Raw genomic sequence first — 46,147 nt, 5'->3', positions numbered from 1 at the left:
GCTGGCTTTTGCTGTGCTTGCGCCATTGGCTTTGGTGCTGGCTTTTGCTGTGCTTGCGCCATTGGCTTTGGTGCTGGTTTTTGCTGTGGCTTAACAGGTGGCTTCTTCACTTGTGGAATCTGTTGAGCCTTTGGCTGTGGTGCTGGTTGTGGCTTATGGAAAAAGATGTTCATATTCGTTTCATAACTTTTTGATGGCGCTGGTGGTTGCGGTGCCTTTTGAACACTCGGCTGTGGCATTTTTGGCATTTCCATTTTGGGCATTTGCATCTGAACTTGAGGTGTTGGTGCAGGCGCAATAGGCGCTTCTTTCTTAGGCATTTCTTTTGGTGCCATATTCATCGGCATTTCCTTTACCGACTGCTGTTGAACCATTGTTTCATTTTTTACCGGTACACTATCTGATGGGATTTTAATTTTCATACCAGGCATGATCATATCAGGATTAGAAAGCTGTGTGTTAGACGCTTTCAACTGCTCAAAATCCACCCCATATTTTTTTGATAACTTCCAAAGTGTATCCCCTTTTTGTACAATATGAATTTTCACGTTCTTTCTCCCTCCTCTAACCATTCGTTACATCGTATGCCGACGTAGGCTTATTGACACTACTATTCGTCCAATGGCTTAAGCCATACTTTCTTGAATCTAAACGGTTTCTAGCACAATGTATGATGCCAAAATTAGGTTTATGCCTAGTTCAAAGGAATTTCTAAACCATAGTCACCTAAGAACTCTTAATCGCGTTTAGAGCGTGTTATACTGTTAATACATGAAATGCTAATGTTCGCAGGAAAAGGAGAAGTGGACATAATGAGTGAGAAGAAAATGTACGGTGAGAATCGAAGAGACCAAATTTTGTTGTGGTTAAAGAAAAACCGACAACCCTTAACAGGTAAAGAATTAGCCAATCGTACCAATGTTAGCCGCCAAGTGATTGTACAAGATATGTCGATCTTAAAGGCAAAAAACCACCCGATTATCGCGACCTCAAATGGGTACTTATATATGCAGTCTGAAAAAGCAGTAAAAGAACAAAGACTCATCGCCTGCAAGCATGATCCGTCTCATGCGATTGATGAATTATTTACCTTGGTTGATTTTGGTGTAACAGTCATCAATGTGATAGTCGAGCATCCGATGTATGGAGAAATCACTGCTTCGTTGCACTTTACAACAAGACAAGAAGTGCAACAATTTAGCGAACAACTCAATCAAACAAAAGCAAGTCTTTTATCTGAATTAACCAATGGCGTGCATCTACATACGATTGAAGCTGAAACGTCAAAACAATTAGATGATGCGATAGCAGCATTAAAAACTAAAGGATATCTTTTAGAAGACTAAAAAAATCAGCCCCATCAACAAGATGTTGGGCTGATTTTTTTTGATTCAACTTGATAAGTAAGACATGGATAACTTCCTAAGATCTCTACTCCACACCCTAGAGCCTCCAGTTCAGATTTTACTCCAGGTATAAGCACTTCGTCTGCTAATTGATCGACATCGATTAAGAAAAAATAATTTCCTAGACCCGTTTTAGTCGGGCGCGATTCAATTTTCGATAAGTTCAACTTCCTCCAAGCAAAAGCAGATAAAACTTGATGCAATGCTCCTGAATAATCAGCAGGTAGCGTTACCATTAGAGTCGTTTTAAAGCCGTTATTGGCGGTTGGAATGACAATTTCTGCTTCATGATTTGCAAGCACGATGAAACGTGTATGATTGTTGTCGTAATCATGAATATCACGGTTTACAATCTGAAGACCGTATTCCTCAGCTGCTAGTTCATTTGCAATGGCTGCAACCGTCTCACCTTGGTGAGTTGCTACCACTTTAGCCGCTTCTCCTGTTGAGTTCATATATTCTGTATCGACATCAGGATATGTACCCTCTAGGAAATCATGACATTGTGCAATAGCATGAGGATGTGAAATAATTTTTGTTGGCTTCAACCCTTTGGCAACTTGATCTGGGTGCATAAGCAAATGCTGAGCAATTGGAATAGTAATCGTTCCAATAATCGGAAGTCTTTGCTTATGGATTAAATAATCAATCGTCAAATTAACCGACCCTTCAATCGTGTTCTCAATTGGTACGACTGCCACATCTGCTTTCTTTTCGGCAATACTTTCCATACAAGCCGGGATCGTTTTAAAGGGCAGTCTTTCACTACTTGGAAATAACGCTTTTGCAGCCATTTCGGTAAACGTCCCCACTGGTCCCAAATAACTTACCTTCATACTTTCCACTCCTTATCAGAAACCCGAGCCAACGAGTTCAACCTTCTCAACAGATTCTACTTGTTCAACCTGCTCCATTAATTGATCAAGTTCAAATTTCATCGGTGCTGTGTCAATTGACAATGTAATATGAGCTCTCCCTTGAAGCGGTATGGTTTGATTAATCGTTAAAACGTTTGCTCCAGTCTTAGCTACTTTCGATAGTAGCTGAGAAAGGGTTCCAGAGCGGTCCACTAAATTAATCGAAAGGGTAATGATCTTTTCTTTAACCATCGTATTAAATGGGAAAATCCCATCTTTGTATTTATAAAATGCGCTACGACTTAACCCTGCGACCGTAACTGCTTCATTAATTTTTTTTATCTTTCCTGAATCTAATAATGCTTTGGCATTTAGCGTCTTTTGCATGGCATCTGTTAGCATATCCTCTCGCACTAAATAAAATTGCTTACGCGACATTTTTTCCACCACCGTCATCCAAATCTTCTCCCTATTATAATAACGGCTCTATCGTTTTGACAACCGTTTTCTGACATTTTGTCCACACATAAAGAAAAACTGTCTCTTTGAAAGAGACAGTTTTTCTTGTTTGATGCGTTTCTAGTCAATAAATTCAAACTCAAATTTCAGTAGACGTACATAGTCCCCATCTTTTGCACCACGTTCACGTAAGGCATCATCGACACCCATATGACGCAATGTTCTTGAGAAGCGGCGAATCGATTCTTCATGCGTAAAGTCCGTCATCTTCGCTAAGCGCTCAATTTCAGCACCCGTAATAACGAACGTTCCACTATCGTCTCGGCTAATCACAAATGGCACTTCTTTTTTCTCGTGCTTGTACACTACACGTGTTGATTCTTCTGTTTCCTCATGAAGAGGGAACTCAGGAGTTTGCTCAATCTTATCAGCAATTGTAAGCAATAAGTCGCGCAACCCTTGTCTTGTGATTGTTGAGATCGGGAATACTTGTACATCGTCCTCAAGCTTCTCCTTGAACACCTTCAAGTTTTCCTCAGAATCAGGCATATCCATCTTATTAGCAACAACTAATTGTGGACGTTCTAACAATCGCATATTGTATTGCTTTAACTCTTCATTAATTTTCAAATAATCTTCATACGGGTCGCGTCCTTCAAGAGCCGACATATCAATAATATGAACAATAACACGCGTTCGCTCGATATGGCGTAAGAATTGATGACCTAATCCAACACCTTGATGCGCTCCTTCAATTAATCCTGGTAAATCAGCCATAACAAAGCTACGATGATCTTCAGTTTCTACTACACCTAAATTAGGTGTAATCGTTGTGAAGTGATAATCAGCAATTTTCGGCTTAGCCGCTGAAACCACAGATAATAACGTTGATTTCCCTACACTAGGAAAACCAACAAGACCCACGTCTGCAAGAACCTTTAACTCAAGTACAACATCAAGTTCTTGACCTGGCTCACCATTTTCAGCAATCTCAGGTGCTGGGTTCACTGGTGTAGCAAAGCGTGTGTTTCCACGTCCACCTCGTCCACCTTTTGCAATCGTGGCACGTTGACCATGCTCTGTTAAATCGGCAATAATCTGACCTGATTGATCATCAATAACCGTTGTACCAGGTGGGACTTTAACAACCATATCTGGTGAGTTTTTACCATGTTGGCTCTTTGAGCGACCGTGTTCTCCACGCGGAGCTTTAAAATGTCGTTGATAACGGAAGTCCATTAATGTACGTAGACCCTCTTCCACTTCAAATACAACACTTGCACCGCGTCCACCATCGCCACCAGCAGGGCCACCATCGGGGACGTACTTCTCACGACGATAAGCAACCATACCGTTACCACCGTCGCCACCTTTTACATAAACCTTGACTTTATCCACAAACATGTTTCTTCACCTCAATTTATTGTGAACGTAGTTTGGAGAACACATTCATGTTCGTTCCATTCTATTACATTCACTTCAGGCACCAATTTTTTCACGATCGGTTGCCATTCTTCCTTCTTCATTTGTAATGTTCCTTGGTAGTCAAACGTAATTTGACATTCATTATTATATTCATTATTAGTAAATAAAAATGTTACGAGAAGATGGTTCTCAGAACTACTTGAACTAGATTCTGCCATTTGATTAATTAGCGTCTGGCAGGTTCTATACAGCAGCATGTCCTCATGGGCTGAGAGGGGCTTGATATCACCAATAACATCTACATCAATCTTCATTTCAGTACACTGCCAATTGTATGTGAGCAAAAACGTAGCAACAGTGGGTGCACTAATCATAGATAGTTTGCTTTCATTTAAAGATTGAGCAGTGACCTCATCAATAATCTGTTCGATTCGATCATAGCGTCCTAACGCTAAGTTCCCCTTTATTAATTGGATAACATTCAGCCAATCATGACGAGTATGACGAAGTGCATCTATTATATCCCATTGTTTTGTCATCTTGGCTCTCCTCGTCTATCTATAGTCATTAAACTAATATTAAATTGTTCACGTATCGCAAGTAGATTACAACGCCTAGTTTACCACAAAGTTATAGAATGATGGAAATCGAACTAAAAATCAATACATTTCTTTCTTAGTAAATCACTTTCTTTCAGCTTGAAAAAACAATTGACACATTGTAATACACTACATATACTAAAAACAACTAAAACCTACTAAGTTGATATGATTTATAAAATATTAATGTTTTTTTCAGAAAGGAGCTTCTAATGGCTAGCGTCTCAATAAAACAAGTCGGTAAAACGTTTGACAATAAACAAGACAATACCTCTTACACGGTATTTGAAGAAATAGACTTAGAAGTAAAATCAGGTGAATTCGTCTCATTACTCGGACCTTCCGGATGTGGAAAATCTACATTGTTAAATATTGTAGCTGGATTAGATCAAGCTTCAAAAGGATCTGTATTCGTTGGAGAGAAAGCCGTAAAAGGTCCAGGAGCTGATCGCGGAGTCGTTTTTCAGGAAGCTGCACTTATGCCATGGTTAAGCGTCTTAGAAAACGTAGTATTTGGTCTAAAGAAACAATATAGCAAAGAAGAAGCAAAAGAACGCGCGATTAATTATTTAAAGCTTGTCCATTTAAGTAAATTTATTGACTCTTATCCTCATGAGTTATCAGGAGGAATGAAACAACGAGTTGCTATTGCTCGTGCCCTTGCAATGGACCCAGACGTACTACTTATGGATGAACCATTTGGTGCACTTGATGAGCAAACACGTTCTATGCTTCATAAAGAAGTTCAGTATATTTGGGAACAAACGAGAAAAACCATTCTTTTTGTTACTCATAACATCCGCGAATCGATTTTATTATCCGATCGGATTGTGTTAATGGGTACTCGCCCGGGTGGAATAATTAATGTCTTTGATGTTAATCTTCCTCGCCCTAGAAAAACATCTTCTAAAGAATTCGCTCTCCTTGAAGAACAGATCAATGAACAGCTAGCTGGAGAAATCGAAAAAGTAATGAAGGAGGAAATGGGTGATGATTATAATAGTCAGAAGGCTACTCTTCTTTATAGCTCTCATCGGAATATGGGAGATCATATATAGAGTAGATTTGTTCCAAACTCGTATGTTCCCATCTCCTCTCCTCTCATTTGTGGAGTTATATCGAGGATTTTTTGAGACCGGCATCTTAACGGCAGCTCTTACAACCAGCCTTGGTCGAATCTCCTTAGGCTTTGCACTTGCCGTCATCATCGGTTCTCTTTTAGGTATTATTCTTGCTACTTCTAAACTTGCAGATGAAACGCTTGGCTCACTTGTTGTAGCCCTTCAATCTGTACCTAGTATCGTCTGGTTACCATTAGCTCTTGTGATGTTTCAAGGTGGTCCGCTTGCGATCTTATTTGTTATTGTCTTAGGCGGAACATGGCCAATGACCATGAATATGCGCATGGGGATTAAAAACGTTCAGCCGCTACTCATTCGAGCAGCTAGAACAATGGGTTATAAAGGTGTAGAGCTCATTTGGAAAGTACTTATTCCCGCTTCCATTCCTTCTGCTCTAACAGGTGTCAGACTTGCGTGGGCATTTGGCTGGCGCGCATTAATGGCAGCTGAGCTTTTAGGACGTGGTGGTCTTGGTCGAACATTACTTGATGCACGTGATTTCTTCAATATGGAACTTGTTATTGCCATTATGATTATCATTGCTGTTATCGGCTTAATTGTAGAATATTTAATCTTTAATCCAATTGAACGAAAAGTATTACAAAGATGGGGTTACTCAAAATAAAAGAGGAACACAGGAGGAGAAACAAGATGAAAAAATGGTTAAAAGCTAGCGGCATTGCCTTAACAATTGCAGCTCTTACTGCTTGTGGCACAGGCAGCTCTACAACAAGCGGAGGTCCAGCTGAAGAAATTAATGTAGGGTACTTTCCAAATTTAGATCACGCTGCTGCAATCGTCGGGAAAGAAAAAGGATTTTTTGATGATGAGCTAGGAGATGTTGAGGCTGAATATACACACTTCCCTAATGGAAATGATTTTATTGAAGCCCTTGAAACAGGTAATCTTGATATCGGTTATGTTGGCCCCGGCCCTGCTATTAACTATTTCTTAACAGGTGGAGATATTGTCGTCTTAGGAGCAGCTGCGAACGGTGCAACTTTAATTGTAGCGCGTGACGGGTCAGGAATTGAAACACTTGAAGACTTTGGCGGTAAGTCTTTCTGTACACCAGGTAACGGATGCACCCACAACGTACAACTTGAAATCATGCTCCAAGAGCTTGGTTTAGAGTCAAACCGTGTAGGTGGTACAGTTGAACACCAATCAAGAATTGCACCAGCTAATATGGTTGCTATGTTTGAACAAGGTCAAATTGACGCTGCTGCTGCTCCAGAACCTTGGGGAACGTATTTAGTAGAGGAACTAGGCGCTAATGTTATTACAGAATGGGATCAAGTTTTCTTAGGAGAAACCCTACCAAGCGTTGTCGTTGTAACATCAAAACGATTCTTGGAAGAAAATCCTGAAACCGTTGATGCTTTCTTACGAGGTCACAAAACGGCAGTTGAATACACTCAAGAAAACACTGAAGATACACTAGAAACCATTAATGATGCTTTGTTCAACTTAACTCAAAACCGTCTTCCTGAGACTGTATTATCTCAAGCATGGGAGCGTATGGTTGTGACGACTGAAACCCACCCTGAAGCTCTACAAGCTTGGGCAGACGCTTCTTATGAACTTAAGTTCATGGATAAAGAGCCTGACCTTGATGGATTTGTCGATACATCACATCTTGATGCTATTTTAGCTGAATAATACAACAAAATCCCTTCATCTTCGCGATGAAGGGATTTTGTTATATTACTGTATCAAATCACTCATCTATTTTCCCTCAGCAAAAACCCTCACACCCCCTTATCTTTTAAGCAATATCTCCCATAACCTCTTAATTATTCGATTCGTGCATTAGTTTATCAATAAAACTCTCAACCAAACAATGTCAATACCATTATCACAAAAGACAAAAAAAAATCACATTTATCATTTACAAATAGAATGATATTGGATATAATTCCCTATGTAAACAAATTTGAGTGAAAAGGAGGCTGAACACTATGATGAACCAAATCACAAGATTACCTATTATTCGTTTTGCATTCTCTACGTCATGTTCAACACCTGCCGTCTCACTCAAAATGATTAGTTCACAACCTTAATTAACATTATGTGTACTACATATTGAGTCTAAAAGCCGCAGGTGACGTATATACCCTGTGGCTTTATTATGTCTATTAAACCACGGGGATGTCTAACTACCTGTGGCTTTTTTGTGCTCTTTTCAACATCCAATTTTTAACAAAATCATCACCATAGCCAACTATATATTCATATACTAACACTTTGAGGGAGGTGATAAAGATGACCTTTTCGATCCTATTTTTAACCGTTACGATCCAAAACCGCAAGTATGAAGGAAAACAACTGGAAAAAGTGGTAAGACAACAGAGATACGAATCAGAATACGAACAACTTGTACAAAAACTATATCAATAACTAGAAAAAAAAAAAAAGGAGGTAATGAGGATGATTAATTTAATGAATGGCAGTATCTTTTTAACTTGGTATGAGCAGGTGAAAGGCCTCACCTGAATGTCAGTATAAACTACTATTTCGGAGGCGAATTGGCATGACACTATCATTTATCTTTTTTACGATTACAATCAAAAAACGTCATTATTCTGGTAAGGATCTTGAACGTTTAGTCGAACAACAAAAATATGAAGACCAAATCCAGCAACGTCTAGCTCGTTTTCAATATTGGAACTAATCCTACACAGAAAAGACGAGGAGCTTGGCTCCTCGTCTTTTTATTAGATCGAATGTAAAATGCGCTCAGCTGCTCTCTCACCTTGATCGATACAATCTGGCAGCCCCACACCATCTAACCCTGCACCTGCAATATGAATGCCTGGTAAGTGGCGCGCAACATCTTCTCTCATCTTAGCAATCTTAAATGTATGGCCGACCTCGTATTGAGGCATAGATTTCTTCCAACGAGTCACTTCATAAAATAATGGCTCACCAGAGATGTCCATAATCGTTTTCAAGTCTTTCATAACAGCAGCCACTATTTCTTCATCGCTTTGATAGACAATAGCAGAATCTCCAGCACGTCCTACATAACTCCGTAACAATGCATGACCACTAGGAGTCGAGTGACGCCATTTTTTATGCGTCCATGTACAGGCTGTAATATCAAATGAACTCTTTTTAGAAACAACAAACCCTGTACCTTCATACGGATTAGAAACTGCCGACTGTTCAAATCCAAGAGCAACCGTTGCGACGGTGCTTGCTTGCATTTCTTTAAAGTAGCTAAAGAAATCATATGATCTTAACAAGCCTGCAGTAATATGAGGAGGTGTGGTAATAATCACTTGATTGTAGGTCTCAACCTTCCCCGTATCAAACGTCACCCGATAGGCATCGGCTACTTTTTGAATAGATGTAATCGACACACCCTTATGAATTGAACCTGTATCAAGTTTTGCTTCAATCGCTTCAACAAAAGATTGTAGACCGCGACGGAATGTTAAAAACATCCCTTTCTTCTTTCCATTTGCATCTTTTGCTTGAGTTTGTGACCCGCGCGTTGCTTGCAGCCCTTTAATTAGACTACCGTGCTTTGCTTCAAGCTGTTGAAACTGAGGAAAAGTCGCTTTTAAACTGAGCTTATCAAGATTTCCCGCATAGATACCCGACAATAATGGTTCAATTAAATCATCGACTACTTCATTACCTAGACGTTTTCTGAAAAAATGTCCAAGTGAAATGTCTTCATCACGACCGACAACAGGCGGGATAAAGAAGTCACCAAGTGCTCGTAATTTCCCTAGAGGTGAAAATAAATTGGTTGTAGCAAATGGCTTAAGTTCTGTAGGAATACCCATTACAGCGCCACTTGGCATCGGATAAAGAGTGTCTTCTTTTAAAATATAAGCTTGTCCTGTATCATTCGATAAAAGCTCGTCTTCTAATCCGACTTCTTTAGCCAGTCTTGACATGCTTTGTTTCCTAGCTAAAAATGAATCAGGTCCTCGCTCAATCACAAAGCCATCACGAACAATCGTTTCAATCTTTCCACCTAGACGGTCGCTTTGCTCAAATAAGTCATAGGTGATATCTTGATGAACTTTCGCTTGCTCTAGCTTATAGGCTGCAGCAAGTCCAGTCATTCCGCCTCCGATAATCGCTACACGCTTCTTATTCTGCATAAGACGCTCACTCTTTCTCTTTTAACTTTTTAGAGACCACAGTTGCTAGGCAATCAAGGAATTCTTCTTTTGAATTAGGCATTTCAGGTCGGTAATAATCAATACCTAATTCGTCCGTAACCACCTTACACTCAACATCGTTATCAAAAAGAACTTCGAGATGATCAGCAACAAATCCAACCGGACAATACACCATCGAGGTATAACCATGCTCATTGTAAAGGTCACGAGTTAGATCTTGAACATCCGGTCCGATCCACGGGTCTGGTGTGTTTCCTTCACTTTGCCAACCAATTGTATAATTTGTAATCCCAGCTTCTTTTGCAATAAGGTCAGCCGTTTCACGTAATTGATCTGGATATGGATCGCCCATTGCAATAATACGCTCTGGCAAGCTATGAGCTGAGAAGATCACACAGGCTTTCTCTTTATCCTCAATCTTCTCCATCGTTTGTTTTACTTGCTTAGCCCAATAGTCAATAAATTTCGGCTCATCGTACCAGCTATCTACACTATGAATGACTGGGCCACCAATTTTCTCTGACTCCTCATGAGCTCGACCATTGTAAGACTTTACACTGAACGTTGAGAAGTGTGGGGCCAGGACGATGCTAACCGCTTCTTCAATGCCATCTTCTTTCATTTGTTGAACAGCGTCTTCCACAAACGGAACAATATGCTTTAAGCCAAGGTACGCTTTAAATTCACGATCTTCATATTGTTCGTTTAAGTATCTTTCCAATCCAAATGCTTGATCTTCTGTAATTTTCGCAAGTGGACTAATACCGCCGATTGCTTCATACCGTTCTGTTAAGTCAGCTAGCGCTTCCTCTGAGGGCTTTCTGCCACGACGGATATGCGTGTAATAAGGTTCAATTTCCTCTTTGCTTCTAGGCGTTCCATATGCCATGACAAGTAATCCGTATTTTTTTTTAGCCACTCGTCTCACTCCTTAAGATGAATGTTTTTTTGAATATTCGTGTACAAATTCCGTTAAACGCTTCAACGTATCAGGATTTACTTCTGGGAAGACACCGTGACCTAAATTGAAGATAAAGTTATCAGATTGCATCCCTTGATCAAGAATCGCTTTTGCACGCTCTTCAATCACATTCCAAGGAGCAAGCAAGATTGCAGGGTCTAAGTTTCCTTGTACTGTCTTTTGAATACCACGCTCTCTAGCTTCGTTAACCGATAAACGCCAGTCTAAGCCAACGACATCAAGAGGTAAGTCATTCCACTCGTTCGCTAAGTGGCTTGCCCCCACACCGAACATAATAAGAGGTACATTCTCTTTCTTTAACTCAGTAAAAATACGTTGCATAACAGGTTTTACAAACATACGGTAATCAGCAACCGTTAAGGCACCAACCCACGAATCAAAAATTTGAATCGCTTGTGCACCTGCTGCAATTTGTGATTTTACATAAGTGATCGTCACATCACCAAGCTTGTCCATTAGCATATGCCAAGCTTCAGGCTCAGCGTACATAAATGCTTTTGTCTTATTATAGTTTTTTGAAGGTCCGCCCTCAATCATATAACTCGCAAGTGTAAATGGTGCACCACCAAAACTAATAAGTGGAACCGTTAATTGCTCACGAAGAAGTTTAATCGTATCAAGCACATATGGAACGTCCTCTTCCGGAGTAATCATACCTAGCTTTTCTACATCCGCTTTTGAACGGATTGGATTATCAATCACCGGACCAATTCCAGATTTAATCTCAACATCCACACCAATTGCTGGAAGCGGAGTCATAATGTCTTTGTACAAAATAGCTGCATCGTTATTGTATTGATCAACAGGAAGCTTAGTGACGTATGCACATAACTCAGGTTGGTGCGTAATTTCAAATAGCGAGTATTTCTTTTTAATTTCACGGTATTCAGGTTGTGAGCGCCCTGCTTGTCTCATATACCACACAGGTACATGATCATGCGCCTCTCCTCTACAGGCTTTTAAAAACGTATCGTTAAATGTTGGTTGATTCATTATGCCACACCTTTCTTCCAGTTCAATATGTACTAGTTTAATCGAATCCGAACAAAAAATCATGTTTTATACTTCTTTACTATAATGACCATCCCACGCACTGTATAGCCATCCTTTAAAACTGTCATAAAATCGATGAATGTTTTTGTCTTATCCGTGCCAAATGCCTCTCTATATTACCATTTTCCCTTTCTAAGTAAGAACAAAAAAGAATGATTGCCACAGTAAGCAATCATTCTTTTTCATTAAGCTTAAAAACCTAGGCTAAATTCTGCTTCAGCACGGTTTGATGGATCACCCTCTTGATTCGTTAATGAATCAACTGGAGCTACCTCATACGTTTTCGAAGAGAATGGATTAAAGCGGCTAACGACATAGTTACTATCACCAACAACCGTTGCTAGTCGTTCTCGCTCCCCTTTATGAACCTCATAAACATGATAATAGACTCTCTCATCTTTAGAACCTGTCCAATCAAGCTCCACACTCATCAACCCTCTACCACCCATTTGGAGTTTAGCAGATAAATCATTTACAGTTGCTAATCGAACTGGTGGAAGTAATTCATCTACAACTTCTGGCTTCTCAAATGCCACGTTTTTTAGTGTTGGCTCTAAATCATTCAAAATATCCTTCATCATGACAGTTGGGTAAGAGCTTCCTCCTAAAAGGTAGTTATCAGTGGTCGTTAAATCATACCCCATCCATACAGATCCAACAACTGATGGTGTATATCCAACAAACCACGCATCCATCGTTCCACCCTCCACTCCAGGAAAAGATGTCGTTCCAGTCTTTCCTGCTAGAGGGGTATCCACTGTCCCACTTTTTGCTGTTCCTTCTTTCACAACCGACTCTAACATTCTTGTCATATACCAAGCTGTTTGCTCGGAAACAACTTCTGTTTCCTCCTCATTCGCTCGTCCAATTAATTCCCCATTGCGGTCATAAATAGCGGAGATAAAATGAGGTTCAATCATTTTCCCTTGGTTTGCAAATGCTCTGTATGCCTTCATCATCTCAAACGGGGTTACCCCTTCTTCTAAGCCACCAAGGGCAATCGAAAGACCTTTATCAGGAACCTTCATACCAAGTTGCTCTAGAAAGCTGGTGGACTTTTTTACCCCCAGCTCATTTAACAACCAAACAGCTGGCGCATTCGTCGAATGAGTGATTGCATCATACATCGTCACTTGCCCACTATACTCACCGTTACTATTTCTTGGGGTGTAATCCCCGCCATATGTGAGTGCTTCATCTCGCAGCATAGAATAAGGACCATACTGCCCCTCTTCAAGAGCCGGTGCAAACACAGCAAGTGGCTTAAACGCTGAACCTGGTTGTCTCTTAGATTCGACTCGATTCAACCCACGTCTGACGTATTCTCGACCACCTTGAACAGCTAAAATGCCTCCTGTTTTTACATCCATAAAGACTGCCGCAGCTTCAGCTTCTTCGTTGCCATCTGGAAAATAGTCATCATTTCGAATTCGGTCATAGGTAGATTGCTGCAAGGTTTGACTCATAGGAACAACAATTCTATAACCTCCTGATAGAACTTCTTCATTGGTCAATTGATAAGTTTCTGCTGCTTCATCTAACACCATATCAATATAGGTAAGATAAGCGTCATTTTCTGTAATTTTATTATGATCAACAGCAATCGTGCGCCCTTTGTATCTAACAGCTTCTTCAGCAGAAATATATCCTCTGCGCTCCATCACCGTCAATACCACATCACGTCTTTGTTTACTACGATCAGGATTTGAAATGGGTGAATAACTATTAGGTGCTTTAGGTAGTCCTGCCAAGAGGGCCCCTTCATCAACCGATAATTCATTTACTGGTTTATTAAAATATAATTTAGAAGCTGCTTGAACACCATAAGCCCCATGACCAAAATAAATTCGGTTTAAATACATTTCAAGCAATTCCTCTTTGCTATATTTGCGCTCAAGATTCATCGCAATCATGACTTCTTTTGTTTTTCTAAGCCATGTTTTCTCATTTGATAAAAAGACGTTTTTGGCTAATTGTTGCGTAATGGTACTACCGCCCTCAACTTTCGCCCCTGCTAAAATATCACGATAAATGGCTCTACCAATCGCACGAAAATCTACACCTTGGTGCTCATAGAACCTCGCATCTTCAATAGCGACGAAAGCCTCTTCGACATGGTCTGGTATATCATCTATGGAGACAAGCTCACGATTTTCTATATATAATTTCGTTAATAATTCACCATTTTCATCAACCAAGGAAGTTGTGGTGTTCATCACAAGCTTCTCATTGTCAATGGCAAAATTCCCAGCCAGCAGGATAAAGAGATACCCAACTAGCCCAATCAACACGGTCGAGAGGACGATAATAATGCCTATAGATAAACGTTTTAGAAGCATTTCATCCCTCCTTTTTTACTAGTATATCCCAAGAAAAAAATAGAAACTCCCCAAACAAAGTCAATTTTACTCATTCAGGCACTGATTTTATTTTAAGCCTAATCGTCATTTTTGCCAATAATCGAGTTCGTACGATATACTTTCTACGAATAGGTCGACATTATGTTTCATTTTATGACTGGAGGAGATCATTTGATGGATGCCTTTCTTTGCCGAAAACAACCAACTGACACCGCCGACTACGTCCACCTTGCACATGAAGAAGCGCCACTGTATTATGTGGAACGTCCAACAGAATCGCAAGAAGGCGATATGTATACATTCCTAAGCACGAAAGGTCAGCTTCCATCTCAAAGCTTTGTCGTAATAAATAATATTCCTGTTACTGAAACTGGGAGAGCTGCATTTGAAGAACGGTTTAATAACCGCGCAGGTTTAGTAGAAGGGGAACCTGGCTTTAAGGCAATTAGAATTTTGAGGCCTGAATCAACAGATACCTATATTGTGATGACCATTTGGGATAACCATGAGTCTTTCACTAAATGGCAGGAATCTAATGCATACAAGCACGCCCACAGAAGCGTGGAACAAAAGAAGGTCTAAACACTTCGATTTTTCCTCGACCATCTTTTGTGACAACCTATACCATTAACTAAAGAAACCGACGCGATTATCAATCGTGTCGGTTTCTTTATGTAACGAGGCGGTGTCGGTGTGCATAGATGGCAATTTGTGTACGATCTTCAAGAGCTAGCTTTTGAAGAATATTGCTGACATGTGTTTTGACTGTTTTTATGCCAATAAACAAATTCTCCGCAATTTCTTGGTTCGTCTTCCCAACCCCAATTAATTTTAAGACTTCCAATTCTCGTGGTGTTAAGTCTTCATGTAATGCCTTTTCCTTAGAGGTTCTCATGTGCTTCATCATTTTATTCGTTACTTTTGCTGCAAGGACGGACTCCCCGTTTGCCGCTGAACGGATCGCTTGTGCAATTTCACTTGCAGATGATGTTTTGAGTAAATAACTAAAAGCCCCTGCTTCGATTACGGGATAGACCTTCTCATCATCAATAAAGCTAGTTAAAACAATAACGCGACTTTCCGGGTTCTCCTGCATGATTGCTCTCGTTGCTTCAATCCCATCCATTTTTTCCATCACTAAATCCATTACGATCACATCAGGTGAGAGCTCAAGTGCCATCTTTACTCCTTCAACACCATTACTCGCTTGTCCAACTACTTCTAAGTCCTGTTGTGTGGAAAGAAAAGCATGCATCCCCATACGTACCATCTCATGATCATCCACTAGTAACACTTTTATCATCTTGGTTTCTCCTCCAAGCAATCGGGATTTTCGCTTCTAATTGCGTTCCTTGATTTGGTACCGATAATACATTTAATACGCCACCAATATCATTCATGCGCTCTTTCATCGTCTGCAATCCATAAGAGTCAGCAGTAACTTTTTCAACATCAAAACCTACGCCGTTATCTAAAATTTTCATGTTCATCTCTTGATCAAGTTCTCTAAATTGAAACTCGACTTCCGTTGCCTCGGAATGTCTCAAAATATTTGAGATCGCCTCTTGAATCAAGCGGTAAATTTGATCTTCAATCCCTTTGGGAAGCTCGGTATCAATATCCATGGAGAATATTACACCAACATGGTGCTTCTCTTCAAGCTCTAAAAACAGTTGGCCAGCTCCCTCTTCCAGACTTTTCCCTTCTAAATGAGCTGGTCTGAGATGTAAGAGCAATGCTCTCATTTCGGCTTGCGCTGTATTAGCCATTTTTTCAACCATCTCCAGCTGATCCTCTTGCTTGGTTTCACTAAGTCTAAGAGCTGCCGTCATCATGGAAATGGCAAATAATTGCTGACTAACCGCATCATGCAACTCTCTCGCTAAGCGTTGGCGCTCTTCTGTAACGGCTGCCTTCTTAACTGTTTCTTGCATCGCTGCCCTCTCTGTTGATAGACGTTGCAAAGAAGCAATTTGTTCTTCTATTTGAGCAGCCATTCGGTTCATTCTTTCCGCAAGTTCGGTTAACTCGTCTTCCCCTTCAACTGTTAAGCGATGTGAGAATGTTCCACGCTCAAAACGTGCAGCCCCGTGTACGAGAGTATCAATCCTTTTTTTCAACGGGAGTGCTTGAATCGCACCTGATGTTACTCCTACAAGTACGAATGTCGCAATCAACCAAATAAAAAGTGGGATTTCTATAAAGTGAAGATCGAATAATAACAGCAAGCCACGTGGATCATGGTAGGTGAGGATAAAAGCAACAAAGATGGCCATCAAGGCTGCAATAAAGACGTTGTGACGGATAAACTGCCACAGCAAACGAGCAAGTCTTTTTTTCATATCTTCCTCACCGTCACTTCACCAAGTACCATCGACAGTACAAGCTTGACTCTTCTTTTCGATTGCTTGTAAGACGCCGGGGCATGATTGATTTGCTGATTGATTCCGCTATGCTTCTCATGAAAAATCGTCATTTCACCTGCAAGTGAACTGGCTTGCACAGCCACAGCTAAGTCATCTGGAACATACACATTAATCTCGCCAATCACTCCTTGAATGATAATAATGCTCTCTCCTTCTGGAATGATCGCTTTTGATAAATCCATTTTCACAGTACCAAGGCCTGACCAAATCGTGACATCGCGAAGCTCAAATTGCTTATCCATGTAATGAATATCGCCAAGGAAGTTCTTTCTGATAATCGGTTCATAACCGATATCATCTTCGGCATGAGAAGAGACATCTACTAGGGATACAGTAGTGTTGATCGGTTCCTCTATGTCTTTCTCCTCTTTTGCTGTAGCGTATCTCAGCTTCTCTTCACCTTTTAACGCTGCTAGTCTTTTCTCTCGCTCTTTTATTGAGCGTTTTTTTGATTTTTTTGACCCTCTAACTAATTTCCAACCATAATAAAAACATAGAATAGCAAGTAATAAGCCTACAAAGTTCACTTGGAAAAGCTGATCCAATAAAATACTTCCACTAATAATGAAGAATACTGCTGCAATCACTTTCCGCTTATTTTGATAAAAATAATAGCCAAGAAAGAAGAAGATGAGTGGTGCAACAAGTCCCCCGGTTGCAAATCTAAGCACATTCAATAGCATCCATATTCCGATAATGACAATGATGATTCCTATTAATTTATGCTTGCTCATCTTCTCTCCTCCTTTCTTTAGCTACTTTTTTAAAATGCTCATATCTCCTGAGGTCGTAACGGAAGAGATCATATAATCTCCATTCCCTGCCGTTCCAGTCACTCTTCTTGATTGAAACCGTTGCTCTGTTAGCATTTCATCTATTTCAATATCACCTGAAGTTGTTTTTAAATCAAGTGTTGCATTTAGATCTTGTACTAGCACCTCAATATCACCAGAAACGGTTTTGAGATGGGCGTCTTGATTACTATCTGTATATGTTACCAAAATATCTCCGGAAACGGTATCGAGATCTATGTCTCCATCTATTCCTCCAATTTCTATATCCCCTGAGACTGTTTTAGCTGCCGCCTGCCCTCCCATAAAGGAGTCTACTACCACATTTCCTGAAGTCGAGCTGAGAATAGCTTGACTAGCATTTATCTCTGTGGCTTCAATGTCTCCAGATGTGGTCCGGAAATGAAGATCCCCCACTAATAATCGAGTATGACTAGAAACATCCCCTGACACTGTTTTGATCTCAAGTTCATCAAGATGTTGCTCTGGAATAAACACAATCATTTCTGTTTCTGGTCTAGGTTTAAAAAAAGGAATCGAAAAGCGATTTCCTTCTACCATTTTCACGGTTATGCGGTCCCCTCGTTCATCAAAAATCAGGTCCTGATTTCTTTGTTTTTCTTCTACTTCAACGATTAATTCATTGCCCTCGGCCTTCTCAATTCGAATATCAATACTCGTACTCTCTAAAAGTAAGTGATGAGTTTCTTGAAGATCGATTCTTACCTCTTCTAGCTTTTCTCCACTACTAGAAGTGGAAAAACACGAACCAAGAGTAGAAAGAAAGATAATTAGACCAACGACCATTAAAGTGACTCCAGCTAGTTTTTTCATACAAACCTCCCCCTACGTCCCCTTATACACCCATAAAGTATATAGAAATTTTTTCCTTCAGCCAATAAAAAATCGATTTCATTTGAAAGAAAGCAAGGGCTCCCCCTTGCTTTATGCTTATGCTTAAGATTGTTTATCTAGCTTTTCTTTTAAAAGACGCAGTTCTGCTTCTACTTCAATTTCATGTTCCTCGTGGAGGTTTTTGCTTGTTTGACTAGAATACTTATAGGCTTTTTCCTCTGACCTCATCACTTGATCATCTAAATGTTCAAACTCTTCTTCAAGATCTAACGTATAGGACCTAGGCTTCAACGCCTTCATATGCTCACTCGTTTTTGTACCTTGTAAACGCAGCGATAATTCGATCTTTTTCTCACGTAGTTGTTTATGCTGATCCTTTAGCTTCTCAAGCTCTACTTCATAGTGATGTTTTACTTCTGTACTTTTCTCTGTTAATTGATCATAACGGATGAGTTGTTGTTCAAGATGTTTTTTGTCGACAAGAACCTTTTTAGCAAGTAAGTCTTCTGCGGCTTTTAAAGCCTCAACAGCTTGCTGCTCTCTTCTTGTAATTAAACGCTCCGTCATTTGTTTGTCTCGATCTAGTGTTTCTCGCACATACCTCTGCTTTTGAATGTTTTGCTCTGCCTTTTTAATCGAAGCTTTCACATCACGAAGATGTTGCTTAATCATCATTTCAGGATTTTCAATACGATCTAGTCCCTCGTGAATTGATGCTTTTATAAAACGTTCCATTCTTTTTAATGCTGACATGTGTATTCCTCCTTAAGGTCATTTGTTTATTTGTTCATTAAACGGTTAAATTCTTCATCAAGCGATCCATAGGGTGAGCTTGACTCCTCTGCAAAATCCTCTTCATCACCGCCGTTCGCTGGCATTAGCAATTGATACCCTCCGTAGACGAGTAAGATCCCAATGGCCAAGCTCACAACTCCTCCCATGCCCCCAAATAAGAGGACTGCCCCTAAGGCGAGCAGTACAATGCTTGATAAAGACCAGCCGACTTCCTGCCATTTTGAATACCCTAGATACATTAGCCATGCACCAAGTACTAAGCCAATTACCCCTCCTAGATGAATCCCGATCATGCTAAGAAGCATACTTAATCCAATAAAAAGGAGTAAAATTCCTCCCAGTGCTTTAATTGTTCGTTTCACGATCATCCCTCCTTACCTGTTATTACTTCTATTGTAAGAAAAGACGGACATTCTGCCCCCTTGCCACAGTATGGTTTTCACTCCGCCTCAAGACCGATCTTTCTCTCGGACCTTTGTCACTTCAGTGAACAAATGCCAAATGGGTGAAAAACTAATTTTATTTGGTATATACTTTGAACCAACAGTTCAAAAATGATTTCTATAAGAAAGAATGAAATGATAGAATAGTTTTACTTGCTCTTGCATGGACTAGTAGTAACGTTATGGAGGTGACATATGTGTCTGAGGTGACAATTTGGCTTGCATTTTTAGCGGGGGTTATTTCTTTTTTATCTCCTTGTATTTTCCCTTTGGTTCCAGCCTATCTTGCACAGCTAACTGGATCTCAAGTTGAAGGTAATGCGGTCGTAGCAGATCGTCGCTTAATCTTATCTAGAAGTATTGGATTTGTGATTGGATTTACCAGCATCTTTTTATTACTCGGTGCATCTTCTACCTTTGTTGGGCAATTGTTCTGGTCAAACAGACAGTTACTCGAGCAAATCGGTGGTATTATCATTGCGGTCTTTGGTTTACAAATGATGGGTGTAATTTCTATTCGTATGTTGATTAGTGAAAAGAAGCTATCTACAAAACCACGTAAAACAAAGAGCTTCGCAAACTCTGTTCTACTCGGGTTCTTATTCGGTACAGGATGGTCCCCATGTATCGGTCTTGTGCTCTCATCGATTTTAATTCTAGCGAGTCAAACAGATACGATGTGGACGGGGATGCTCATGCTCCTTATCTACTCCATTGGCTTAGGAATCCCATTTGTAGCAGTGGCGCTTCTGTGGTCAAGGTCGCTTGATAAAATGCGTCGTCTGAATAAGTGGCTGCCTACGATTCAAAAGATCAGCGGTGGAATTATGGTTGCTCTAGGTGTGTTATTATTCACTGGCCAATTCAGTGTCATTTCGGCCTACTTAGCTCGATTTGTACCATTTAATTTCTAATAAAAACGGAGCGATCTAGTGATCAGCTCCGTTTTTTTCTTGTTCAAACATTCTTATTCTAAAACCATTCATCGCTGTTTCCCCTAAAAGATCAAGAAAATGATAATTAGCTGCTGCTCCGACGATCGCTCCAAATCCAGGGATCATCTGAAGCATTTTTGGTAAATCAATATAATCTCGGTACGTCAACTGAAAATCCTTCCAATCTACTTTTTCCATATACTCTCGCTTACTTGGAAGTTGATTATACTCATCTTCCCATTGGTCAATACGATTGAGTAATTCCACCCTCTTATCGCCGCTTGAGAATGCGAGTTGGAATAGGAGTAACACAAAGAGTCGCTCTCGATAATCTCTGACGTCATACCCATAAGTCGAAGCCACATCAAATAAGAATTTCATTTTGATTCCAAGGAGCAATGGAAAATCTGCTAGGCCAAGAAAAATACCTCCAGCACCTGTACCTGCTCCCTCAGCAGCCGCTGTTCGTTTATATGTCTTAATTAACTCTCTGACCTTTTCTTCTCTTTCCTCTAAGCTCACATCATAAAGGGGTTCTTTATTGGCTGTATGCTCTGATCCTGTTAATGTGACATGAACCATGTTTTTAATACTATTAGTCACGACCGAATGAACGCGCTCTGGAATCATATTATTCATTTTCATTTGCCACTTTTTTGTGTAACGTCCAGCCATTGAAGGGCGTTTAAGCAATTTCCGTCTCCATCTAGCAACTTCTTCCTTGGCAGTTTCTTTGTACATCGATACACTCCTTTTACTAGTAGATCTCCCTTTTAGTAAATGAGAAAAAACGACTTACCATGCCTGTTTTTTGCGACGATGAATCCACTTCGTACTCCCTACATAACTAAATCCAAGACCTATGACGAGTCCAATAACGGTAATCAAATAGGTTGAAGTGACAAGTAATACTCCAGTTAAAACGCCCGTCATCACAAGTAACAATCTAAAGCTAATCGTAGTTAAAGCGTGATTTCGCCCTTCTTCTTCAATCGGATACAAATCAACCCACATATTTGTATCGTAATGAAACCATAAAGTCGATAGCTGCATCATGACCATATGCATGAACAATAGGAGAACTACAATCTCCATCCAACCATTTGGTAATATAGCGAGTAAAAAGCTTGCAACAAGGACTAATCTAAAATAGACACCTAAATAATCATTTGCACGAATAAACGTGCGCGCAAACAAATAATGATACACACTCTTTTTATTTGCAGATAAGAATGGCAAAAGGCCATTTAAATATGAGCGACTTCTTACTTGTTCTTTTAACTGAGGGACATCCGTAAAAGCATTCGCAATCCGGTAAAAGAACATTAACATGCGTTGTTCCACATTGATTAAGTGGTCCCACTTAATCGATAACTTCTTCACAACCTTTTGATAATATAATACATAGAGCAACCCCATGATTAAAAGGACGGCTGCAAGGTAAATAAAGTCAGCACCAGAGAATAGAAGATATGCAAACGCCCCGTTTACTAAGAAACGTAAAACGAAATGGGACATTCTTTCTTGATCACTTTGAAAACGTTGCTCCTGCCATGTACTCCCTACATTCCATGCTTTCACAACTAATAATAAGCCAAGCACGAACCAAAAGCTCCCTGCCGCATCCGTTAAGCGCAAAGCAAAAAGTGGCGCTAATACAATAAAGAGAACGGTCATCGTAAAGGCTTGCAAGATAAAGGAATAAATTTGTGACGATCTAAAATAACGATCAAGCTTCGTTTCATAAGGTAATAAAAAGACAACATCCGCCTGTTTTACAAAGGTTCGTATTCGTCCCCTTGTTAAAACAAGAGCAAAGACGATGGTAAACAGCCATAAAGAAGGAAATGACTCCGGCAACTCTTGAAGAAGCTGACTATAATAGAAGCTCCCAATCAAAATTAAAAAATAGACTGTAAATAAAAACCCACTATTTCCGATTAAGCGTAAGTACCTGATTGCTTCGTTCCAATAAGCACCTACCCTCTCTTTCCATAACGTCATCCCATCCCTCATACGATTTCTTCCTTCGTCATCTCGATGTAGATATCATCAAGTGTTGCATGAGGCATCTTTAGCTGTTGGCGCATTTCTTCGAGTGTCCCTGTTAAAACGACCTTGCCATAATGCAAAATCACAAACCGATCACAATAACGTTCTGCCGTCGCTAAGATATGCGTCGACATTAACACGGCCGCTCCACGTTTTCTCATATCAGCAATAAAATTTAAAAATGATTGAATACCAAGAGGATCAAGTCCTACAATAGGCTCATCAACTATATAAACGGGTGGTTCCACTAAAAAAGCACTCATAATCATTACTTTTTGACGCATTCCTTTTGAGAAGTGACTAGGAAACCATTTTTTCATCCTCGTCATCTTAAATTCTTTAAGTAGTGACTCTGCACGTTCCTTAAATACGCCTTCCTCTATTCCATAAGCAAGTGCAGTTAATTCAAGATGCTCCCATAGCGTTAATTCATCATATAGAACCGGTGTTTCAGGTATGTATGCATAGGCACGACGATACTCATTGGCATCTTCTTGAAAGGTTTTCCCTTCAATCGTCACCTTTCCGCCATGTGGTTCTAGTAGGCCTAAAATATGTTTAATCGTTGTACTTTTACCAGCTCCATTAAGCCCGATTAAGCCAACAATCTCCTCTTCATTAACCGTAAAATTCACATCATGTAAGACTGGCTTTTTCGGATGGTACCCGCCAGTAAGGTTCTCGATCTTTAAGCGCTGTTTCATTCCTCAGTCGCCTCCTTCGCTCCATTATCTTATCAAATTGAAGACTACCTTCTCCACTATTACCCTAAAACCCTCTAAATAAAAGAGAAGAAGTAACCGATAATCGGCTACTTCTATTCATTAAGATGCAGAAGGGTGAGGGGTATCCGTAGGTTCTGCATAACCTTCTTTATATCGCTCATCAATCAAGGCACGTATTTCATCAACGGGGGTTCTGTTATCATAAAGCTCCATTGAGGCGTGAGCAATTTCTAAACAAACGCCACACTTTGCCCCGTGGTCATCCCACACAACGGAACCATCTTCGCCTCTTTCATGAATGAAACAATCGAATGTACTACGGTGACCGACCGATTCGCCGCATCCACAATAACATGGCATATGCTCAAGTAAATCTTGGTAATGAGGGGTTCGTTCATAGATATCACCAATCGCCTCATGATGGTTGGCTAAAAATGTCGGCAACTCCTCAGCTGAAGCTGTTTTTTCATGAAGATCTCCCATCACCATATCATGATTGGCATGATCTTCTGTAGCTTCTTCTTCCACCTCATGACTTTGACAACCGATAGCAGGAAACACAAGCAATATAACCGCAAGGAAAAGTCCTAATTTTTTCATCACACAAGCTCCTTTAACGAAGTTATTCCTCCGTATTATAGCACGCCCCCACAACCAAAAAACCGCACAAAACTGTGAATAAAAAGAAAAGCGGAAGCGACTGGTTTGGCATGCTGATAAATAAGGGGGAGCAAGATGAAGTCGCTCTTTGACTTCATTTGATTCACCGTTTTTTCCCGCAGGACAAGGAGCCGCAGCTAGACAAGAAAAGCGGAGGCGACTGGTTTGGCATGCTGATAAATAAAGGGGAGCATCAGCAACTCGCTCATATATCAATAATTTCGCACAAATCAATAAATCCTCATAAACTAGCAGCCTTCAACAGACTATCACTACCACGAAAAACAGCCCCCACAAAGTGAGGGCTGTCGATTTTGATTAGTTAACCATTCTTGCTCCGTCTCCCCAATACTCTTTACGAATCTGCACCTTTTGAATTTTTCCTGATGCTGTTTTAGGAAGTGCTTCAGCGAACACAACACTTTTGGGAGCTTTGAAATGAGCCATCTTTCTTCTTGCAAATTGGATCACTTCTTCCTCCGTTAACTGCTCCCCTTCACGTAGGACGACCACCGCATGAGGGACTTCTCCCCATTTTTCATGAGGAACCGCAATAACAGCTGCCTCTAATACGGCTGGGTGCTCATATAATACACCTTCTACCTCAATCGAAGAGATGTTTTCGCCTCCACTAATAATGACATCCTTTTTACGGTCTACAATTTCCATGTAACCATTTTCGTCCACCGTTGCCATATCTCCTGTGTGAAGCCACCCCTCTCGGATCGTTTCATTCGTAGCGTCAGGATTTTTCCAATAACCTTCCATCACTCCATTGGCACGAACAACAATCTCACCAATGCTCTTACCATCAGCTACGACTGGCTCACCGTACTCGTTTACCACACGTAATTTTGAACCGATCATGGCATAGCCCGTTTTTGCTTTCAAACGCGCTTTTGCCGCATCATCGAGTGATTGTTGCTCAGAACGAATTTGGGAAGTAGTGACGAGTGGGCTTGTCTCAGTCATACCGTAAACTTGAATGAATTCCCACCCTAGCTCTTCTTCTACTCTTGTCACAAATGCTGGAGGCGGTGCAGAGCCGGCAATCACAACACGCATGTTTTTATTCTTCGGAACGTTTTCTTGTTTGGCATATTCAAGCAACATATTTAATACGGTTGGTGCCATATGGGCTACGGTCACATTATTCTCTTCGATTTTGTCAAAGATGGCTTTTGGATCAATCTTACGCAGCATTACTTGAGTTGCCCCATTTGCTGTGTAATAGAAAGGAGAACCCCATCCATTTACGTGGAACATAGGCAAGATATGAATCAACTTATCTTGATCGCTTACGCGTAAATGATGCTGTGTAGTTAGTGCATGCAAATAATTACTGCGATGAGTTAACATGACGCCTTTAGGATTACCAGTTGTTCCACTCGTATAAAGAATATTAGCAAGATCTGTTTCTTCTAATGGAACACGATCAAAGGTTGTTGTTGGAAACTGACTGAGCCATCGCTCATATGATTGGCCCTTTTCATGATCTTCATCTGCCCCATGAATGATAATCTTTTTAACGGTTTCTAGTTTATCTAATATTGGCTTTACTAAAGGGAACAGTTCATGGTCTACAAATAAAACTTGGCTCTCACTATGATTTAAAATAAATAAATAGTCCTCAGGCTTTAAACGAGTATTTAAAGAGGTCATGACTGCTCCTACTTGAAATACACCATAGAACCCCTCCAGCATTTCTTCTGAATTCGGTGCTAAATAGGCAATTTTATCACCCTTATTAATACCAAGTTCCGTTAAACCATGGGAAAGTTGTTGAACTCGTTCATTTAATTGCTGATATGTAAGCGTTCTCTTTTCACCAATAATAGCTGGCTTCTCTCTGTATAATTCCACGGCACGGTCTAGGAAATCAAGCAAAACTAAAGGTACATGCATAATCGTTCCTCCTGCGACTGATTTATTGTAATTTTCTAACTATATCATACCATACGTCCTAGTCTGTGCCAATAACAGAACAGTGAACGTTAACTGTTACAAAACAGCTTAAGCAGTTGCATCGAGCTCACTTGCTAAGATATAGTAGAAAAAAGAAAATAAACCCATTTGAAAGGATGATTCGATGTCTCATGATTCAAACTGTATCTTCTGTAAAATTATTAAAGGAGAAATTCCGGCTTCTAAAGTATATGAGGATGAGAAGGTCTTAGCCTTCATGGATATTAGCCAAGTAACAAAAGGCCACACATTGATCATCCCTAAGGCGCATCAAGTGGATGTTTTTGAACTTGATACAGACGTTGCAAGTCACCTTTTTTCAGTCGTCCCTAAGCTTGCAAAAGCACTTAAAGCTACATACAAGCCAGAAGGTTTAAATATCGTAAATAATAATGGGGATGTTGCAGGACAAACTGTCTTCCATTATCACGTTCATTTAATCCCACGTTACGGTAAAGGTGATGGATTTGGAGCAGTCTGGAAAGATCATAGCTCTGAGTATTCCCCGCCCCAATTACAAGAGATGGCTGCTGCTGTTTCAGCACATGTTACGAACTGACTTCCATAGTCAGTTCTTTTTTTCTGTAGATTCAGAAAATATCCTTACTTTCCCCTTCTTTTTTAAAAAAATTATGGTACGATAATCGTATTAGATAGAAACATTACTGTGGTGCAGAACTAAAGGAGTGGAAGTAGAGCTTATGAGTAAAAAAGTGTATAACTTCAATGCAGGTCCATCAGCATTACCTAAATCTGTTTTAGAAACAGCTCAAAAAGAGTTAGTAAACTTTGAGGATAGTGGCATGTCCGTAATGGAACTTAGTCATCGCAGCAAAACGTACGACTCTGTTCACCAAGAAGCAAAACAACTATTAACAAAACTATTAAACATACCAGACAATTATCAAATTCTCTTTCTTCAAGGAGGAGCGAGCTTACAATTTTCAATGATCCCTATGAACCTGCTTAAAGAAGGTCAAAAAGCAAGCTATTTGATGAGTGGATCTTGGTCAGAAAAAGCTTTCAAGGAAGCTCAATTAATCGGTGAAGCAAGTATTGCCGCATCTACTAAAAATGAACAATATAAGTCAATTCCTTCGTTTGACTCATCTACCATTGAATCAACTGATGCTTATGTACACCTTACTTCAAACAATACAATTTATGGTACACAGTGGCAATCGTTCCCTGACACAAAAGATGTCCCTTTAATTGCAGACATGTCTAGTGATATTTTATCTCGTCCTCTTGACATCGAAAAATTCGGGCTAATTTATGCAGGAGCGCAAAAGAATTTAGGTCCATCTGGGGTAACAGTTGTCATTGTGAGAAAAGACTTATTAGAACAGGAAAATGACAATATTCCAACCATTTTACGCTACCAAACTCATGCAAAAGCAGACTCCCTTTACCACACACCTCCAACGTTTGCGATCTACATGCTTCGTAACGTTTTAAGATGGGTGCAAGATCAAGGTGGTGCTTTGGCTATCCAAGAACAGAACGAAAAGAAGGCAAACTTACTTTATGAAGCAATCGACCAAAGCAATGGCTTCTACACAGGACACGCTACAAAAGAAAGTCGTTCACGAATGAATGTTACCTTCACTCTTCCTAACGAAGACTTAACGAAAGCGTTCTTGAATGAAGCTGCTGATAAAGGATTTGTTGGTTTAGGAGGACACCGCTCTGTAGGCGGTTGTCGCGCTTCCATTTATAACGCTGTGCCTGTTGAAGCTTGTACCGCTCTTCGTACATTTATGGAAGAATTTCAGCAAACACACAGTTAACGAAAAAAGAGAGCTGCACCATAGTCAGCTCTCTCCTAGACATATGATAAGAGCCATCCAGACACAGCCCCACTTAATACAGCAAACGTAAACATAAAAAATATTGTTTTTTTCCAATAAGTTCTCTCGGTAGACTCACCTGACTTTACCAACCTAGAAATTGCATAAATCAGTCCATAGATCATTAGAAGACAAAAGGATATAACTAATAAAATGAATGCGTGCATAAGTCATGTTCCCTCCTTTTTTTATTCTATGAAACAAACTATGTATACATGACGATCAAATACAATCGAGGTGAAATCTTATTATGAATTCAAAATCATTGCTCTATGGGATTGCAACAGGAATTGTCTTAGCTAGCACAGCTACTCTCCTCACCACCCCTGCATCCGGACCAGATTTACAACAGAGTTACAAAGCCAAGATGAAAAAATGGCGCCGAGACGTTAATCAATTTTCTAACGATACAATTATTTTGAAAGAAAAAGTTACTGAAACCACTCAACTTGGCATTCAATCGATTAAGGAAGTTAGTGGCGAAGTAAAAGAGGTCATCTCAGATTGGAAAAAAGATGTTCAGCCGAGCCTTAATCAACTAAAAAAAGATACCGATGCGTTGCAACAACGAGTCAAAGAAATGAAGCAGCTTAGTTAGGCTGCTTTTCATTATCCGTAGTGATCACTATATAAATATAGATTCATAGTGATTTATTAGAAAATTTCTAAAAACGAGAGAATTCCTCTTTCTTTTTAGGTGAACTCTTGTCATAATAAGTAATAAAAGTATTTAGAAATAACAATTTTACGGTATAGACTCACGTTGAAGATTGGATAGGGGGAGAAAAATGGAGCAAAATGAACCTTACTCTTTAAAACAGTCCGTTATTTTTAATCATAAGGTAGCTCAATTAAGCAAAGCCTTATGGAAGTCTGTAGAAAGAGATTGGCAGACTTGGATTAAACCATTTGATTTAAATATTAATGAGCACCATATTTTGTGGATTGCTTATCACCTCGATGGCGCTTCTATTTCTGATATTGCCAAATTTGGTGTGATGCATGTCTCTACAGCATTTAACTTTTCTAAAAAGCTTGAAGAACGAGGCTTTCTTACGTTTTCAAAAAAAGAGAATGATAAACGTAATACGTATGTCTGTTTAACTCAAGAAGGAAAAGATATGTTCTTAAAAACCTTAGAAGCTTATGAACCGAGCACGTACGGTGTCTATGGAGGCGCCTTGCCAATCAAAGAACTATACGGTAAATTCCCAGAATTCTCAGAAATAATGAGTATGCTCCGCCATATTTACGGACCAGATTTCATCGATATGTTTGAACAAACGCTTCAAAAGTTTGAAGAGGATTTTACTGAAGAAGGAGGTCGCCTCTCACCGAGACAAACGCTACTCGAGGAGAACGAACCTAAAAAAGAAACATCTTAATCATTCCGTGATAAAAGGACCGGTTGGGTTAAATCCAATCGGTCCTTTTTCCTATTTATGAAACCGTGAAAACGTTTGTTATTGTCGAAATCCTTTTATTTTTGTCAGAGGTATTGCATTATCTCCAAAAAGAGCGTAAATTAATCACTTAGATTGAGGAGGTGCAGCTTAGATATGAACTGCTGGAAAACCATTAACATTTCTCGTGATTACGGTACGTTGCGCCTAGTCATGTTTTCAACAAGTACTGTATTATTATCGTTCTTATTTTATTATTTAATTATGAGTACGATTGTTCAAACAACAGAATTTACTCCATTTGGATTTGGTACTTTTATTACTGGCTTACTTCTACTAGTCATTTCACATAAAATTCTCCACTGCCTACCCATTTGGCTTTTTGGTGGACGTGCGATTATAAAATTTGGTAAATATATGTTTGTACCAACGATGGCCATAAAGCTTAAAGAGCCACTATCAAGAAATGTCTACTTATTAGCTCTTATCTCGCCACTAGCCATTATTACTAGCTTGTGTGCAGTAGGATCCATTATGTGGCCAGAATACTTGCCTTACTTTTCAATTCTTACTTCAGTCAACTTTGGTTTAGCCTTTTACGATTTAGTCTATGCTTCACACTTATTGAAGGCTCCTAAGAAGTGCTTTATTGAAGATCATGATGAAGGGTTTCATATCCTTATTAAGCAAGCAGTATAAAAAGCAGAACCATGATAAACATGGATTCTGCTTTTTGTCTGTTTATCTATTATTCATTAACTAACATTTCAAAAACAATCTCATCTTCTTTTAAGTTGATCGTTCTAGCTCTAAAATCAAGTTTTGGATCCACATCTATCTCAGTTACTTTTATATGGGCTAGACGGTCAGTTGGGTGGATCTCAACCCATTCAGGCAACTCTGCATAATCTCTGATCAACTGCATCGCTCGATCTTGAGGAAGCTGAAGAATGCCTACAGATACTGACTCAGCTAATAGTAAGACATCTCCCTTCTTGCTCACTTCAGGCTTAAAGTTCATTTGTAGTGGAACGCGTTGACCTAGTAAATTAAATTCAGATCTAAATTGAATAAATTCATCACCAAGCTCGACAACATATGGTACACCCGCATCCTCTTCCTCTATTTGATTCGCTATTAATCCATTAAGCTTACTTTTTGTCGTTTCAATAGTGAATGTGGCCTCACGATCGATTGGTCCCGTCTCTACAAAGTGACTATCATCAATTGGACCTACTAGTCTCATGACGAAAACAAAGGCCAGAATAAGTAGAATGACATTAATGGCAGCAAGCGTGAAAAAAGCCCATTTAAATAGAGATCGCTTCTTGGTATTCTCAGTCATACGTTCACCCCTTTTTAGTGATTGTACGTGCTTCTAAATCATTTTACAAACATCCTTACCCACTCATTCCCTTATTCGGAAAACTAAATCTTGCATACTTCTATCTTTTTTTAAAAAGTTTTGTTAAAGTTTAGTATAAGACAAAGCTAGACTGGAGGCAGTTGGATGGTCTTTTTCCTAGTATTTTTTGCCCTATTTATTTTGTACATGATTAATTCAATGACGGACGCATTGTGTGAACGTAGAGAAATTCCGTCTGAAAAACAACCAAAAGTTTTTCGTACAATTAATATCCTTATGACAATTTTACTCACTTCCACATACGTAAAATTTATGTTTACCTAGAAAAGCGGAATGATTCGTTTAGATATGAGGAGGCTGGAGCTTTGACAATGAGAAGCGGAATTTGTTTCGTTTGGCAAAGTGAAGGTACCGATTATCTGAATCATGCAGCTAGACATGAAAAGCATCGGCGACTGTTCTGGCATGCGGAAAAATGAGGGTAAGTAATATGAAGTCGCTCTTTGACTTTATTTGATTCACCGTTTTTCCCCGCAGGACAAGGAACCGCAGTTAGACACGAAAAGCGTAGTTGGCTCGTTTAGGTATGAGGGCGGTGGAGCTTTGGCAATGAGAGGCGCCTTATTGCTTCGTGACAAAGTGAAGCGACCGATGAGCTGAGCCACGAAGCTAGACAAAGAAAAGCGAAGGCGACTGTTCTGGCATGCGGAAACGTCGCTAAATAAAAAAGAATGGAGCGCATATTACAGCGCTCCATTCTTTTTTATTCGGTTATTAGCAGCACCAAGACGCGCCGATAATCACTAGTAGGATAAATAACACTACGATCAACGCGAATCCGTTAAAGCCATGAGAGTGACCCATTGTGGAATCCCCCTTTCCGTTTGTAATAGTTAACCGTAAAGAGGTGTTGATGCAACTCTAGCACCAAGCCGCACCTACAATTACTAATAAGATGAACAACACCACGATCAACGCAAAACCACCATGATATCCGTGAGACATAAGAACACCTCCTCTTTGTTTTGTTAGGATATACTATGCAATCGCCTCGTTTAGGTACTAGGCGATTGCCCTAAATATCTATTTCAAGTTTTCAATTCCTTTGGAAAACCTTTCTTTAAAACCTTAATATATGGTATAGTATTTTCTGTATTAAGGTTCGACTACTCATTGTGTAAACCTAATTATTTATAAGCGAAACAACCTGAATCCTTATTAAATAGATGTTTCCAAGACACATGACTAGCGACAATTTGAGGAGTGGAATAAATGAATAAACGAATAATCGCTGCGGTAGGTCTAGCGTGTCTAACTGCTCTTGCAGCTTGTAACAACGAAGAAACAACATCTGATTCTGAGGTAGTTGTAACCGTTGAGGGAAATGAAGTAACAGAAGCTGAGTTTTTTGATAAAATGAAAGAACGTTATGGTCAAGCTACTTTAGAAGAAATGGTTCAACGCATCTTAATCGCTGACGCCAAAGAAGAAGTAGGTGTTACAGAAGAAGAAGTTGAAGAAGGTATTGCAAACTTTAAGGGACAATTAAACGTGGAATCTGACGAAGAGCTTCTTGAAATCCTTAAAGCACAATTTAACATGTCGTATGAATCAATGGATGAATTTGTAGAAGACATGGTTGTACCGCCAATAGTTTTGGATAAGCTTGCGAAATCAGAGGTCAATGTGACTGAAGAAGACAAACGAGCTTACTACGAGGAAAATGAAGAATTATACGCTGAACAAGTTGAAGCAAGCCATATTCTTGTTGAAGATGAAGATACTGCAAACGAAGTTCTTCAGAAGCTAGAAGAAGGCGAAGAATTTGCCGATTTAGCTGCTGAATATTCAATGGATGGATCTGCTACCCGTGGCGGAGAATTAGGTTTCTTTGGTGAAGGTGAAATGGTTTCTGAATTTGAAGAAGCTGCCTTTGCCCTTGAAGTAGGCGAAGTAAGCGACGCAGTAGAATCTCAATATGGATACCATATTATTAAAGTAACAGATCGAAAATCTAATTACGATGACTTTGCAGATGATATTGAACAAGCTCTTACCCAAGAACAGTCTAAATCAACTGAAGAAGTTTTAAGTGATTTGATCGACAACGCGGATATTGATGTGAAAGATCCTGAATTCGCTGACCTCTTTGATGAAAATGAAGAAGCGGAAGAAACAAACGAATAATGAATAAAAACCAACGCTAGTGAACCTGGTGTTGGTTTTTTGTATTTTGGAAGTAAGCCTAAATTACACATATGCCTATGTCAAAAATTAGACACCTGCATACGTTAGATTAAGGGAGCACCCCAATTATGGATATGAAAGGATGAGTAACATGTCAAAAAGTGGTCCAGTCCAAGGTTATGATTGCCATCACGGCGATAACGTATTTACTGTACTCGTAATACTCTTTATCCTATTAGTCATCGTAGGAGCAACATTCTACTGCTAAATAGAAAAGCGAAGTTGGCTCGTTTAGGTATGAGGGCGATGGAGCTTTGCCAATGAGAAGCGCTTTTTGCTTCGTTTGACAAAGTGAAGCGACCGATGACCTGAGCCACACAGCTAGACAAGAAAAGTGGAGGCGAGTGGGCTGGCATGCGGAAAAATAAGGGGAGCAATATGAAGTCGCCCTTTGACTTCATTTGATTCACCGTTTTTACCCAGCCGCAGCAAGACAAGAAAAGCTGTATGGCCTTGCTCACGAGCGACCAGTCTTTCAAACTGGCAATGAGAAGTCTCCTTTTAACTTCTTTTGACGGAATGAAAGAACCTCAAGCGAGTAGGCCCTGCAGCTAGACACCAAAGCGGAAACGAGTCGCTTTACTCGCACAAAAAGGTCGTAGCTAATGCTACGACCTTTCTTTGATGCGGCGTGCTTTCTCTTCCGCTAGTCTTTCCATATAGACATTACCTTCTTTTTCAATCCATTCTTGCTCAAATTCACGCTCTTCCTTTGAATATTTCACCGACAAGTATCCACTAAGTAAAATCCCTGCAATAACGAAATAGACCCACCATGGGCTTGCTAGAAGAGCTGCTCCTATCGCTGTTTGAGTCAAAACAAACAATGCAGCTAAGATAATTAACAAAATCAGTGCTAAGCGTTGGTTTTTTTGACGTTTGTCCATCTCTTTTTCCCCCTTGCTTGTCTTCTTGTAGTAATGAATATGTCGCTAGGGGGAAAACTAGAACCTAGATATCTAATGGCGGTTCATGAAAAGTTGGTTTATAGAAACTACGGTTGTCTAAAGCCATAACACGTTCTGAGAAATCTCCTGGTTGGACACGTTCAAGTGCTCGGTCCATCATATTAATTTTCGCATCAACATTATCAATCATATGAAGCACTTCAGCTTCGCGAACGACAGGTACTTTTGGTGAGCCCCATTCGCCTTTTCCATGATGGCTTAACACCATATGTTGAAGAATTAATACTTCTTCCCCATCAAGCTCAAGCTCTTTAGCTGCTTCTCCAATCTCATTAACCATAATGGAGATGTGACCTAAAAGCTTTCCTTCAATCGTGTATTTCGTATCAATCGGTCCAGATAACTCACGAACCTTCCCTAAGTCATGTAAAATCACACCTGCATAAAGAAGATCTTTATCTAACGTTGGATAGAGAATTGCTAAGTCTTTAGCAATTTTCAACATTGACACAACATGATATGCAAGCCCTGATACGAATTCATGATGATTTTTTGTCGCAGCTGGTGATTCAAGGAATGCCTGCTGATGCTTCTTTAATAAAAAGCGAGTTATACGCTGAATCGTGGGGTTCTTCATTTCAAAAATGTATTGTGTTACTTCTTCAAGCATATCTTCTGGTGATATCGGAGCGGAGCGCACAAAATCTGCTACCTTTACATTATCCATCGCCGTTGTTGGACGGATGCTACCAATCTTTAGTTGAAGGCGTCCACGGTATTCAATAACATCACCTTGTATATGTACGATGGCCTTACTAGCAAACGCCACTTCATCTTCAGGCGAACATCCCCAAAGCTTTGCTTCAAGCTCTCCTGTATGATCGCCTAGGATTAATGTTAAGAACGGCTTGCCGTTACTCGCAATTCCTTTAGTAGCTGTTTTAATTAGTAAATAAGATTCAATCTTCTCGCCTACTTTATGATAGCGGATTCCTTTACTCAACCGTTTCACCTCATTTTAATTTATATCTTTGCCTTATAGTATAGCATATTTGAAGAAGTCTTTTCACAAACTCGAAGAACCTATTCTCTTGTCTAGAGAACAGGTTCCTCTTGTTAAGCAGTTGATTTTATTGCTTGCTTTCGTTTAGCAAGCCAATAGACCGTTGCAATAAATGCAATAAACATCGTAAGAGCTCCCATACTATAAGGAAGGTACATACTCCACTCAAACATCAATCCAGCAAGCATGGCACCGACAACATTTCCTAGACTTAAAAAGGAGTTATTTAACCCCATAATCATTCCTTGCCTATCCCCTGCCAGCTTTGAAATCATCGTATTCACAGCTGGTCTGAGAATTGAATTTCCTAAGAAAAACAAACACGTTGTCAATATCACGGTTGGAAGGTCAAAGGCGAGCATCATTACGACATACCCAACTCCACTTAAAAGAAGTGCGCCTAAGACTACTCTCTCATCCCCAAAGCGCAGCGTTAGCCTTCCGACAAGTCCACCTTGAGCAACTGCTCCTATGACTCCGACCAACACCATGATGAATCCAACTTGTGAAGGTGAATAGTTAAATTGATGCAGAGCATACATTCCAAAAATCGTTTGGAAATTGGCTAGACCAAAGCTTAAACCAAATACCAATAATAATAAAAAACCTACAGGACTCTTAATCGCTTGCCACATCTGAACAAATTGATTGCTATGGTCAGCTGTAAGCGCCAATTCTGCCCGCTTTTCTTTTGACAATGATTCAGGTAAAAGAAACAAAGAGAAGATACCAGCAAGTGTTGCTGCAACCCCTGCAAAGAGAAACGGTAATGCTAAGCTTACTTCTGCTAACCATCCTCCTACCCCGGGGCCAAATACGATTCCTAACGCCATTGCAGCTCCAAGCATCCCCATCCCATGTCCGCGTTTTTCCGGTGAAGTGCGATCAGAAACATAGGCCATAGCAGCTGGCATTATTGCCGAACCGAAAGAACCAGCAAGCATTCTAGAGAGAAAAAGCATCCATAGGTCGGTTGCAAAAGCAAAAATAAATTCAGCACCAGCAAACCCAAACATACCAATAGCAATTAATGGCTTTCTGCCATATTTATCAGACATTTTACCCCAAAAAGGAGCAAGTAAAAATTGCATAAAGGAGAAAACAGCAATAAGTAAGCCTAATTCAAAACTCGATGCCCCAAATGCTTCTACGTAATAAGGAAGAATCGGAATCACTAATCCTATCCCCATCATTATGACAAACATATTAATCATCAGCATGAATAAAGACTTAAATTCTTTATTTTTCATAGTATGATCCTTCTTTACATTAATTAGTGTATCGAAATAAGTATAAAATGAAAAAGAAGAAGCGTCAATCTATGACTTCTTCTCCTTTTTCTTTGTTCTATTAGCTGTTTGTTCTTTTAAATTTGGTGTTGGGAAGCTAATAACGAATTTCACTCCAACATCACTGTTTTCAATTCGCGGATGGCCTCCATGTAACTCAGCGATTCGTTTAACAATCGCAAGTCCCAATCCAAACTTCCCTTTATTCCCTTTGTAAAATGGATTAAAGAGTTGTGGCAGATCAGCTTCAGGAATCGGCTCTCCGTTATTTTCAACACTAACTTCGACACGGTCCTCAAACGATTTCGCCGTAACCCAAATGGTATCGACTGCATACCGAAGCGCATTCTCAACTAAATTCTCAAGCAACACTTCAAGCTGTTCGACATCTCCATGAATCTTCGTTTCAGGCCCGATAATCTTGATCTTAACATCTTCACGCTGTACGCGAAAACGCTCTTCTATTTGGAAAGCAACTGAACCAAAGATGATTTCCTCATGCTTAGGAGTTTCTTCTTTTAAGGAATCAAGCTTAGTGTAATAAAGCATATCAACTACACGACGTTCCATTCGATTTCCCTCTTCAATAATTACATTCATCGTTTGTTCCATATTCTCTTTAGGGAGAATGCCATCCTTAACTGATTGAGCATAACTTTTAATCACCATAATAGGAGTTTTCAGTTCATGAGAAGCATGTTGAATGAACGTCTTCTGCGCTCGATCATAGCTATTTAAGTTCTGACGCATTTTTTCAAATTGATCAGATAATCGCTGGAAATCCTCATCGCCATCCCATTTTAATGGCTCTTTCCAATCGCGATTAGCTATTTGTTCAAGGTGGTTTCCTAACACAATTAATGGTTGCCGTAAATAATGCTTTAACCAAATCGCTGGCAACAGACTTAGACCACTAGTCAATAAGAGTAAATACAATAAACGTTCCCACAGTCTGTTAACCATTTGATCACGATACGTATCCCACATGTAAGAAATATGATATCCAGGAGTGCCTTGAACCTGTGCTTTAGATATGACATAAAACACCGTTGCCTCTCCATATTGAATCTCATATCTTCCCCGATTTGCTTCTTGCCTGTAGGCATTTTGAGCCATTTCAAGCAAGATATCAGGTGGAGGAAATGAATCACCGACCGGAGCACGTCCAACAGTATCATGAATAAAAAAGTGCCCAATATCTCCGGCTTCACGACGATCCATAAACCCTCCAGCTTCATCTCTTGGATCAATCAAATCGAGCAAGGGATACGCATATCTGGTTTGTGCTGTTTCAATTAGTCGATACGTCTCTTCTGTTAATGTTCCTTTAATCGAGATCGGGTAAATAATAATAATTGATAGAGCAACTAATACAATGAGTGAAATAAAAGCAAGCCAAATACGTTTGGCTAAGTTCACTTTGATCATGAAGAAAGAACCCTATATCCGTATCCGTATAACGTCTCTAAATGGATACGTGGCATCTTTTTACGTACACGACGAACAACATCATCTACTGCACGCTCTGATCCAAAGTAATTCTCACCCCATACGTGCTCAATGATCTTCTCACGGGAAAATGCTTTTCCAATTTCACCGGTTAACAACAAGATGAGATCCATTTCTTTAGTCGTAAGGTCAACAATTTCTTCGTCACTCACTTCTGAATCTACGACCGTACGACCTACTGGATCAATGATATATTGATTCAAATCAATCTTCTTTTGGTCTTGTGAAGTTGAACCATATACACGATTCACTAATTTTTTAGCGCGAATAATCAGCTCTTGAGGTAAAAATGGCTTCGCTAAGTAATCATCACTTCCCATTTCAAGTCCTAACACACGGTCAAGATCTTGATCACGAGCAGAAATGAAAATAACTGGCGTATCCCCATTTTCTTTGATTCCCTTCAACAATTGATACCCATCTGTACCAGGTAACATAATATCTAATATCCATAAATGAGGCTTGTCTTCAATTGCATCGCGAGCAGCGTCGCCATCATTAAATACGCGTACTTCCCATCCTTCTTTTTCAAGATAAGCTTTTAATACTTCTGATAAGTTTTGTTCATCCTCAACGAGATAAACGAGATATTGTCCCATTCCCGCATCCTCCTTCTTGTCTATACGGACAAATTAATCATTTCCTACTAACTAATTTGTCTTTACACCTATTTTAGTACATTTTCCACTATTGGCCTAATTTAAACTAAGACGAGAAATAATCCTTTAAAACAACCGCTTTTTTTACTTGCATAATAGGGATTTTACCGTCGATTATTTCCCGGGTAAGAACATTTCCTGTCTAAAGCTGTATTTAAATGTTCTTCTCATTATTATCACGTAAAATGTAGTTCGAGACTATCTTATCATGACAAATAACATGAAATAACTAGATTTCCCACATTCTTTTCGGCATCGTTAAATCTAGTACAATCAAAAAAAGCACCCATGTTGAGCGCCTTTCTATCTCTATAATAAGGCAATCGCTGTAGCGATTTTCATCGACTGGCACTATTAAATAAAGATGATTCTCGTCAACATGTTCAATAATTCCATTATAACTTGGTTGCCCGTTCATCTCTGTACGAACGGCTTGGTTCAAGTATTGTTGACACTAAGATTGCATTTCCTGTGTTTGGTTCAACTTGCATGCCCCCCCTTCTGACCATCTTATGCATGCCTATAGAATTAGGTTAAGGCGGAGGGTGTACAAATATGAAGAGGATTCCTTATAAAATAAGGAATCCTCTCAATGATTATTTTGTTACTTCTGTTTTCATTTGTTCGAATCTCACGACGGTAAAATACGTCTGAATAATCATAAATACGTTTCCGACAACCCAGTAAAGAGAGAGCGCAGATGGTAACGTGACACCCGCTACTACAATCATGATTGGCATAATATAGATAATAATCTTCATCTGATCATTAAGTTGAAAAGATGTCATTTTCACCTGGAGGAATGTCGTAATCCCTGCAATAACCGGTAACAAATATAATGGGTCAGGGGCACCTAAATCGAACCATAGGAAAGAATGCAGTGCGATCACTTCCGTACGCATAATCGCAAAATAAAAGGCCATCATCACAGGCAATTGAATAAATAGCGGTAAACAACCTGCCATTGGATTAACTCCGCTATCTTTATACAAAGCCATCAATTCCTTTTGCATCTTCTGTTGCTCTTTTGGATCACGCTTTGTACCTTGTCCGTACTTTTTTTGAAGAGCATCCATTTCAGGACGAAGAGCTTGCATAGCACGGCTGCTTTTTTGCTGTTTCACCATTAAAGGCAATAAGAATAATCGAATACCAATCGTTACAACAACAATGGATAATCCGAAACTACCATTAAAAAGATCCGCTACACTAATAAGTACCCAAGAAAGCGGATAGACAAAGAAGTGATTCCAAATCCCTTCCGTCTCTGCTGTAATCGGCTGCCCGTTCGCTCCGCAACCTGCTAATGCTGTGAGTAATACAATGATTAATAAAATCCACCCTACTTTTTTCACTATACATCCTCCTTGTTGTTTAAATTCTAAAAGTTAAACAACAAGTGAATGTGGCTCGTCATCGCTAGAGCCCTTATCAAAAACGGATGGTATCTTAGGTCGATACGTACTTGATGAAGGGCGAATAAGAGCAGCAATTACTAATTCAATGCATTCTGTTTGAAGCAGTTGCTTCTTACTCGCCACGTGAAATGTAAACCACACATTCACTACACTTGCTCGTGCAAAAGCAGCGACAAGTAACAATGTCATTACTACACCTAACCAGAGCATCGTCATATCAGAAATAACCTCTATCATCTATTCGCCCTCCTTTCTTTTTAAGTTAGAGTTATCATATCACATTTTTTATCGGATACAAATCCAATCTAATTTCCAATTCAGTTATTCTTTTTTTGTCATTTGAATCGCTCGTTTAATATCTTTAAATGCAGAACTCTTTCCATATAATAATACGCCACCTTTGAAAATTCTTGAGCCGATAATGGCTAAGATTCCAATTGTCGCAACTAGAATTCCAACTGAAAGTAAAAATTCCCATAGAGGAATCGTTAACATTCCGACTCGAAGGAACATAATCATCGGACTAAAAAATGGGATAAATGATGTGATCGTGATAAAGCTAGACTCAGGTGCATTGATCCCGAACATTGCAATGAAAAATGCTACGATTACTAATAAATTCATTGGACCAATCACTTGATTGACATCTTCAATCCTACTTACCAGCGAACCTAAAGTAGCAGCAAGTGTCGCATAAAGAAGATATCCTAATAAGAAGAATAAAACAGCATAGCCTATTAGATCTAGCGGAATACTCTCACCTAATAACGTTTGAATCATCGTGAAGCCGCCTTCAACTTCGTCTTGACTAACAACAGAACTTCCGACTGCTACAAGAAAAATAAGACCATATTGCGTGAGTGCCAACAACCCTATTCCTACTATTTTGCCGAACATTTGGGCCACTGGAGAAGCACTCGATACGAGAATTTCCATCACTCGTGATGATTTTTCCGTTGCAATCTCTGTGGCGATCATATTGCCAAAGATTAGTACAGAGAAATAGATGACAAAAAGTAATACATATACAAACGACCTAGCTTGGTTCAACTCCCTCTCTGATCTAGCAGAATCGCTGACCGTCGATGTTTCAAAAGAGATCGGCGAATAAATTTCAGCCAATGCCTCACTGCTTAAACCAAGCTCTTGAGTGACCTGTGTTTCTTTAATATGTTGAAGCGCATTTTGAATTTGCATAGGGGTAAATTGCTGTGCTAGTGAATCTGAATAAAAGGTAGCTCGAGGTAACCCATCATTGGATTCCTGCATCACTAATGCGGCACCATATTCCCCATCTGAAACTGCTTCTAGAGCCTCCTCTTCATTTAAAGATGTTTCAATTAATTGAATTCGATCAGAGTGTGGTTCGAGTTGTTCAGATAAAGGCAAGAACCATTCCCCACTCTCTTCCACTAAAGCTACTTCTACTCCTCTACTCTCAGCATCCTCTTCAAACATCATGAAAATTCGGTCCATATTAATAATAAACATCATAAATATTAGTGTAATAGCTGTAGAGATCAAAAAGGCTTTTGACATTAATCGATTCTTATATGTATGAGCAAGAATGATACCAAAATTACGCATATGCGGTCCCTACTTTCTCAATAAAGATGTCTTGAAGGCTTGGTTCTTCTACTTCGAACTTCCTCACATACCCTTCTTTTGCAACGTGAGAGAAAATCATCTTCGCTACTTCCTCATCTTCAACTTGAAGCCTCACACCTTCTTGCTTTTGTTTAAATTTAATTACGCCAGGTAGGTTTTTCAAAGAATCAAAGGGTCTCTCTCCTTCAATGACAATGAACTTATTTCTAAAGCTCTGTTTAATTTCTCTTAAATTTCCTTGAACCACAGGACTTCCATGATGGAGAATACATAAATGCTGGCATAGCTCTTCTACATGGTCCATTCGATGACTCGAGAATACAATTGTTGTCCCTTGTCTCTTCAAGTCAATAACCGCTTCTTTTAATAACTCTGCATTAATAGGATCTAGACCACTAAATGGTTCGTCTAGAATGAGAAGTTCAGGCTTATGAATAACCGAGGCAATGAATTGAATTTTTTGCTGGTTCCCTTTTGATAACTCTTCAATTCTTTTGGACTCATAATCTGTTATTTTAAAACGCTCAAGCCATTTTTTCATTTCTACTAGAATATCTTTTTTAGCCATCCCTTTAAGGCGACCTAAATAGATGAGTTGGTCTCTTACCTTTAGCTTAGGATATAACCCTCTTTCCTCAGGTAGATAGCCAATTACATTTGTCCTCGAATAATCAATTTTTTGACCATTCCACGTAATCTCTCCTTCAGAAGGTTCAAGTAACCCAAGCATCATTCTGAAGGTAGTTGTTTTCCCGGCCCCATTCGCCCCAAGCATCCCAAACATTTCTCCGCGAGGTACTTCTAGTGACAGCTGATCAACCGCCACAGAATGACCAAAGCGCTTTGTAATCTTATTAATTTTAAGCGTCATCTGATTCCCGCCTTTCTTTTAATTTTCTATAGACCCTTGTGCTAAACGTCCTTATGTTATACGTCCCTACACAGATTTCGTTTCTTCTTTTAAAATGATTCGCAAAATTTCTCTTAGCTCTAACGGTTGAACGGAAGTGACTGAGGCACCCACCCTTCTCAATTCTTGTTCAACTGTTAGAACATCTGATGTAATACATTCTACTAACGATCCCTGCCTAGTTACTGAGACCATTCCTTTAATATTTTTGACGGCAGATGGGTCTGCTGCCACCCACATACGACTCCACGACGCTATCAGGCTATCTTTTTCATACTGGTTGAGGATCTGGCCATCTTTCATTAACAATATATAATCAGCAAGCGTTCTAATTTCATCTGCTGAGTGCGTAGCTAATAAGATACTTTGATCGTCTGCTCTTTCCATATAACGAACCATTTCATCTCTCATTTGTTCTTGGCCTTCAAAGTCTACTCCAGCTAGTGGTTCATCTAAAAATAAAACCTTTGACTCTCGTGCCAATGTTAAGGAGAGCATCGCTTTTTTCTGCATCCCGCCTGAAAGTTTTTCCACTTGTTTTTTTAAGGGTAAATCAAATAATGAAGTAAGCCTATGAAACTCATTACGATTCCAGCCTGGATAACTCATTTCAAAGAAATCCGCTAATTGTGCTACTGTAAATCCTTGATACATAAGCGGTGTTTGTGGGACATAAGCAATTGCCTGCTTCCATCCATTTTGACTGCTATCATCAAAATGATATTCAATCTCCCCGCCTTCCTTTTTCACTAAACCCATTATTAGTTGAAATAAAGTTGATTTTCCTGCTCCGTTATTTCCAACAAGTGCTACGATACTGCCTGTTTCGATGTGACATGATGTTGGTCCAAGTTCGAAGCTTTTGTCTATCTTTTTATAAATGTCTTTCAACGAAATCATTTCTTACCCCTCCCTGTAAACTCTCTATTCCATTAAAGCTTCTTCTAATAATGTTCTCAATTCCTCATCCGTATAATTGTGCCGTCTTCCGACTTCTATTGCTCGTCTAAACGTCTCATATACAGCTTCTGCTTTTGCTTCTTTCTTAGATCGTTCATCTATTTCAGCTACAAATGTACCTCTGCCTTGGCTTGTTTTTATATAACCCTGCTGCTCTAGATTTTGGTAAGCGCGTCTTGTGGTGATTACACTACAAGCAAGATCTTTAGATAAGGCTCTTATAGACGGCAACGGCATTCCTGTACTAACATGCCCTGAAACAATGAGTGCTTTGATTTGTTCTTCGATTTGATGATAAATCGGAGTACGTGAGCCCTCTTGGACGCTTATTGGTAACTTCAATCAAAGACCTCCTTTCTGGTGGTAGAACAATTACAAATGGTAATCTGTTTTATTTTCATAATACTTGTATGAAAAAATCCAAATGACCGTGGCAATCAACAAAAACAAGAGAGTAATCCCTAAGAGTAATAGAGGATTTGTTTGTACGACATTTATAGACCAAATAATATAAGGAGCTCCTGCCAACAGATTAAAAGCAGTTAGTAAAATAATAAGTACTACAATGTAAATGACACTCCAAATTACCAAAGCTACAGGTGAATATCTTCCACCCGGTTCACCTGCTGCATACATTCCGCCCCATACACAGCTGATGGCCAGCCAGCTTATACCAAGAATGATTGCCTCAGTGACTGATAACCCTTCTCTTATACTGGTTGAGAAAACATAGAACAACATAAACACAATCGAATTAAACGTAAGGATATAAATCGCACTCATTATAAATCTGCTTTTCATAATGACTCGATCAGCAATAGGCGTTTGTTTTAGTAATATAAAAAAGGAGCTGGCATACAAACCTCCTTTTAGATCTTGGATGTTAAATGGTTTATATCTTACCGTGTAAGCGATTGATAGAGCACTAAAAAATAAAAAGTCATAAATGACAGGTAAACGTCCGCCCACGCTTACTTCATCAATAAACTGTGTCCCTAAAAAAACAATTAAACCGATCGCAGCAGCCATCCAGACATACTTTATTAATGGTGTATTCTTTAACTCAAACAAAATGATCTTCTTAATTAATTGATTTTCCGACATGAGCTTCACCTCTTAAAGTGTATTGGTGTTTATATCTATATATACAGTATATGACCATTTCATTTTAAAAGCAATAATAAAAAAACAATAATTTTCCATTTTTATTTCACTTGCTTATGTAAGCGTTTAATTTTACACTATTCTTACAATGATGTAGGAGGTAATGGAATGAACGAATATTTTTTAACGGTTTATGAGGCGAATGGTGAAATGGTTTTTGAGGAGAAGATTGAAGCGGCCGATGACCAAGCAGCACAAGAAGTAGGGAAGAAGAAGTTGGATGAAAAAAACTTTACCAATCACACGCATCGTCTAACTCGCTCTGGTAAATTATTATTATTCCACGTCTAGTCTAATAAGCAAAAAGCACAGTTCATTGAACTGTGCTTTTTGCTATCTATTCTACTTGTACACGTAGTTGCTTTCTAAAAACCTCGCGAATCATGTAGGAGACACCGTTTTGCTCATTAGAACGAGTGATCCAGTCTGCAACATATTTAACCTCATCTGCTGCATTCCCCATTGCCACTCCTAAACCAACTTGTTCAACCATCTCGACATCGTCTGCCTCTACACCTACAGCAACCATTTCTTGAAGAGAAATCCCTAGCTCTTGGCCCACTTGTTGCAAACCATTTAATTTTGAGACCCCTTCTGCTACAATTTCCAGTTTGCCCTCACGTATGGATACAATATTGATTCCACATACCATTTCATTGAGCTGCTTTAGAGCCGATTGTTGTTCCGCTTCATCAAAAAATTGAACTTGAATTTTCGGTGGGGCAATCGCTTCTTGCATTAAACGGTCATAAACTGAGTCGACAAAAGAAACTGGATAAAACAGTGGGTCCCCTACTCCTATCGTCATTTTTGCGATTAATTGATTTTTTTGACGGGTTTTATTGCCAATCGCAAAACTTTCATGCAACACCCGAATATGACAATCATATTGCTCTAATAATTCAACAAGCTGTAGGGTCGTGTTCACACTGATCCTTTTTACATATAAAGGATCTTCAGGATCACTTGCCACAAATGCCCCATCATTCGTAATGAGGTATCCATCTAATTTTAATGATTTGGCTATTCTTTTTGCAGAAGAATGAGGTCTTGAAGTAACAAGTGTGACATAGACCCCTTTTTGTCTTACATACTCAATTGCCGCTTTCGTTTGCTTTGAGATCTTAGCGTTAGAACCAATTAATGTTTCATCAATGTTCAGGGCTAGTAATCGGTACGTCATGATGCTTTCCCCCTTTTTCTTTACGACGACACGTCCCATTTCGGTCTGCCTGTCTGTTCTCTAGACTGTATGTATCATGACATTGCATTAGAACTAAAAGTAGATAGACGAATTCCGTTACTTTCGCTATACTTTTTTTAGACATTCAGTAAAAAGGAGTTCACATGAAGACCTTTGTTCAATTTTACTTAGTTGTTCCAGTCATTTTTATAATTTTAACGAGCCTTCAATTAGAAGGAGATACGATTAACCAGCATGCTATTGCATTGCTCGGTGCAGCATCTGTTGGGCTATTTGCGGGATTTGTGCTGCATATGGCTGTATTAATTGGTAAGAAGATAAAAAAACAAACACCCGGCGACTAAAAAAAACGACAGGCATTGAAAATGCCTGTCGCTTTTGTATTCACTACTTATTGTTGACCTTCTGGGTTACCGTAGATCTCTTCAAGTGGTTCAGTAATAATTTTGTTGATATCCCCAATGATGACACTTAGACGTTGTTCTGCTTCCATTAGTTTTGAGATTAGCTCATGTTGCTGAACAAGTTCAAATTGTTG

General features: G+C 39.5%; 56 protein-coding genes (1 of these 56 running past the window's edge). 18 read left to right on the top strand and 38 right to left on the bottom strand.

The features are described from left to right. Positions 1-548, bottom strand: a 548-nt coding sequence (gene safA, locus RYX56_RS18210; protein ID WP_317123465.1) for a SafA/ExsA family spore coat assembly protein, incomplete at its 3' end; no start/stop codon positions are given. Positions 549-812: 264 nt separating this feature from the next. Here safA and RYX56_RS18205 point away from each other — a divergent pair. Next, a complete protein-coding gene (locus RYX56_RS18205; protein WP_317123464.1) occupies positions 813-1,346 on the top strand; it encodes a transcription repressor NadR in 534 nt (177 codons plus the stop codon). A 14-nt stretch (positions 1,347-1,360) separates the two neighbouring features. Here RYX56_RS18205 and pheA read toward each other — a convergent pair whose 3' ends face one another. The 4 genes from pheA to RYX56_RS18185 all read right to left on the bottom strand — a co-directional run bounded on the left by pheA (position 1,361) and on the right by RYX56_RS18185 (position 4,686). Then, complete coding sequence (gene pheA, locus RYX56_RS18200; protein WP_317123463.1) at positions 1,361-2,242, bottom strand: prephenate dehydratase; 882 nt, start codon at positions 2,240-2,242, stop codon at positions 1,361-1,363. A 15-nt stretch (positions 2,243-2,257) separates the two neighbouring features. After that, complete coding sequence (gene thrR / locus RYX56_RS18195; protein ID WP_317123471.1) at positions 2,258-2,701, bottom strand: transcriptional regulator ThrR; 444 nt, start codon at positions 2,699-2,701, stop codon at positions 2,258-2,260. Positions 2,702-2,842: 141 nt separating this feature from the next. Continuing rightward, on the bottom strand, positions 2,843-4,126 hold the full coding sequence (gene obgE / locus RYX56_RS18190) for a GTPase ObgE (RefSeq protein WP_317123462.1): 1,284 nt from the start codon (positions 4,124-4,126) through the stop codon (positions 2,843-2,845). 11 nt (positions 4,127-4,137) lie between these two features. After that, entirely contained in the window at positions 4,138-4,686 is a 549-nt protein-coding gene (locus RYX56_RS18185) for a Spo0B C-terminal domain-containing protein (RefSeq protein ID WP_317123461.1), read from the bottom strand. A gap of 272 nt (positions 4,687-4,958) precedes the next feature. On the opposite strand from RYX56_RS18185, the gene RYX56_RS18180 reads away from it, so the two are divergent. From RYX56_RS18180 to RYX56_RS18160, 5 genes are all read left to right on the top strand, one after another. Next, a complete protein-coding gene (locus tag RYX56_RS18180; protein WP_317123460.1) occupies positions 4,959-5,804 on the top strand; it encodes an ABC transporter ATP-binding protein in 846 nt (281 codons plus the stop codon). After that, entirely contained in the window at positions 5,737-6,492 is a 756-nt protein-coding gene (locus tag RYX56_RS18175; protein WP_317123459.1) for an ABC transporter permease, read from the top strand. The genes RYX56_RS18180 and RYX56_RS18175 overlap by 68 nt, the downstream gene beginning before the upstream one ends. A gap of 26 nt (positions 6,493-6,518) precedes the next feature. Beyond that, the gene (locus RYX56_RS18170) at positions 6,519-7,529 is read left to right on the top strand and encodes an aliphatic sulfonate ABC transporter substrate-binding protein (protein ID WP_317123458.1); all 1,011 of its coding nucleotides are present in this window, start codon (positions 6,519-6,521) and stop codon (positions 7,527-7,529) included. Between the two features lie 603 nt (positions 7,530-8,132). Beyond that, on the top strand, positions 8,133-8,267 hold the full coding sequence (locus tag RYX56_RS18165; protein ID WP_317123457.1) for a YrzI family small protein: 135 nt from the start codon (positions 8,133-8,135) through the stop codon (positions 8,265-8,267). A 133-nt stretch (positions 8,268-8,400) separates the two neighbouring features. Further along, a complete protein-coding gene (locus tag RYX56_RS18160) occupies positions 8,401-8,541 on the top strand; it encodes a YrzI family small protein (protein WP_317123456.1) in 141 nt (46 codons plus the stop codon). A gap of 43 nt (positions 8,542-8,584) precedes the next feature. Here the strand turns inward: RYX56_RS18160 and hemY are convergent, their stop codons facing one another. The 4 genes from hemY to RYX56_RS18140 form a co-directional block, all read right to left on the bottom strand. After that, positions 8,585-9,988, bottom strand: a complete 1,404-nt coding sequence (gene hemY, locus RYX56_RS18155) for a protoporphyrinogen oxidase (protein ID WP_317123455.1) — start codon at positions 9,986-9,988, stop codon at positions 8,585-8,587. A 7-nt stretch (positions 9,989-9,995) separates the two neighbouring features. Beyond that, the gene (gene hemH, locus RYX56_RS18150; protein ID WP_317123454.1) at positions 9,996-10,928 is read right to left on the bottom strand and encodes a ferrochelatase; all 933 of its coding nucleotides are present in this window, start codon (positions 10,926-10,928) and stop codon (positions 9,996-9,998) included. A gap of 12 nt (positions 10,929-10,940) precedes the next feature. Continuing rightward, entirely contained in the window at positions 10,941-11,984 is a 1,044-nt protein-coding gene (hemE, locus tag RYX56_RS18145) for a uroporphyrinogen decarboxylase (RefSeq protein WP_317123453.1), read from the bottom strand. 251 nt (positions 11,985-12,235) lie between these two features. Then, positions 12,236-14,383, bottom strand: a complete 2,148-nt coding sequence (locus RYX56_RS18140) for a transglycosylase domain-containing protein (protein WP_317123452.1) — start codon at positions 14,381-14,383, stop codon at positions 12,236-12,238. A gap of 195 nt (positions 14,384-14,578) precedes the next feature. On the opposite strand from RYX56_RS18140, the gene RYX56_RS18135 reads away from it, so the two are divergent. Beyond that, complete coding sequence (locus tag RYX56_RS18135; protein ID WP_317123451.1) at positions 14,579-14,986, top strand: antibiotic biosynthesis monooxygenase family protein; 408 nt, start codon at positions 14,579-14,581, stop codon at positions 14,984-14,986. 88 nt (positions 14,987-15,074) lie between these two features. On the opposite strand, the gene RYX56_RS18130 is transcribed toward RYX56_RS18135, so the two are convergent. The 6 genes from RYX56_RS18130 to RYX56_RS18105 form a co-directional block, all read right to left on the bottom strand. After that, the gene (locus RYX56_RS18130; RefSeq protein ID WP_317123450.1) at positions 15,075-15,707 is read right to left on the bottom strand and encodes a response regulator; all 633 of its coding nucleotides are present in this window, start codon (positions 15,705-15,707) and stop codon (positions 15,075-15,077) included. After that, entirely contained in the window at positions 15,682-16,746 is a 1,065-nt protein-coding gene (locus RYX56_RS18125; protein ID WP_317123449.1) for a sensor histidine kinase, read from the bottom strand. The genes RYX56_RS18130 and RYX56_RS18125 overlap by 26 nt, the downstream gene beginning before the upstream one ends. Further along, the gene (gene liaF / locus RYX56_RS18120; protein WP_317123448.1) at positions 16,743-17,564 is read right to left on the bottom strand and encodes a cell wall-active antibiotics response protein LiaF; all 822 of its coding nucleotides are present in this window, start codon (positions 17,562-17,564) and stop codon (positions 16,743-16,745) included. Before liaF ends, RYX56_RS18125 begins: the two co-directional genes overlap by 4 nt. Before the next feature lie 21 nt (positions 17,565-17,585). Then, a complete protein-coding gene (locus RYX56_RS18115; protein WP_317123447.1) occupies positions 17,586-18,455 on the bottom strand; it encodes a DUF4097 family beta strand repeat-containing protein in 870 nt (289 codons plus the stop codon). 123 nt (positions 18,456-18,578) lie between these two features. Continuing rightward, positions 18,579-19,229, bottom strand: coding sequence for a PspA/IM30 family protein (locus tag RYX56_RS18110; RefSeq protein ID WP_317123446.1), 651 nt, complete (start codon positions 19,227-19,229; stop codon positions 18,579-18,581). Positions 19,230-19,255: 26 nt separating this feature from the next. Further along, positions 19,256-19,639 (bottom strand): hypothetical protein, encoded by a 384-nt coding sequence (locus RYX56_RS18105; RefSeq protein ID WP_317123445.1) that lies wholly within the window; start codon positions 19,637-19,639, stop codon positions 19,256-19,258. Positions 19,640-19,911: 272 nt separating this feature from the next. Here RYX56_RS18105 and RYX56_RS18100 point away from each other — a divergent pair, with 272 nt between their 5' ends. After that, positions 19,912-20,628 carry a cytochrome c biogenesis CcdA family protein gene (locus RYX56_RS18100; RefSeq protein ID WP_317123444.1) on the top strand — a complete coding sequence of 239 codons (717 nt, stop codon included), beginning with the start codon at positions 19,912-19,914 and terminating at the stop codon, positions 20,626-20,628. 15 nt (positions 20,629-20,643) lie between these two features. On the opposite strand, the gene RYX56_RS18095 is transcribed toward RYX56_RS18100, so the two are convergent. From RYX56_RS18095 to RYX56_RS18075, 5 genes are all read right to left on the bottom strand, one after another. Beyond that, complete coding sequence (locus tag RYX56_RS18095) at positions 20,644-21,390, bottom strand: EcsC family protein (protein WP_317123443.1); 747 nt, start codon at positions 21,388-21,390, stop codon at positions 20,644-20,646. A gap of 54 nt (positions 21,391-21,444) precedes the next feature. Continuing rightward, complete coding sequence (locus RYX56_RS18090) at positions 21,445-22,653, bottom strand: ABC transporter permease (protein WP_317123442.1); 1,209 nt, start codon at positions 22,651-22,653, stop codon at positions 21,445-21,447. 8 nt (positions 22,654-22,661) lie between these two features. After that, the gene (locus RYX56_RS18085; RefSeq protein WP_317123441.1) at positions 22,662-23,405 is read right to left on the bottom strand and encodes an ABC transporter ATP-binding protein; all 744 of its coding nucleotides are present in this window, start codon (positions 23,403-23,405) and stop codon (positions 22,662-22,664) included. Positions 23,406-23,525: 120 nt separating this feature from the next. Next, positions 23,526-24,026 (bottom strand): PCYCGC motif-containing (lipo)protein, encoded by a 501-nt coding sequence (locus RYX56_RS18080; protein ID WP_317123440.1) that lies wholly within the window; start codon positions 24,024-24,026, stop codon positions 23,526-23,528. A 378-nt stretch (positions 24,027-24,404) separates the two neighbouring features. Continuing rightward, positions 24,405-25,991 carry a long-chain-fatty-acid--CoA ligase gene (locus RYX56_RS18075; protein WP_317123439.1) on the bottom strand — a complete coding sequence of 529 codons (1,587 nt, stop codon included), beginning with the start codon at positions 25,989-25,991 and terminating at the stop codon, positions 24,405-24,407. 184 nt (positions 25,992-26,175) lie between these two features. On the opposite strand from RYX56_RS18075, the gene RYX56_RS18070 reads away from it, so the two are divergent. From RYX56_RS18070 to RYX56_RS18050, 5 genes are all read left to right on the top strand, one after another. After that, positions 26,176-26,610 (top strand): HIT family protein, encoded by a 435-nt coding sequence (locus RYX56_RS18070; protein ID WP_317123438.1) that lies wholly within the window; start codon positions 26,176-26,178, stop codon positions 26,608-26,610. Between the two features lie 142 nt (positions 26,611-26,752). Beyond that, positions 26,753-27,841, top strand: a complete 1,089-nt coding sequence (gene serC, locus RYX56_RS18065; RefSeq protein ID WP_317123437.1) for a 3-phosphoserine/phosphohydroxythreonine transaminase — start codon at positions 26,753-26,755, stop codon at positions 27,839-27,841. 310 nt (positions 27,842-28,151) lie between these two features. After that, a complete protein-coding gene (locus RYX56_RS18060; protein ID WP_317123436.1) occupies positions 28,152-28,499 on the top strand; it encodes a YtxH domain-containing protein in 348 nt (115 codons plus the stop codon). A 190-nt stretch (positions 28,500-28,689) separates the two neighbouring features. After that, positions 28,690-29,286 (top strand): HTH-type transcriptional regulator Hpr, encoded by a 597-nt coding sequence (locus tag RYX56_RS18055; protein WP_317123435.1) that lies wholly within the window; start codon positions 28,690-28,692, stop codon positions 29,284-29,286. Between the two features lie 174 nt (positions 29,287-29,460). Then, positions 29,461-30,003, top strand: a complete 543-nt coding sequence (locus tag RYX56_RS18050) for a DUF3267 domain-containing protein (protein WP_317123434.1) — start codon at positions 29,461-29,463, stop codon at positions 30,001-30,003. 49 nt (positions 30,004-30,052) lie between these two features. Here RYX56_RS18050 and RYX56_RS18045 read toward each other — a convergent pair whose 3' ends face one another. Then, on the bottom strand, positions 30,053-30,649 hold the full coding sequence (locus tag RYX56_RS18045; protein ID WP_317123433.1) for a YpmS family protein: 597 nt from the start codon (positions 30,647-30,649) through the stop codon (positions 30,053-30,055). Between the two features lie 165 nt (positions 30,650-30,814). Here RYX56_RS18045 and RYX56_RS18040 point away from each other — a divergent pair, with 165 nt between their 5' ends. Continuing rightward, a complete protein-coding gene (locus RYX56_RS18040) occupies positions 30,815-30,994 on the top strand; it encodes a hypothetical protein (protein ID WP_317123432.1) in 180 nt (59 codons plus the stop codon). A gap of 450 nt (positions 30,995-31,444) precedes the next feature. Here the strand turns inward: RYX56_RS18040 and RYX56_RS18035 are convergent, their stop codons facing one another. Together RYX56_RS18035 and RYX56_RS18030 are read right to left on the bottom strand one after the other, a co-directional pair. Beyond that, positions 31,445-31,534, bottom strand: coding sequence for a YjcZ family sporulation protein (locus RYX56_RS18035; protein ID WP_317123431.1), 90 nt, complete (start codon positions 31,532-31,534; stop codon positions 31,445-31,447). Positions 31,535-31,591: 57 nt separating this feature from the next. Beyond that, entirely contained in the window at positions 31,592-31,675 is an 84-nt protein-coding gene (locus RYX56_RS18030; RefSeq protein ID WP_317123470.1) for a YjcZ family sporulation protein, read from the bottom strand. A 267-nt stretch (positions 31,676-31,942) separates the two neighbouring features. On the opposite strand from RYX56_RS18030, the gene RYX56_RS18025 reads away from it, so the two are divergent. Then, entirely contained in the window at positions 31,943-32,857 is a 915-nt protein-coding gene (locus RYX56_RS18025; RefSeq protein ID WP_317123430.1) for a peptidylprolyl isomerase, read from the top strand. A 151-nt stretch (positions 32,858-33,008) separates the two neighbouring features. Beyond that, entirely contained in the window at positions 33,009-33,125 is a 117-nt protein-coding gene (locus RYX56_RS18020; RefSeq protein ID WP_317123429.1) for a YjcZ family sporulation protein, read from the top strand. Between the two features lie 400 nt (positions 33,126-33,525). Here RYX56_RS18020 and RYX56_RS18015 read toward each other — a convergent pair whose 3' ends face one another. The 13 genes from RYX56_RS18015 to RYX56_RS17955 form a co-directional block, all read right to left on the bottom strand. After that, complete coding sequence (locus RYX56_RS18015; RefSeq protein ID WP_082153836.1) at positions 33,526-33,804, bottom strand: sporulation YhaL family protein; 279 nt, start codon at positions 33,802-33,804, stop codon at positions 33,526-33,528. Between the two features lie 64 nt (positions 33,805-33,868). Next, positions 33,869-34,828 carry a 3'-5' exoribonuclease YhaM gene (gene yhaM, locus RYX56_RS18010; RefSeq protein WP_317123428.1) on the bottom strand — a complete coding sequence of 320 codons (960 nt, stop codon included), beginning with the start codon at positions 34,826-34,828 and terminating at the stop codon, positions 33,869-33,871. A gap of 113 nt (positions 34,829-34,941) precedes the next feature. Beyond that, positions 34,942-36,162: an MFS transporter gene (locus tag RYX56_RS18005; RefSeq protein ID WP_336623184.1), complete on the bottom strand. Its 1,221-nt coding sequence runs from the start codon at positions 36,160-36,162 to the stop codon at positions 34,942-34,944. 45 nt (positions 36,163-36,207) lie between these two features. Continuing rightward, on the bottom strand, positions 36,208-37,605 hold the full coding sequence (locus RYX56_RS18000) for a sensor histidine kinase (protein ID WP_317123427.1): 1,398 nt from the start codon (positions 37,603-37,605) through the stop codon (positions 36,208-36,210). Further along, complete coding sequence (locus RYX56_RS17995; protein WP_317123426.1) at positions 37,602-38,285, bottom strand: response regulator transcription factor; 684 nt, start codon at positions 38,283-38,285, stop codon at positions 37,602-37,604. The genes RYX56_RS18000 and RYX56_RS17995 overlap by 4 nt, the downstream gene beginning before the upstream one ends. Positions 38,286-38,574: 289 nt before the next feature. Continuing rightward, complete coding sequence (locus RYX56_RS17990; RefSeq protein ID WP_317123425.1) at positions 38,575-38,787, bottom strand: hypothetical protein; 213 nt, start codon at positions 38,785-38,787, stop codon at positions 38,575-38,577. 154 nt (positions 38,788-38,941) lie between these two features. After that, positions 38,942-39,700: a membrane protein insertase YidC gene (gene yidC, locus RYX56_RS17985; protein ID WP_317123424.1), complete on the bottom strand. Its 759-nt coding sequence runs from the start codon at positions 39,698-39,700 to the stop codon at positions 38,942-38,944. A gap of 33 nt (positions 39,701-39,733) precedes the next feature. Next, complete coding sequence (locus RYX56_RS17980) at positions 39,734-40,000, bottom strand: hypothetical protein (protein WP_317123423.1); 267 nt, start codon at positions 39,998-40,000, stop codon at positions 39,734-39,736. 84 nt (positions 40,001-40,084) lie between these two features. Then, entirely contained in the window at positions 40,085-41,350 is a 1,266-nt protein-coding gene (locus RYX56_RS17975; protein WP_317123422.1) for an ABC transporter permease, read from the bottom strand. Continuing rightward, positions 41,343-42,242, bottom strand: coding sequence for an ABC transporter ATP-binding protein (locus tag RYX56_RS17970; RefSeq protein WP_317123421.1), 900 nt, complete (start codon positions 42,240-42,242; stop codon positions 41,343-41,345). Before RYX56_RS17970 ends, RYX56_RS17975 begins: the two co-directional genes overlap by 8 nt. Before the next feature lie 66 nt (positions 42,243-42,308). Beyond that, positions 42,309-43,181 carry an ATP-binding cassette domain-containing protein gene (locus RYX56_RS17965; protein ID WP_317123420.1) on the bottom strand — a complete coding sequence of 291 codons (873 nt, stop codon included), beginning with the start codon at positions 43,179-43,181 and terminating at the stop codon, positions 42,309-42,311. Positions 43,182-43,205: 24 nt separating this feature from the next. After that, positions 43,206-43,583: a GntR family transcriptional regulator gene (locus RYX56_RS17960; RefSeq protein ID WP_317123419.1), complete on the bottom strand. Its 378-nt coding sequence runs from the start codon at positions 43,581-43,583 to the stop codon at positions 43,206-43,208. 30 nt (positions 43,584-43,613) lie between these two features. Then, entirely contained in the window at positions 43,614-44,345 is a 732-nt protein-coding gene (locus RYX56_RS17955) for a hypothetical protein (protein ID WP_317123418.1), read from the bottom strand. Between the two features lie 168 nt (positions 44,346-44,513). Here RYX56_RS17955 and RYX56_RS17950 point away from each other — a divergent pair, with 168 nt between their 5' ends. Further along, on the top strand, positions 44,514-44,696 hold the full coding sequence (locus tag RYX56_RS17950) for a YhzD family protein (RefSeq protein ID WP_047973745.1): 183 nt from the start codon (positions 44,514-44,516) through the stop codon (positions 44,694-44,696). A 46-nt stretch (positions 44,697-44,742) separates the two neighbouring features. On the opposite strand, the gene RYX56_RS17945 is transcribed toward RYX56_RS17950, so the two are convergent. Beyond that, entirely contained in the window at positions 44,743-45,588 is an 846-nt protein-coding gene (locus RYX56_RS17945; protein WP_317123417.1) for a Cof-type HAD-IIB family hydrolase, read from the bottom strand. A gap of 164 nt (positions 45,589-45,752) precedes the next feature. Between RYX56_RS17945 and RYX56_RS17940 the strand changes: the two genes are divergently transcribed. Beyond that, complete coding sequence (locus RYX56_RS17940) at positions 45,753-45,953, top strand: hypothetical protein (RefSeq protein WP_317123416.1); 201 nt, start codon at positions 45,753-45,755, stop codon at positions 45,951-45,953. A 47-nt stretch (positions 45,954-46,000) separates the two neighbouring features. Here the strand turns inward: RYX56_RS17940 and RYX56_RS17935 are convergent, their stop codons facing one another. Continuing rightward, a protein-coding gene (locus RYX56_RS17935) for a YlbF/YmcA family competence regulator (RefSeq protein WP_317123415.1) crosses the window boundary here: on the bottom strand, positions 46,001-46,147 show its 3' end. The gene runs 210 nt beyond the window's last position; the window shows 147 of its 357 coding nt (coding positions 211-357); the start codon falls outside the window, past its right edge; its stop codon occupies positions 46,001-46,003.

The organism is Alkalihalophilus lindianensis (assembly GCF_032843265.1).
GTDB lineage: Bacteria > Bacillota > Bacilli > Bacillales > Bacillaceae_D > Alkalihalophilus > Alkalihalophilus lindianensis.
The sequence above is the reverse complement of the archived record's forward strand: the minus strand, read 5'-3'. Positions and strand labels throughout refer to the sequence as shown.

What these genes read in the sequence shown, in the direction of transcription:
- RYX56_RS18205 (WP_317123464.1), top strand. Translation starts at nt 813, where the DNA reads ATGAGTGAGAAGAAAATGTACGGTGAGAATCGAAGAGACCAAATTTTG.
- pheA (WP_317123463.1), bottom strand. Translation starts at nt 2,242, where the DNA reads ATGAAGGTAAGTTATTTGGGACCAGTGGGGACGTTTACCGAAATGGCT.
- thrR (WP_317123471.1), bottom strand. Translation starts at nt 2,701, where the DNA reads ATGTCGCGTAAGCAATTTTATTTAGTGCGAGAGGATATGCTAACAGAT.
- obgE (WP_317123462.1), bottom strand. Translation starts at nt 4,126, where the DNA reads ATGTTTGTGGATAAAGTCAAGGTTTATGTAAAAGGTGGCGACGGTGGT.
- RYX56_RS18185 (WP_317123461.1), bottom strand. Translation starts at nt 4,686, where the DNA reads ATGACAAAACAATGGGATATAATAGATGCACTTCGTCATACTCGTCAT.
- RYX56_RS18180 (WP_317123460.1), top strand. Translation starts at nt 4,959, where the DNA reads ATGGCTAGCGTCTCAATAAAACAAGTCGGTAAAACGTTTGACAATAAA.
- RYX56_RS18175 (WP_317123459.1), top strand. Translation starts at nt 5,737, where the DNA reads ATGATTATAATAGTCAGAAGGCTACTCTTCTTTATAGCTCTCATCGGA.
- RYX56_RS18170 (WP_317123458.1), top strand. Translation starts at nt 6,519, where the DNA reads ATGAAAAAATGGTTAAAAGCTAGCGGCATTGCCTTAACAATTGCAGCT.
- RYX56_RS18165 (WP_317123457.1), top strand. Translation starts at nt 8,133, where the DNA reads ATGACCTTTTCGATCCTATTTTTAACCGTTACGATCCAAAACCGCAAG.
- RYX56_RS18160 (WP_317123456.1), top strand. Translation starts at nt 8,401, where the DNA reads ATGACACTATCATTTATCTTTTTTACGATTACAATCAAAAAACGTCAT.
- hemY (WP_317123455.1), bottom strand. Translation starts at nt 9,988, where the DNA reads ATGCAGAATAAGAAGCGTGTAGCGATTATCGGAGGCGGAATGACTGGA.
- hemE (WP_317123453.1), bottom strand. Translation starts at nt 11,984, where the DNA reads ATGAATCAACCAACATTTAACGATACGTTTTTAAAAGCCTGTAGAGGA.
- RYX56_RS18140 (WP_317123452.1), bottom strand. Translation starts at nt 14,383, where the DNA reads ATGCTTCTAAAACGTTTATCTATAGGCATTATTATCGTCCTCTCGACC.
- RYX56_RS18135 (WP_317123451.1), top strand. Translation starts at nt 14,579, where the DNA reads ATGGATGCCTTTCTTTGCCGAAAACAACCAACTGACACCGCCGACTAC.
- RYX56_RS18130 (WP_317123450.1), bottom strand. Translation starts at nt 15,707, where the DNA reads ATGATAAAAGTGTTACTAGTGGATGATCATGAGATGGTACGTATGGGG.
- RYX56_RS18125 (WP_317123449.1), bottom strand. Translation starts at nt 16,746, where the DNA reads ATGAAAAAAAGACTTGCTCGTTTGCTGTGGCAGTTTATCCGTCACAAC.
- liaF (WP_317123448.1), bottom strand. Translation starts at nt 17,564, where the DNA reads ATGAGCAAGCATAAATTAATAGGAATCATCATTGTCATTATCGGAATA.
- RYX56_RS18115 (WP_317123447.1), bottom strand. Translation starts at nt 18,455, where the DNA reads ATGAAAAAACTAGCTGGAGTCACTTTAATGGTCGTTGGTCTAATTATC.
- RYX56_RS18110 (WP_317123446.1), bottom strand. Translation starts at nt 19,229, where the DNA reads ATGTCAGCATTAAAAAGAATGGAACGTTTTATAAAAGCATCAATTCAC.
- RYX56_RS18105 (WP_317123445.1), bottom strand. Translation starts at nt 19,639, where the DNA reads ATGATCGTGAAACGAACAATTAAAGCACTGGGAGGAATTTTACTCCTT.
- RYX56_RS18095 (WP_317123443.1), bottom strand. Translation starts at nt 21,390, where the DNA reads ATGTACAAAGAAACTGCCAAGGAAGAAGTTGCTAGATGGAGACGGAAA.
- RYX56_RS18090 (WP_317123442.1), bottom strand. Translation starts at nt 22,653, where the DNA reads ATGACGTTATGGAAAGAGAGGGTAGGTGCTTATTGGAACGAAGCAATC.
- RYX56_RS18085 (WP_317123441.1), bottom strand. Translation starts at nt 23,405, where the DNA reads ATGAAACAGCGCTTAAAGATCGAGAACCTTACTGGCGGGTACCATCCG.
- RYX56_RS18080 (WP_317123440.1), bottom strand. Translation starts at nt 24,026, where the DNA reads ATGAAAAAATTAGGACTTTTCCTTGCGGTTATATTGCTTGTGTTTCCT.
- RYX56_RS18075 (WP_317123439.1), bottom strand. Translation starts at nt 25,991, where the DNA reads ATGCATGTACCTTTAGTTTTGCTTGATTTCCTAGACCGTGCCGTGGAA.
- RYX56_RS18070 (WP_317123438.1), top strand. Translation starts at nt 26,176, where the DNA reads ATGTCTCATGATTCAAACTGTATCTTCTGTAAAATTATTAAAGGAGAA.
- serC (WP_317123437.1), top strand. Translation starts at nt 26,753, where the DNA reads ATGAGTAAAAAAGTGTATAACTTCAATGCAGGTCCATCAGCATTACCT.
- RYX56_RS18060 (WP_317123436.1), top strand. Translation starts at nt 28,152, where the DNA reads ATGAATTCAAAATCATTGCTCTATGGGATTGCAACAGGAATTGTCTTA.
- RYX56_RS18055 (WP_317123435.1), top strand. Translation starts at nt 28,690, where the DNA reads ATGGAGCAAAATGAACCTTACTCTTTAAAACAGTCCGTTATTTTTAAT.
- RYX56_RS18050 (WP_317123434.1), top strand. Translation starts at nt 29,461, where the DNA reads ATGAACTGCTGGAAAACCATTAACATTTCTCGTGATTACGGTACGTTG.
- RYX56_RS18045 (WP_317123433.1), bottom strand. Translation starts at nt 30,649, where the DNA reads ATGACTGAGAATACCAAGAAGCGATCTCTATTTAAATGGGCTTTTTTC.
- RYX56_RS18040 (WP_317123432.1), top strand. Translation starts at nt 30,815, where the DNA reads ATGGTCTTTTTCCTAGTATTTTTTGCCCTATTTATTTTGTACATGATT.
- RYX56_RS18035 (WP_317123431.1), bottom strand. Translation starts at nt 31,534, where the DNA reads ATGGGTCACTCTCATGGCTTTAACGGATTCGCGTTGATCGTAGTGTTA.
- RYX56_RS18030 (WP_317123470.1), bottom strand. Translation starts at nt 31,675, where the DNA reads ATGTCTCACGGATATCATGGTGGTTTTGCGTTGATCGTGGTGTTGTTC.
- RYX56_RS18025 (WP_317123430.1), top strand. Translation starts at nt 31,943, where the DNA reads ATGAATAAACGAATAATCGCTGCGGTAGGTCTAGCGTGTCTAACTGCT.
- RYX56_RS18020 (WP_317123429.1), top strand. Translation starts at nt 33,009, where the DNA reads ATGTCAAAAAGTGGTCCAGTCCAAGGTTATGATTGCCATCACGGCGAT.
- RYX56_RS18015 (WP_082153836.1), bottom strand. Translation starts at nt 33,804, where the DNA reads ATGGACAAACGTCAAAAAAACCAACGCTTAGCACTGATTTTGTTAATT.
- RYX56_RS18000 (WP_317123427.1), bottom strand. Translation starts at nt 37,605, where the DNA reads ATGATCAAAGTGAACTTAGCCAAACGTATTTGGCTTGCTTTTATTTCA.
- RYX56_RS17995 (WP_317123426.1), bottom strand. Translation starts at nt 38,285, where the DNA reads ATGGGACAATATCTCGTTTATCTCGTTGAGGATGAACAAAACTTATCA.
- RYX56_RS17980 (WP_317123423.1), bottom strand. Translation starts at nt 40,000, where the DNA reads ATGATAGAGGTTATTTCTGATATGACGATGCTCTGGTTAGGTGTAGTA.
- RYX56_RS17975 (WP_317123422.1), bottom strand. Translation starts at nt 41,350, where the DNA reads ATGCGTAATTTTGGTATCATTCTTGCTCATACATATAAGAATCGATTA.
- RYX56_RS17970 (WP_317123421.1), bottom strand. Translation starts at nt 42,242, where the DNA reads ATGACGCTTAAAATTAATAAGATTACAAAGCGCTTTGGTCATTCTGTG.
- RYX56_RS17965 (WP_317123420.1), bottom strand. Translation starts at nt 43,181, where the DNA reads ATGATTTCGTTGAAAGACATTTATAAAAAGATAGACAAAAGCTTCGAA.
- RYX56_RS17955 (WP_317123418.1), bottom strand. Translation starts at nt 44,345, where the DNA reads ATGTCGGAAAATCAATTAATTAAGAAGATCATTTTGTTTGAGTTAAAG.
- RYX56_RS17950 (WP_047973745.1), top strand. Translation starts at nt 44,514, where the DNA reads ATGAACGAATATTTTTTAACGGTTTATGAGGCGAATGGTGAAATGGTT.
- RYX56_RS17945 (WP_317123417.1), bottom strand. Translation starts at nt 45,588, where the DNA reads ATGACGTACCGATTACTAGCCCTGAACATTGATGAAACATTAATTGGT.
- RYX56_RS17940 (WP_317123416.1), top strand. Translation starts at nt 45,753, where the DNA reads ATGAAGACCTTTGTTCAATTTTACTTAGTTGTTCCAGTCATTTTTATA.